This window comes from Magnetovibrio sp. (assembly GCF_036568125.1).
GTDB lineage: Bacteria > Pseudomonadota > Alphaproteobacteria > Rhodospirillales > Magnetovibrionaceae > Magnetovibrio.
In genome coordinates this window covers 1-56961 of record NZ_DATCTF010000015.1, presented here as the reverse complement: position 1 = coordinate 56961, position 56961 = coordinate 1, and the positions used below count along the sequence as shown (strand labels likewise).

At 59.3% G+C, this 56961-nt stretch carries 54 protein-coding genes, 1 tRNA gene and 1 pseudogene (1 of these 56 only partly in view); 33 read left to right on the top strand and 23 right to left on the bottom strand.

Annotated features, from left to right (window positions below):
• Both aroB and VIN96_RS12895 read right to left on the bottom strand, forming a co-directional pair.
• Positions 1-131: the beginning of a 3-dehydroquinate synthase gene (aroB, locus tag VIN96_RS12900; protein WP_331896640.1), read on the bottom strand. It extends 1021 nt beyond the left edge of the window; only the first 131 of its 1152 coding nucleotides appear in the window; its start codon is at positions 129-131; its stop codon lies off the left edge, out of view.
• A complete protein-coding gene (locus VIN96_RS12895; protein WP_331896975.1) occupies positions 128-658 on the bottom strand; it encodes a shikimate kinase in 531 nt (176 codons plus the stop codon). Before VIN96_RS12895 ends, aroB begins: the two co-directional genes overlap by 4 nt.
• Positions 659-864: 206 nt before the next feature.
• Here VIN96_RS12895 and VIN96_RS12890 point away from each other — a divergent pair, with 206 nt between their 5' ends.
• The 5 genes from VIN96_RS12890 (at position 865) to VIN96_RS12870 (ending at position 6027) form a co-directional block, all read left to right on the top strand.
• Positions 865-1005, top strand: coding sequence for a hypothetical protein (locus VIN96_RS12890; RefSeq protein ID WP_331896639.1), 141 nt, complete (start codon positions 865-867; stop codon positions 1003-1005).
• Positions 986-2884 (top strand): hypothetical protein, encoded by a 1899-nt coding sequence (locus VIN96_RS12885; RefSeq protein WP_331896638.1) that lies wholly within the window; start codon positions 986-988, stop codon positions 2882-2884. The genes VIN96_RS12890 and VIN96_RS12885 overlap by 20 nt, the downstream gene beginning before the upstream one ends.
• A gap of 18 nt (positions 2885-2902) precedes the next feature.
• Positions 2903-3868 (top strand): site-specific tyrosine recombinase XerD, encoded by a 966-nt coding sequence (locus VIN96_RS12880; RefSeq protein ID WP_331896637.1) that lies wholly within the window; start codon positions 2903-2905, stop codon positions 3866-3868.
• Positions 3869-3995: 127 nt separating this feature from the next.
• Complete coding sequence (locus tag VIN96_RS12875; protein WP_331896636.1) at positions 3996-4976, top strand: CoA ester lyase; 981 nt, start codon at positions 3996-3998, stop codon at positions 4974-4976.
• Positions 4977-5073: 97 nt separating this feature from the next.
• Entirely contained in the window at positions 5074-6027 is a 954-nt protein-coding gene (locus VIN96_RS12870; protein ID WP_331896635.1) for an acetyl-CoA carboxylase carboxyltransferase subunit alpha, read from the top strand.
• Positions 6028-6081: 54 nt separating this feature from the next.
• Here VIN96_RS12870 and secA read toward each other — a convergent pair whose 3' ends face one another.
• Positions 6082-8775 carry a preprotein translocase subunit SecA gene (gene secA, locus VIN96_RS12865; RefSeq protein ID WP_331896634.1) on the bottom strand — a complete coding sequence of 898 codons (2694 nt, stop codon included), beginning with the start codon at positions 8773-8775 and terminating at the stop codon, positions 6082-6084.
• Between the two features lie 486 nt (positions 8776-9261).
• Between secA and VIN96_RS12860 the strand changes: the two genes are divergently transcribed.
• Positions 9262-10269 (top strand): response regulator, encoded by a 1008-nt coding sequence (locus tag VIN96_RS12860; RefSeq protein WP_331896633.1) that lies wholly within the window; start codon positions 9262-9264, stop codon positions 10267-10269.
• A gap of 4 nt (positions 10270-10273) precedes the next feature.
• Here the strand turns inward: VIN96_RS12860 and VIN96_RS12855 are convergent, their stop codons facing one another.
• Positions 10274-11311: a lipid A deacylase LpxR family protein gene (locus VIN96_RS12855; protein ID WP_331896632.1), complete on the bottom strand. Its 1038-nt coding sequence runs from the start codon at positions 11309-11311 to the stop codon at positions 10274-10276.
• A 188-nt stretch (positions 11312-11499) separates the two neighbouring features.
• Here VIN96_RS12855 and VIN96_RS12850 point away from each other — a divergent pair, with 188 nt between their 5' ends.
• The 7 genes and pseudogenes from VIN96_RS12850 to VIN96_RS12825 all read left to right on the top strand — a co-directional run bounded on the left by VIN96_RS12850 (position 11500) and on the right by VIN96_RS12825 (position 16589).
• Positions 11500-12339, top strand: coding sequence for a peptidylprolyl isomerase (locus VIN96_RS12850; protein ID WP_331896631.1), 840 nt, complete (start codon positions 11500-11502; stop codon positions 12337-12339).
• Between the two features lie 14 nt (positions 12340-12353).
• Entirely contained in the window at positions 12354-13586 is a 1233-nt protein-coding gene (gene argJ, locus VIN96_RS12845) for a bifunctional glutamate N-acetyltransferase/amino-acid acetyltransferase ArgJ (RefSeq protein WP_331896630.1), read from the top strand.
• Between the two features lie 16 nt (positions 13587-13602).
• Positions 13603-14073: pseudogene (locus VIN96_RS16705) on the top strand (GNAT family N-acetyltransferase); the annotation flags it as partial.
• Between the two features lie 66 nt (positions 14074-14139).
• Positions 14140-14583, top strand: a complete 444-nt coding sequence (locus tag VIN96_RS16700; protein ID WP_414675619.1) for a (deoxy)nucleoside triphosphate pyrophosphohydrolase — start codon at positions 14140-14142, stop codon at positions 14581-14583.
• Positions 14584-14600: 17 nt separating this feature from the next.
• Positions 14601-15383: a competence/damage-inducible protein A gene (locus VIN96_RS12835; RefSeq protein ID WP_331896628.1), complete on the top strand. Its 783-nt coding sequence runs from the start codon at positions 14601-14603 to the stop codon at positions 15381-15383.
• An 81-nt stretch (positions 15384-15464) separates the two neighbouring features.
• Positions 15465-16364 carry an NAD-dependent epimerase/dehydratase family protein gene (locus VIN96_RS12830; RefSeq protein ID WP_331896627.1) on the top strand — a complete coding sequence of 300 codons (900 nt, stop codon included), beginning with the start codon at positions 15465-15467 and terminating at the stop codon, positions 16362-16364.
• Positions 16365-16502: 138 nt separating this feature from the next.
• A tRNA-Leu gene (locus VIN96_RS12825) sits at positions 16503-16589 on the top strand.
• A 16-nt stretch (positions 16590-16605) separates the two neighbouring features.
• On the opposite strand, the gene VIN96_RS12820 is transcribed toward VIN96_RS12825, so the two are convergent.
• The 6 genes from VIN96_RS12820 to VIN96_RS12795 form a co-directional block, all read right to left on the bottom strand.
• Positions 16606-17478 (bottom strand): NAD(P)-dependent oxidoreductase, encoded by an 873-nt coding sequence (locus tag VIN96_RS12820; RefSeq protein ID WP_331896626.1) that lies wholly within the window; start codon positions 17476-17478, stop codon positions 16606-16608.
• Positions 17479-17581: 103 nt separating this feature from the next.
• Positions 17582-17920, bottom strand: coding sequence for a thiosulfate oxidation carrier complex protein SoxZ (gene soxZ / locus VIN96_RS12815; RefSeq protein ID WP_331896625.1), 339 nt, complete (start codon positions 17918-17920; stop codon positions 17582-17584).
• Between the two features lie 11 nt (positions 17921-17931).
• Positions 17932-18396 carry a thiosulfate oxidation carrier protein SoxY gene (gene soxY, locus VIN96_RS12810; RefSeq protein WP_331896624.1) on the bottom strand — a complete coding sequence of 155 codons (465 nt, stop codon included), beginning with the start codon at positions 18394-18396 and terminating at the stop codon, positions 17932-17934.
• Positions 18397-18517: 121 nt separating this feature from the next.
• Complete coding sequence (locus VIN96_RS12805; RefSeq protein ID WP_331896623.1) at positions 18518-18976, bottom strand: DsrE family protein; 459 nt, start codon at positions 18974-18976, stop codon at positions 18518-18520.
• 141 nt (positions 18977-19117) lie between these two features.
• The gene (locus tag VIN96_RS12800) at positions 19118-19759 is read right to left on the bottom strand and encodes a response regulator transcription factor (protein WP_331896622.1); all 642 of its coding nucleotides are present in this window, start codon (positions 19757-19759) and stop codon (positions 19118-19120) included.
• Positions 19749-21620, bottom strand: a complete 1872-nt coding sequence (locus VIN96_RS12795; RefSeq protein WP_331896621.1) for a sensor histidine kinase — start codon at positions 21618-21620, stop codon at positions 19749-19751. Before VIN96_RS12795 ends, VIN96_RS12800 begins: the two co-directional genes overlap by 11 nt.
• Positions 21621-21772: 152 nt before the next feature.
• Between VIN96_RS12795 and VIN96_RS12790 the strand changes: the two genes are divergently transcribed.
• The 5 genes from VIN96_RS12790 to serA all read left to right on the top strand — a co-directional run bounded on the left by VIN96_RS12790 (position 21773) and on the right by serA (position 27609).
• Positions 21773-22210 (top strand): hypothetical protein, encoded by a 438-nt coding sequence (locus VIN96_RS12790; protein ID WP_331896620.1) that lies wholly within the window; start codon positions 21773-21775, stop codon positions 22208-22210.
• A gap of 91 nt (positions 22211-22301) precedes the next feature.
• Entirely contained in the window at positions 22302-24251 is a 1950-nt protein-coding gene (locus VIN96_RS12785) for an SLC13 family permease (protein ID WP_331896619.1), read from the top strand.
• 29 nt (positions 24252-24280) lie between these two features.
• Positions 24281-24619 carry a hypothetical protein gene (locus VIN96_RS12780; RefSeq protein ID WP_331896618.1) on the top strand — a complete coding sequence of 113 codons (339 nt, stop codon included), beginning with the start codon at positions 24281-24283 and terminating at the stop codon, positions 24617-24619.
• Positions 24620-24826: 207 nt separating this feature from the next.
• The gene (locus tag VIN96_RS12775) at positions 24827-25990 is read left to right on the top strand and encodes a phosphoserine transaminase (RefSeq protein WP_331896617.1); all 1164 of its coding nucleotides are present in this window, start codon (positions 24827-24829) and stop codon (positions 25988-25990) included.
• A 41-nt stretch (positions 25991-26031) separates the two neighbouring features.
• The gene (gene serA / locus VIN96_RS12770) at positions 26032-27609 is read left to right on the top strand and encodes a phosphoglycerate dehydrogenase (RefSeq protein ID WP_331896616.1); all 1578 of its coding nucleotides are present in this window, start codon (positions 26032-26034) and stop codon (positions 27607-27609) included.
• 80 nt (positions 27610-27689) lie between these two features.
• On the opposite strand, the gene VIN96_RS12765 is transcribed toward serA, so the two are convergent.
• Positions 27690-28193: a hypothetical protein gene (locus tag VIN96_RS12765; protein WP_331896615.1), complete on the bottom strand. Its 504-nt coding sequence runs from the start codon at positions 28191-28193 to the stop codon at positions 27690-27692.
• A gap of 350 nt (positions 28194-28543) precedes the next feature.
• On the opposite strand from VIN96_RS12765, the gene VIN96_RS12760 reads away from it, so the two are divergent.
• The 6 genes from VIN96_RS12760 (at position 28544) to VIN96_RS12735 (ending at position 33177) form a co-directional block, all read left to right on the top strand.
• Complete coding sequence (locus VIN96_RS12760; protein WP_331896614.1) at positions 28544-29023, top strand: 4Fe-4S dicluster domain-containing protein; 480 nt, start codon at positions 28544-28546, stop codon at positions 29021-29023.
• 15 nt (positions 29024-29038) lie between these two features.
• Positions 29039-30886: an aldehyde ferredoxin oxidoreductase family protein gene (locus tag VIN96_RS12755; protein WP_331896613.1), complete on the top strand. Its 1848-nt coding sequence runs from the start codon at positions 29039-29041 to the stop codon at positions 30884-30886.
• Positions 30887-30975: 89 nt separating this feature from the next.
• Positions 30976-32205 (top strand): NAD(P)/FAD-dependent oxidoreductase, encoded by a 1230-nt coding sequence (locus tag VIN96_RS12750; protein ID WP_331896612.1) that lies wholly within the window; start codon positions 30976-30978, stop codon positions 32203-32205.
• Positions 32206-32220: 15 nt separating this feature from the next.
• Complete coding sequence (thiS, locus tag VIN96_RS12745; protein WP_331896611.1) at positions 32221-32472, top strand: MoaD/ThiS family protein; 252 nt, start codon at positions 32221-32223, stop codon at positions 32470-32472.
• Between the two features lie 12 nt (positions 32473-32484).
• The gene (locus tag VIN96_RS12740; RefSeq protein WP_331896610.1) at positions 32485-32766 is read left to right on the top strand and encodes a hypothetical protein; all 282 of its coding nucleotides are present in this window, start codon (positions 32485-32487) and stop codon (positions 32764-32766) included.
• Between the two features lie 51 nt (positions 32767-32817).
• On the top strand, positions 32818-33177 hold the full coding sequence (locus VIN96_RS12735) for a ModE family transcriptional regulator (protein ID WP_331896609.1): 360 nt from the start codon (positions 32818-32820) through the stop codon (positions 33175-33177).
• On the opposite strand, the gene fdhF is transcribed toward VIN96_RS12735, so the two are convergent.
• Together fdhF and VIN96_RS12725 are read right to left on the bottom strand one after the other, a co-directional pair.
• Positions 33174-35909: a formate dehydrogenase subunit alpha gene (fdhF, locus tag VIN96_RS12730; RefSeq protein WP_331896608.1), complete on the bottom strand. Its 2736-nt coding sequence runs from the start codon at positions 35907-35909 to the stop codon at positions 33174-33176. The genes VIN96_RS12735 and fdhF overlap by 4 nt on opposite strands.
• On the bottom strand, positions 35906-37471 hold the full coding sequence (locus VIN96_RS12725) for an NADH-ubiquinone oxidoreductase-F iron-sulfur binding region domain-containing protein (RefSeq protein ID WP_331896607.1): 1566 nt from the start codon (positions 37469-37471) through the stop codon (positions 35906-35908). The genes fdhF and VIN96_RS12725 overlap by 4 nt, the downstream gene beginning before the upstream one ends.
• Positions 37472-37548: 77 nt before the next feature.
• On the opposite strand from VIN96_RS12725, the gene VIN96_RS12720 reads away from it, so the two are divergent.
• From VIN96_RS12720 to VIN96_RS12700, 5 genes are all read left to right on the top strand, one after another.
• Positions 37549-38175 (top strand): histidine phosphotransferase family protein, encoded by a 627-nt coding sequence (locus VIN96_RS12720; RefSeq protein ID WP_331896606.1) that lies wholly within the window; start codon positions 37549-37551, stop codon positions 38173-38175.
• A gap of 177 nt (positions 38176-38352) precedes the next feature.
• Positions 38353-41295, top strand: coding sequence for a chemotaxis protein CheW (locus tag VIN96_RS12715; protein WP_331896605.1), 2943 nt, complete (start codon positions 38353-38355; stop codon positions 41293-41295).
• 168 nt (positions 41296-41463) lie between these two features.
• Positions 41464-41829, top strand: coding sequence for a response regulator (locus VIN96_RS12710; RefSeq protein ID WP_331896604.1), 366 nt, complete (start codon positions 41464-41466; stop codon positions 41827-41829).
• Between the two features lie 102 nt (positions 41830-41931).
• Positions 41932-43074: a chemotaxis response regulator protein-glutamate methylesterase gene (locus tag VIN96_RS12705; RefSeq protein WP_331896973.1), complete on the top strand. Its 1143-nt coding sequence runs from the start codon at positions 41932-41934 to the stop codon at positions 43072-43074.
• Positions 43075-43120: 46 nt separating this feature from the next.
• Positions 43121-43957 carry a protein-glutamate O-methyltransferase CheR gene (locus tag VIN96_RS12700; protein ID WP_331896603.1) on the top strand — a complete coding sequence of 279 codons (837 nt, stop codon included), beginning with the start codon at positions 43121-43123 and terminating at the stop codon, positions 43955-43957.
• 22 nt (positions 43958-43979) lie between these two features.
• Here VIN96_RS12700 and ctrA read toward each other — a convergent pair whose 3' ends face one another.
• Entirely contained in the window at positions 43980-44681 is a 702-nt protein-coding gene (ctrA, locus tag VIN96_RS12695; protein ID WP_331896602.1) for a response regulator transcription factor CtrA, read from the bottom strand.
• A gap of 265 nt (positions 44682-44946) precedes the next feature.
• Between ctrA and fliI the strand changes: the two genes are divergently transcribed.
• The 4 genes from fliI to VIN96_RS12675 all read left to right on the top strand — a co-directional run bounded on the left by fliI (position 44947) and on the right by VIN96_RS12675 (position 48038).
• Entirely contained in the window at positions 44947-46440 is a 1494-nt protein-coding gene (gene fliI, locus VIN96_RS12690) for a flagellar protein export ATPase FliI (protein WP_331896601.1), read from the top strand.
• Between the two features lie 61 nt (positions 46441-46501).
• Positions 46502-46933, top strand: coding sequence for a flagellar export protein FliJ (gene fliJ, locus VIN96_RS12685; protein WP_331896600.1), 432 nt, complete (start codon positions 46502-46504; stop codon positions 46931-46933).
• A 54-nt stretch (positions 46934-46987) separates the two neighbouring features.
• Complete coding sequence (locus VIN96_RS12680) at positions 46988-47752, top strand: pentapeptide repeat-containing protein (RefSeq protein ID WP_331896599.1); 765 nt, start codon at positions 46988-46990, stop codon at positions 47750-47752.
• Between the two features lie 139 nt (positions 47753-47891).
• The gene (locus VIN96_RS12675) at positions 47892-48038 is read left to right on the top strand and encodes a hypothetical protein (RefSeq protein WP_331896598.1); all 147 of its coding nucleotides are present in this window, start codon (positions 47892-47894) and stop codon (positions 48036-48038) included.
• A gap of 24 nt (positions 48039-48062) precedes the next feature.
• Here the strand turns inward: VIN96_RS12675 and VIN96_RS12670 are convergent, their stop codons facing one another.
• The 9 genes from VIN96_RS12670 to VIN96_RS12630 form a co-directional block, all read right to left on the bottom strand.
• Complete coding sequence (locus VIN96_RS12670) at positions 48063-48458, bottom strand: hypothetical protein (RefSeq protein WP_331896597.1); 396 nt, start codon at positions 48456-48458, stop codon at positions 48063-48065.
• 49 nt (positions 48459-48507) lie between these two features.
• Positions 48508-50235 carry a hypothetical protein gene (locus tag VIN96_RS12665; protein WP_331896596.1) on the bottom strand — a complete coding sequence of 576 codons (1728 nt, stop codon included), beginning with the start codon at positions 50233-50235 and terminating at the stop codon, positions 48508-48510.
• A gap of 60 nt (positions 50236-50295) precedes the next feature.
• On the bottom strand, positions 50296-51078 hold the full coding sequence (locus VIN96_RS12660; RefSeq protein WP_331896595.1) for a MinD/ParA family protein: 783 nt from the start codon (positions 51076-51078) through the stop codon (positions 50296-50298).
• Between the two features lie 19 nt (positions 51079-51097).
• Positions 51098-53224, bottom strand: coding sequence for a flagellar biosynthesis protein FlhA (gene flhA, locus VIN96_RS12655; protein WP_331896594.1), 2127 nt, complete (start codon positions 53222-53224; stop codon positions 51098-51100).
• A gap of 68 nt (positions 53225-53292) precedes the next feature.
• A complete protein-coding gene (locus VIN96_RS12650) occupies positions 53293-54660 on the bottom strand; it encodes a sigma-54 dependent transcriptional regulator (protein ID WP_331896593.1) in 1368 nt (455 codons plus the stop codon).
• Between the two features lie 14 nt (positions 54661-54674).
• Complete coding sequence (locus VIN96_RS12645) at positions 54675-55484, bottom strand: motility protein A (protein WP_331896592.1); 810 nt, start codon at positions 55482-55484, stop codon at positions 54675-54677.
• 38 nt (positions 55485-55522) lie between these two features.
• Complete coding sequence (gene fliN, locus VIN96_RS12640) at positions 55523-55897, bottom strand: flagellar motor switch protein FliN (protein WP_331896591.1); 375 nt, start codon at positions 55895-55897, stop codon at positions 55523-55525.
• A 24-nt stretch (positions 55898-55921) separates the two neighbouring features.
• The gene (locus VIN96_RS12635; protein ID WP_331896590.1) at positions 55922-56791 is read right to left on the bottom strand and encodes a FliH/SctL family protein; all 870 of its coding nucleotides are present in this window, start codon (positions 56789-56791) and stop codon (positions 55922-55924) included.
• Positions 56792-56822: 31 nt separating this feature from the next.
• The gene (locus tag VIN96_RS12630) at positions 56823-56951 is read right to left on the bottom strand and encodes a FliG C-terminal domain-containing protein (protein ID WP_331894287.1); all 129 of its coding nucleotides are present in this window, start codon (positions 56949-56951) and stop codon (positions 56823-56825) included.
• Positions 56952-56961 lie beyond the last annotated feature (10 nt).

The following is a 56961-nucleotide window of genomic DNA, read 5'->3' as shown; positions in this document are numbered from 1 at the left end:
ACCGGGACGATCCAGCGCGCCGCTTGGGCGATGAGGCCCGCGCCGACGACGATGTCGTAGCTGCGTTCACCCAGTTCGACGCGCAAGGTCTCAATAGCTGGCGTTGAGGCCGATGTTGGGGTGGTGCTCATATGTCGGTTCGATCCTTCAGGGCTTCGATGATCAATTCCACGGCGCTTTCGTGGGTTTCGTCGTCGGTGTCGATGGTGATGGGGGCTTCGCGGTACACAGGGTATCGTTCGTCTATGAGTTTCTTCAAGGTCGCCTTCGGATCGCTGGTTTGCAGCAACGGGCGACCACCACGCCGCGATGTCCGTTCTGCCAGCGCTTCCAAGCCGGCTTTCAACCACACGGCGGTGCCCATTTGCAAAATCCGCGCGCGTACCTCGGGGTTCATGAAAACCCCGCCGCCCGTGGCCAGGACCATGGGGCCTTCTTCGAGCAAGCGTTCCATAACGCGCTTTTCGCCAGCGCGAAACTCCTCTTCGCCGAACAATTTGAAGATATCCTCAATCGAACATCCCGCGGCCTTTTTGATTTCGTCGTCTGAATCGACGAACGGAACCGCCAATTTCTTCGCCAAGCGCCGCCCGACGGTGCTTTTGCCCGCCCCCATCAAGCCGATGAGGACGACCGGGCGTGTTATACGCGGCACCATGGTCAAGTTTGCCTCTCCTTAAACATTTGCAGGCTATCTTAGGCGTGGTTTGGGGTAAACCCCACTAGAAAGCCGGGTGGCAAGCCGATACACTGCCGAAAATTAGCCACACTCGGAACCTAGCATAAAGTCCTGGAACCGCAAGAAAACCCGGCGATAAATTCAAGCTCGTTTATTGCCCGTGAATTGAAGGTAAATCGATTTCCATGCGTAAAATGCCCGTGATCATTCTCGTGCTGTTGGTGGTGGTGTTGGCCGGTGGTGCCGGTATGCTGTCCACCTGGGACATTCCCGCACCGGTGAGCACCGTTGACAAGGTGATTCCCGATGAACGCTTCCCGCGCTAAGCGCCTTGCACGGGCCTCGCTGAGTGCGGCATTGGCGATCGTTGCGGTACCCTCCATCGCCTTCGCCCAAGAACCGTCGCCGCAGCCATTGGATTTAAGCGCGCCCATCCGTCTCGAGCCGCCCGCCGGGGCCGGTGAAGATGAACCGGCGCGTCCGCGCTCGACATATACGCCGCCGACTTATGCGCAGCCTGTTCAACAGCAACCCGCACCCGGCGATGGTGCCGTGGATGGGCAAGGTGTGCAGATGTACGGCGATGACGCGGCGCCGGTGATCGGCGGTAAGGTCGAGGCCGAGACTCTGGGGACCATCAACCCCGATGTTGCGGGCGTTTTGAGCACGGCCGAAGGCGGGTTCGGCGCCGCGATGTGGGCGGGCACCCAGAACGGGGTGATCGAACACCTGTTGCCGCAAGTGCCCGTGACCACGGCGTCGCCGGCGGTGCGCGATTTGATGCGACGTCTGCTTTTGACCGGTGCCGAGGTGCCGGAAGGCGGTGTGACGGGGGCGCTGATTTCCCTGCGGGCGGGGTTGTTGTCGGCGATGGGCGATTTTGTCGGCGTGAAATCGCTGCTCAACGCGGTGCCCGGGCGGGCCACCAATCCCGACCTGTTGCGCGTAGAAGTGGATACCCGCTTTCTGACCGGCGATGTGGCGCGCGCGTGCCAGTTGGCGCACGCCTACATTCAAGAACAACAATCAAGCTATTGGCAAAAGGCCTTTATTTTTTGCCAGGCCCTGGAAGGCGACAGCGCCAAGGCTCGTCTTGGCCTCGCCTTGTTGGAAGAACTGGGTGTCGATGATCCGGTGTTTTTCCAGTTGGTGGACGCATTGGCGCGCCAGAACGATCCCGCGTACAAAGCCCCGGTGATCGACAGCCTGTCGGACCCGACGCCGTTGCATCTGGCGTTGGCGCGGGTCGCCAAGGTAACGCTGCCCAGCGACGTGATCGCATCCAACCGGCCAGGCGTGTTGCGGGCCATCGCCATCAGCCCCAACGCCGCGCCGGAACTGCGCTTGGAAGCCGCCGAGCGCGCCGAAGTCGCGGGCGCCTTGCCGGTCGATGCGTTGCGTCAGCTTTACGCCAGCATTTCCTTTAGCGAAGACGAGTTGAAAAACCCGCTGACCCACGCGGCCCAGCGCAGCGGGCCGATGAGCCGGGCGCTGTTGTACCGTGCGACGTTGATGCAGACGGTGCCGTCGGCCCAAGCCGAAGCCCTGCACCGGGCGATGTTGCTGGCGCGGCAAGGTGGGCGTTACGCGTCCACCGCACGGGCTTTTCTGCCGCAGTTGAGCCGCATCCCATCCAGTACGGAACTGGCTTGGTTCGCGCCCGAAGCGATCCGCGCCTTTCTGATCACCGGGCGTCATGCCGAGGCTGGGCCGTGGTTTGAGCTGCTCAAGGATGTTGCGAGCCGCGAGCCGAAGATGGCGGCGGAATTGGCGTCCTTGATGCCAGTGGCGCGGTTGTCCGGCTTTGAAGGGGCATCCGCGTGGACCATGGAAAATCTGCACGCGTGGTGGATCGCGGTCAAAGACAGCGACGGCGCACGCGACAAGGCCGTGATGCTGGCGGCGACGTTGGAAGCGCTTGGCGAATTCGTACCCGATGAAATCTGGACCGATCTGATCGCCGGAACGTCGCACACTGCGTTGCTGGCGCCCTATCCGGCGCACTGGTTCTTGTTGGACAACGCATCTCACCGCGGTCGGGTGGGGGAAACGGTGCTGCTGAGCCTCGTCGCGCTTGGCGATGGTGGACCGGCACGCGCCGATCCGATCGTTTTGCACCATGTCTTGCGCGCCTTGCGGACCATCGGGTTGGAGGGCGAGGTGCGCGCCATGGCGTTGGAGGCGGTGGTCGCCGCCGGGCTGTAGGCCAAGGGGGCGGGCGAAATGGGACGTCGCCGCAAAATAACCGAGCCGTTGCCGCGCGAGGTCGAGATGTTTCTCGAAATGCTCGCCGCCGAACGCGGCGCGGCGCGCAACACGTTGGAAAGCTACCAGCGCGATCTTGGCGATTTTTCCGGTTTCGCCAAATCTCAGCGCATGGTTCCGGCCCATGCCAGCGCGGATTTGTTGCGAAAATATCTCAAACACCTCAACGGCACCGGCATGTCGGCGCGCACCCAGGCGCGGCGGCTGTCGGCGTTGCGCCAGTTTTTCCGCTTTTTGTACGCAGAACGCCTGCGCGACGACGATCCCACCACGGTGATCGACAGCCCCAAGATCGGCCGCGCCTTGCCCAAGTATCTGAGCGAGGACGAAGTCGACCGTCTGCTGATGTGCGCCGCCGATCACCCCGGTGCGGACGGCAAGCGGCTGGTGGCGCTGATGGAAATTCTCTACGCCACAGGGTTGCGGGTTTCGGAACTGGTGGGGCTGCCGTTGACGGCGGTGTCGCGCGACGGGCGCATATTGATGGTGCGCGGCAAGGGCGACAAGGAACGCATCGTGCCGCTCAGCGAACCGGCCACCGACGCCATCGCCGCTTATTTGGCGGTGCGCGACCGATATTTGCCCCACGGCAAGGGCGCCAAGGGGGGGGGCGCCAAGGGGGGACGGATCGGTAAGGACAGCCCGTACTTGTTTCCATCGCGCGCCCGGCAAGGTTATTTGACCCGGGCGCGGTTCGCGCAAATCCTCAAGGAACTGGCCATCGAGGCGGCGTTGGATCCCACCCGGGTGTCGCCCCACGTGCTGCGTCATTCCTTCGCCAGTCATTTGCTGGCCCATGGTGCGGATCTGCGTGCGTTGCAGCAGATGCTCGGCCACGCCGACATCTCGACCACCCAGATTTACACCCATGTGCTCGACGAACGCCTCAAACAACTCGTCAACAGCGCCCATCCGTTGGCTTAGGGCCTTTGATATCAAAGGCGAAATTGTTTCTTTTCGCACCTGCACAAAAAATCGCGTGATTTCTCCGTTCGCGTTCGCTTAAATGGAAGCGGCTTCACACAAAAATCAAGTTTACGGAGACCTCCCTATGAGCTTCACAGTTCCCGAACAGGCCCCGGCGCGCCTCAACCGCTCCGAACTGGCTGTGCCCGGTTCGTCTACCCGTTTTTTGGAAAAAGCGGCGTCCGGGACGGCCGACATGGTGTTCTTGGATCTCGAAGACGCGGTCGCGCCCAGCGATAAGGAGCAGGCGCGCAAAAACATCATCGCCGCGCTTCACGATCTCGACTGGTCGGGCAAGACCGTATCGGTGCGCATCAACGGCCTGGATACCCATTATATGTACCGCGACGTGGTGGACATCGTCGAACAGGCCGGCGACAAGCTCGATCTGATCATGATTCCCAAGGTCGGCACCGCCGCGGACGTCTACGCCGTCGACATGCTGGTGACGCAGATTTGCGCGGCCAAGGGCTACACCAACAAGATCGGCTTCGAGATGATCATCGAAACCGCGCTGGGCATGCAGAACGTGCACGAAATCGCCGCCGCCAGCCCACGCAACGAATCGCTGCACTTCGGCGTCGCCGATTACGCTGCCTCGACCAAGGCGCGCACCACCGCCATCGGCGGGCCGAATCCGGGCTACGGGGTGCTCACCGATCCGCTCGACGATGCCGGCACGCGCGATTTTCATTGGGGTGACATGTGGCATTACGCCATCGCCCGCATGGTGGTCGCGGCGCGCGCCAACGGTTTGCGCCCGATCGACGGGCCGTTCGGCGACATCAAGGACCTGGATGGCTATCGCGCCCAGGCGATGCGCGCGGCGATTTTGGGCTGCGAAGGCAAATGGGCCATTCACCCCACCCAGGTCGACGCCGCCAACGACGTGTTCAGCCCTTCTGAGGCCGAAGTCGCCAAGGCCAACGCCATCTTGGCGGCCATGGAACAGGCGCAAAAGGAAGGCAAGGGCGCGGTGACGCTGGATGGCCGTTTGATTGACATCGCCTCGATCAAGCAGGCGGAAGTGATGGTGAAAACGGCTGCGGCGATTAAAGGGAGATAAATTTTCCCATTCAGTGCTTTAATGACGGCGGTGGGCTATCCTGCCGCCGTTGTTTTTTGCCCTTCTTTCGCCCCAAATGTCGTGCTAGAAAGCGCCCATGCATCATTATCTCGATTTCGAAAAACCCATCGCCGAGCTGGAAGGCAAGATCGAGGAACTTCGTCATCTGACGGGGACCGAGGTCAATATCGCCGAAGAGGTCGCCAAGCTTCAGACCAAGGTCGAAAAGCAGCTCTCTCAGCTCTATGCCAAACTTTCGCCGTGGCAAAAGGCCCTGGTGGCGCGTCATCCGGACCGCCCCCACGCGCTCGATTACATCGAAGGTTTGATCGAAGACTTTACACCCTTGGCCGGTGATCGCCTGTTTGGCGAGGATGCCGCCGTGGTTGGCGGGCTGGGCCGTTTCCGCGGGCGTTCCGTGATGGTGCTGGGGATCGAAAAGGGCAAGGACACCGAAAGCCGGGTTCGTCATAACTTCGGCATGGCCAAGCCCGAAGGCTATCGCAAGGCCCAGCGCCTGATGCTGATGGCCGATCATTTCAAGCTGCCGGTGATTTCGTTCGTCGATACCACCGGCGCGTTTCCCGGCGCCGACGCCGAAGCACGTGGCCAGGCGGAAGCGATCGCCAAATCCATCGAAGTCAGCTTCCAGTTGCGCGTACCGTTCGTCTCCGTCGTAATCGGCGAAGGTGGCTCCGGCGGTGCGATCGCGCTCGCCAGTGCCAATGCGGTGTTGATGCTGGAACACTCGATTTATTCGGTAATTTCACCCGAAGGCTGTGCCTCGATCCTGTGGCGCGACGGCACCATGAACCAAGCCGCCGCCGAAGCGCTCAAGCTGACCGCGCAAGATTTGTTGGAACTGCGCACCATCGATGCCGTGGTGCCCGAACCGCTGGGCGGTGCGCACCGCGACCCCAAAGCCGCCATGGGCGCGGTGGCGGACGAAATTCAACGCCAATTTGAAGCCATGGCCCCCCTCGACGGTGGCCAACTGCGCGCCAAACGCCGCGAGAAGTTCCTCGAAATGGGCAAGGTGGGGCTGGGTTAACTCACCTCATCACCGTGAATGAAAAAGGCCTCTCGTTCGAGAGGCCTTTTTTTGTTAGCCCACTTTACCGTGGCATTGCTTGAACTTTTTACCCGATCCGCAGGGGCAGGGCTCGTTGCGCCCGACCCGACCCCAGGTGCTGGGGTCGTTGGCGTCGCGTTCGGGCGCCGGTTGGCCGCGCAACAGTTGTGCTTCCTCTGTCGCGAACGCCGGGTCTTCGTGGCTTTCGTGCATGGATGCGGGACCTTGGGGCGTAAGGCCTTCGGGTGGCATCATTTGCAGCTCAACATGGGCGAGGATCAGCGTCACGCGCTCGCCGATGTTGGTCAGCAGCTCTTCAAACAGACCGAACGCTTCGCGCTTGTATTCGTTGAGCGGATCTTTTTGCGCATAGGCGCGCAGACCGATGCCCTGGCGCAGATGATCGAGCGTCAGCAGGTGGTCTTTCCACAACTGATCCAAGATCGAAAGATACAGGTTCTTTTCCACGTCGCGCATCACTTCGGGGGTGTATTTAACGGCTTTCTCGGCCATCTTGCGGTCCGCCGCGTCGGTGATGCGATGAAGGATTTCCTGATCCGCGATGCCTTCTTCCTTGGCCCAGTCGGCAACGGGCAAGTCGAGGCCGAAGATGCGCAGGACTTCTTCGTGCAGCACGTCGGTATCCCATTCCTCGGCATAGGCCTTTTCGGGAATGGTGCGCGCCACCAAGGTGTTGATAAGGTCGTGGCGCATGCCGACGATGTCGTTGGAGACGTCGGTCGCGGCCATCAGTTCCTTGCGTTCGGCATAGATCACCTTGCGCTGGTCGTTCATGACGTCATCGAATTTCAGCAGATTTTTGCGGATTTCGAAGTTGCGCGCCTCGACCTTCTGTTGGGCCTTTTCCAACGCCTTGTTGATCCAAGGGTGGACGATGGCTTCGCCTTCTTCCAGACCCAGTTTGACCAGCATGCCGTCGATGCGTTCGGAGCCGAAGATGCGCATCAGGTCGTCTTCCAACGACAGGAAGAACGCTGATGCGCCGGGATCGCCTTGACGGCCGGTACGGCCACGCAACTGGTTGTCGATGCGGCGGCTTTCGTGGCGTTCGGTGCCGACGATGTAAAGTCCGCCCGCTTCCAAAGCGACTTTCTTGTTGGCGGCGATTTCGGCTTTGATCTTTTCCACCGCAGTTTCGTGTTCCGGCCCGACGGTCAATTCGCCCAGTTCACGCAAGATGCGCATTTCCAGGTTGCCGCCAAGCTGAATGTCGGTACCACGACCGGCCATGTTGGTGGCGATGGTCACCGCGCCGGGCAGGCCCGCATCGGCGACGATGTAGGCTTCCTGTTCGTGGTGACGGGCGTTGAGCACGTTGTGCGTGATGCCCTTTTTCTTGAGCAGGTCGGAGAGAAATTCCGATTTTTCGATCGACACGGTACCGACCAGAACCGGCTGCTGGCGTTTTTGACAATCTTCGATCAAATCGACGATGGCATCGTATTTTTCCTTGGCGGTGCGGTAGACCACGTCGTTCTGGTCATCGCGGATGCACGGGCGGTGGGTCGGCATTTCGACCACTTCGAGCTTATAGATCTCGGAAAATTCGCCCGCTTCGGTCATCGCCGTGCCGGTCATGCCGGCCAGTTTCGGATACATGCGGAAATAGTTCTGGAACGTGATCGAAGCCAGCGTCTGGTTTTCGTGCTGAATGGTCACGCCTTCCTTGGCTTCCAAGGCCTGGTGCAGGCCTTCGGAATACCGTCGGCCTTCCATCATGCGGCCGGTGAATTCGTCGATCAGCACGACCTTGTCGTCTTGAACGATGTAGTCGATGTCGCGCAGATGCATCTTGTGCGCGCGCAGCGCCTGGGTCACGTGCTGGACCAAGAGGACGTTGGCGAGATCGTACATGGTGCCGTGCTCTAGCAAGCCGGCGTCGCGCAGGATCTGCTCGACATGTTCGTTGCCGTCTTCGGTCAAGGTGATGGCCTTGGACTTTTCGTCTTTTTCGTAATCGGCCTCGACCAGCAAGGGAATCAGCTTGTCGATGGCTTTGTACATTTCCGACGAATCTTCAGCCTGGCCGGAAATGATCAGCGGGGTACGGGCTTCGTCGATGAGGATGCTGTCGACTTCGTCGACGATGGCGAAGTTGAAGTCGCGCTGGACCATTTCGTCCAAAGTGAACTTCATGTTGTCGCGCAGATAATCGAAGCCAAACTCGTTGTTGGTGCCGTAGGTGATGTCGCTGGCGTAAGCGGCCTTGCGCTCCATGTCCGACAGGCCGTGAATGATGCAGCCGGTGCTGAGGCCCAGGTATCCGTAGATGTGACCCATCCACTCCGCATCGCGCTTGGCCAGATAGTCGTTGACTGTGACCACGTGCACGCCCTTGCCGCTGAGCGCGTTGAGATACACCGCCAACGTTGCGGTGAGGGTTTTGCCTTCGCCGGTTTTCATTTCCGCGATTTGCCCGCGGTGCAGAACCAAGCCACCCAGAAGCTGCACATCGTAGTGACGCTGGCCCATGACCCGCTTGGCGGCTTCGCGCACGGTGGCAAAGGCATCTGGTAGAATGTCGTCGAGACTCTCGCCTGCGGCCAAGCGGCCCTTCAACCACGGGGTTCGGGCTTTGAGATCGTCCTCGCTCAACGCTTCGAGCGTCGGCTCCAGAGCATTGATGGCTTCGACCGTCTTGTTGAGACCCTTGATATAGCGGTCATTGGCGGAGCCGAAGACCTTTTTGGCGAGCGCGCCGAGCATGGATGCGGATACCTTTAGGCAAAGGTTGGAATGTGAGGTGGGGCAAAGTCTCCCCCAAATACCCCCAGCGGTGACCAAGAATTAGAGACGCCCGGGACGTCTGTCAACGCATGCCCGCCTCAACAGCGGATTTTTAGCCGAATATGACCAAAAAAGTTTATCGAACGATCATTATTTTTCTCTACCATAAAGCCGTAACTTGACTCACATCTTCTATTGCCGGAAAATCATACGATCAATAAGGGGCCGGTAACTGCCCCTAAAAAAAGGACTTTATCGTTCCGGGATTGCAACAATTGAAGAGTATGTTGCTAAATCGCAATGAAAACAGTGCCTTAAGCTCGAGGTGACGCCGCCGTTCGTAACGGTGAAAATGATTTTGGTGAAACTCAGCTGTCCCGACGCCCGAACAGTGAGGGAAGCGCATAAGAAAGCACAGGTGGCGGAGACGTCGCGGACGCAACTTCCAGTCTGGAGATCAGAATTATGTCCATGTCACATTTCGACAACATCCGTGTCGTGCTGGCCGAGCCAAATAGTGAATTGCGCGCCGGTTTGAAGGACAGCTTGCACGACATTGGTTTCAAAAATGTGCAGGCCACAGGTAATTTGTCTCAGATTGTCACGGCGGTGAAAGCGGGTGAGGCCGATCTTTTGATCGCCGACACGACGTTGCCCGAAGGTGACTTCAACAAATTCGTCTATGAACTGCGCCACGGCTGCCATGGGGACAATCCGTTTTTGGTGGTGATCACCTTGATCAACAAGCCCAGTCGCGATGTGGTTCAGGCGGCCATCAATTCGGGGGCTGATCAAGTCTTGGCGAAACCGATCACGGCCAAAGGTTTAACCGAAAAAGTGGCGGAATTGACCCATTCGCGCAAACGTTTCGTGGTGACCACGGATTACGTGGGGCCCGACCGCCGTGCCGCGCATCGCGAAGGCACCATGCAAATTCCGCAAATCGACGTTCCCAACCCGCTGCATCAGCGTATGAGCGGTTCCAAAAACGACAGCCGAAACAAGCGCAGCGTTGAGGCTGCCAAGCTCATCATCAACGAACACAAAGTCCAACGCCACGCCTACCAGATCGGCTGGCTTTTGGATCATGTGATGCCCGAAATCGCGGCGCTGCAAGCGGATGCTTTGCCCGATGGGCCGGAAAACCTGAAGCGTTTGCACAATGTTTCGCAGGATCTTTGCCGGCGTATCAAAGGAACGCGTTTCGCCCACGTTACGGAAATGGCGCTGACGTTGTGCCGCATGTCGGAACAAGCCTTGAATGAAGGGCTGTGTGAAAACGACATGCACTTGATGGGGCGCATGGCCGAAATCATCGAACGCGCCTTCGACCCGGACCGCGAAGCCACGGCCGCCGAATACAATCGCCGATCGGGTGTGCGCGGTATCAATGTGTTTAAGGAAGAAGAGCCTAAAGACCTAGCCGCAACTTCGTTGGCACCCAAAGATCTGGCGACGGTGATGGTGAACTGAGCGCTCAATAATTGAGCGTCAGTTTGAAGCTGCCGTAGCGGTCGCTTTTATCTTGGGTGGTGAATTCGCGTGTGCGCTGCACATGGCTGACGTCCAAGCGCACGCCGTCGATGCCCCAGCCGTCGGGCATGGGGACATGCATCATGACCCCGGCGCGGCTTTCCAAAACGAACCAATTGCGTTTGACGTCGGGGCTGTCCTTGAAGGTGTTGCCGTCGAGAAAGATGTCGTGCGCGACCAAGCGGGCTTCCGCGCCGGCGAACAGCGACCATGTGAAACGGTCGGGTGTTTTGCGCGGCACGGCGAAGGTGCCGTAAATGGGGCCGAAGTCTTGGCCTAAATTTCCGCCGAAGCGCACCGTGGTGCCCGCAGCAGCGCCGGTGCGGATGTTGCCGAGTTGCGCCGTGACGTGCGGTATGGCGTCAAAGCCGAAATGGTCGGTGTCGAAAGGCCGCCACGTGTCGGTGCGAAACTTGACCGTGCGGGTGAGCAGCACGCCGGGTTCCGTGCCAATTTGGTAATCCCAACCGCGCGATTCCGACACGTTGATCAGCCTATGGAAACGGTTTTGCGTTTCACCGGCGCGGGCTTCCGGACCGACGATACCAAGATCGAGTTCCAGCGTGTCTTGCTGGTTGAGCGACGTCAGCCCGGTATCGCTTTCGTTTTGCACCGTGGCGCCGATATAGGTCCATCCGGCGTAGGGTCGGTCAAGCGGGTCGGGCACCGTCGCGTCGACGTCTTCGGGTGTGTACATGTCCTGACCGAAAACCCAGCCGATGCGCAGGTTGCCGGGGGGGTAATTGGGAAAGCCGCCTGCGCCGAACGTGTTGATCAGGAAATCCGACGTATCGGTGAGCATCTCTGCCGGCTTGGTGGGGACGTAACCGATGCGCATGCCGTTGGTGTAGTGGCGGTCGGTATCAGCGACCTTGTCGTTATCCCACTGAAATAGAAAGTCGCCAGCTTGCGCGGTGCTGGTGAAGCACGCGATCAGCGCGGCGGCTGACAAAGCCAGATGAGATTTTCGGATCGAAAACATAGGTCAGACTGCATTCAACGTATGGGGGAGCGTTTTGAGTTTCGCCATGATAAAGCACTTAAATGTCCAAAGCATGATAAAAAACACCAAAATCAAGGCCGCTTTGTGACGGTGAACCGCGACAGCCCTTGTGAGAAACGGCATGATATGCTTAATGCCAAGGACAGTGGTGTAGGGATTTCAGTGGTATGTTTTTGAAGCGTGGCGTGGTTGTTTCTCTGTTTGCAGGTCTTGCCTTGATGGCGGGGGTGGCGGCTCACGGTGCCGAAACCGATCCGGTCGTGGCCAGCGTCAACGGCAAGGTGGTGCGTTTGAGCGACGTCGAAAACGCCCGCAATCTGTTGCCGACCAAGTTGCAAGGCGCACCATTGCGCGAAGTTTATCCGGTGCTGATGGAATCACTGATCAATTCCAGTTTGGCGTCGGAAAAAGCGGTGAAGCTCGGTTTCGACGAAACCCCGGAATACCGCCTGCGCATGGCGCGCATCTCCGATCAGATTTTGGAACGTATTTTGTTGGCGCGCCACATCGAGCAACATTTGTCCGACGACCTGATCAAGCAGCGTTACGAGCAGGTGGCCGAAAAAGCGGCGGCGCAATCGGAAATCCATGCCCGTCACATTCTTGTGACCAGCGAAGATCACGCCAAAGCCCTGATTGGCTTGTTGGAAGACGGTGACAACTTCGCCCAATTGGCGGCGGAACACTCCACCGGGCCGAGCAAAACCCGTGGTGGAGACCTTGGCTGGTTCGGGCCCGGACAAATGGTCGCGGAATTCGAAAATGCCGCCATGGCTCTACCGACCGGCGAATTCACCCATGAGCCGGTGAAAACCAAATTCGGCTGGCATGTGATCTTGGTGGAAGAACGACGACCGTTCGTCGTTCCCAGTTACCAGGACGTGCGCGAAATCCTGGCCAATGAACTGTCGGCGGAGCTGGGCCAAAAATATATGGAACAGCTGCGCAGTGAAGCTAAGATCGAAAAAAAGAGCTTTGAAGATGTTGTGAAGGCTCTTCAGCAATAACTGGATATTCGAAAATGGAATTGAAAAAATCTCCTCTGGCGCCCGCGTCTTTTCCCGACATGCCGGACATCGCTGGAGTGCGTTTCGCCACCGCCCAAGCGGGGGTCAAATACAAGGGCCGTACCGACCTGATGTTGGCGGAATTCAGCCCCGCCACCACGGTTGCGGGTGTGTTCACCAAATCCAAAACGGCTTCCGCGCCGGTGTTGAAGTGCCGCGAATATCTGCCCGGCGGCACCGCCCGCGCGCTGGTGGTCAATTCCGGCAACTCCAACGCGTTTACCGGACGGCGCGGCGAGGAATCCGTCGACCACATCTTGAGTGCCGTAGCCGACGCGGTGGGTTGTAACATGAGCGAGGTGTTTTCCGCCTCCACCGGTGTGATCGGCGAGCCACTGCCCCATCACCTGATCGTCGGCGCAATGCCGGGGCTCAGGGATGCACTGGGTTCGGCCAACTGGGAACAGGCCGCGCGCGCCATCATGACCACCGATACGTATCCAAAGGGCGCGACCCGCCGTGCGCGGATCGGCGACGTGGACGTGACCATCAACGGGTTCGTCAAGGGATCGGGCATGATCGCGCCGGATATGGCGACCATGTTGGGCTACATCTTCACCGATGCGGCCATTCCCTCAGGCGTGTTGCAAGCCATGCTGACGCCGTCCGCCGATGCCTCGTTCAACTGCATCACGGTCGACAGCGACACCTCCACCAGCGACACGGTGATGCTGTTCGCCACCGGTGCCGCGGGTAATAAAACACCCACGGGTATCGACGATCCGGCATTGGTCGATTTCAAGCGCGCGCTGGATGAAGTGACTCTCGATCTCGCCCACCAAGTGGTGCGCGACGGCGAAGGCGCGACCAAGTTCATCGCCATCACCGTCACCGGCGCGGAAAACGACGTGGCCGCCAAACGCATTGGCTTGTCGATCGCCAATTCACCGTTGGTCAAGACCGCCATCGCCGGCGAAGACGCCAACTGGGGCCGCATCGTCATGGCGGTGGGCAAGGCCGGTGAAGCGGCGGATCGCGACAAAATGGGCATTCGTATCGGCGGCGTGCAGGTGACCGAGGACGGCATGCGTGTGGAAGGCTACGACGAAGCGCCGGTTGCCCTGCACATGAAGGGCCAGGAAATCGACATCGAGGTCGAAGTCGGCATCGCCAGCGGCACAGCCACGGTGTGGACCTGCGATCTGACCCACGGCTACATCGACATCAACGCCGATTATCGGTCGTAACCGCAAGGGGCGCGCGATGATTGGCGAACACGCCTGCATGTCGGCATTCGAGGCCGTGAATATAGGGGTTCTCGAAACCCCGCGCTTGCGCTTGCGCCGCTTGCGCGAAGACGACGTTCAGGCGGTGTTCGATTTCGCCAGCGCGTGGGAAGTGGCACGCTACACCGCACTGATCCCGCATCCTTATGCTATGTCGGACGCCCACGCCTTCATCGAAGGCGCGATGCTGGACCGCACCGCCAACAGCCGCCACGTGTTCGGCATCGAACGGCGCATCGAAGGGGATTTGATCGGTTCCATCGAAATCAACATGGGTACCGGCGACGACGTCTTCGGCTATTGTTTGGGGATCGCGCATTGGGGCCAGGGTTACATCACCGAAGCGGCTCAAGCGATGGTGCGGTTCGCGTTTCAACGTGCGGGTAAAAAGGCGCTCGCCGCCGCCGTGCACCCCGACAACGGCGCATCGGCGCGGGTGTTGGAAAAGCTCGGTTTCACCCAGACGCACACCAACAACACTTTGCCGGGGCGATGTTCCGAAGTCGCCGCACGGATCTATGAACTGAACGCCACCGATTGGTTCGCCCGCGAAGCCGCCAAGCCGAAACTGCTGGTGACGGCGGTGGCGTTGATCGACACCGACGGACGGGTGCTGATGGCCCAACGGCCCGCAGGCAAGTCCATGGCGGGGCTGTGGGAATTTCCCGGCGGCAAGGTCCATGACGACGAAACCCCGGAAACGGCGTTGGTGCGCGAGTTGAAGGAAGAATTGGGCATAGATATTTCGGAAAGCTGTCTTGCGCCGTTCACCTTCGCCAGTCACGCTTACGAAAGCTTTCATTTGATGATGCCGCTGTATCTGTGCCGCACATGGAAAGGCACGATCACGCCGATGGAAGGCCAACAGCTCAAATGGGTCAAACCGGTGCGTCTCAATCAATTGCCGATGCCGCCCGCCGACATCCCTTTGGTTGCGATGTTGATGGATTACCTCTGAGCGCCTACATTCACATCATGAACGACATGACATCCCATGAAGCCGTAACGGCCTGCGTCCTGGTGATCGGCAACGAGGTGTTGTCCGGACGCACCCAGGACGCCAACATCAATTACCTGGCCAGAGAACTGACGAAGCTCGGCATCCGGGTGGCGGAATGCCGGGTGATTCCCGACATCGAAGCCGAAATCGTCGATGCGGTGAACCATTGTCGCGCCAAATACACTTATGTTTTCACCACCGGCGGCATCGGCTCGACCCACGACGACATCACCGCCCAGTCTGTGGCCAAAGCGTTTGGGCTTGGTTTCGGCACCCACCCCGAAGCGGAGCGGCGGTTGCTGGCGCATTATGGCGACAATGCCAACGCGGCGCGCATGCGCATGGCGATGACCCCCGAGGGTGCGGACCTGATCGACAACCCGGTATCCGTCGCGCCGGGCTTTCGCGTCGAAAACGTCTTTGTCATGGCCGGGGTTCCGGTGATCGCCCGGGCGATGTTCGACGGCGTCAAAGGCGAACTCAAGGGCGGCAAGGTTCTGGTGGTCAAGACCGTGTCGACCATCGGCATTTCCGAAGGCATGATCGGCGAGCAGCTGCGCGCCGTGCAGGCCGCGCACGCGGACGTCGATATCGGCTCGTACCCGTTTTTGAAATTCGGCGGCTTCGGCACCAATTTGGTGGTCCGGGGCGAAGACGCGGCCAAAGTGAACGCCGCGTGCACGGATCTCAAAGCGATGATCGTCGCCGCAGGGGGTGAACCCATCGACGGCGAAACCGAAGGCGAAGAGCTGAAATAGCCCAGATTTCGGATTGCCGCTTGCGCACTCATGTATATGCGCACGAATGCATGGATACTGGCGAGACGGAGGCTGCGAGGGATGGTGGAAGAGAGGCCGCGGGTCGGCGTGTTGGGTGCGACCAGCTTGGTCGGCAGACATGTATCATCCCGTCTCGTGCAGATGGGCTACAACGTGAGCGCCTTTTCGCGTCAAGCCGACGTGCCGAGCACTGATGGCGTTGAGTGGGTGCGATTAGATGCGCCCGGCGAGGAGTTGAGGACCACGACGTCCGGCTCGGATTCCCATCGATCTCAAACCATTGAGTTGTGGATTTGCGTGATGTCGCTGTGGCTATTGCCCGAGCACTTGCCGCTGCTAGAAGCGCGTGGCGCCCGGCGCATCGTCGCACTTTCTTCCACCAGCCGTTTCACGAAAACGGACTCCGCCGATCATGAGGAGCGCGAAACCGCGAGCCGCCTCGCGGATATGGAAGCGCTTGTGGCGGATTGGGCGCGGGCGCGCGATGTGGAATGGATCGTGCTCCGCCCGACTCTCATCTACGGTCTTGAGGAAGATAAGAATATCGCAGTCATGACGCGGTTCATTCGCCGTTTTGGTTTTTTCCCAGTGCTTGGGGAAGCACGCGGTTTACGCCAACCGATTCACGCCGATGATGTTGCCGCGGCATGCGTTTCGGCGTTGTCGACAACCGCCATCAAGGACCGGGCATACAATCTGTCCGGCGGGGAGACCCTTACATATCGCGAGATGGTCGCACGACTGTTTACGTCCATGGGCAAGCCCGCGCGGATTATTTCGGTGCCTTTGTGGGCGTTTAGGCTCGGCGTGATGTTGGCACACCTCATCCCGCGCTATCGCCATTGGTCGCCCGCCATGGCGACGCGGATGAACTCGGATCTGGTATTCGATCACGCCGAAGCCCGGGACGACTTTGGTTTTGCTCCGCGGCCGTTTCAATTGGACCCACCTCGAACCTAACACGAGAAACGGACACAATGACGCCTCCACACAGAGCGAAACTGTGCTGGGTGGGAATCTGCTCATTTTGGCGACAGTTCGTCTTGCATGCCGGGGCCGCTCGGCATAGGTTCTTGTGGCTTATCCAAACCGGCCTGTGCGGGCGTGGTGAAATTGGTAAACACAACAGACTTAAAATCTGTCGGCCGCAAGGCCTTGCCGGTTCAAGTCCGGCCGCCCGCACCATTTCTTTCAATTATGCTTAAGTGCTTTTGACCATGCGTGCGATGACGCTTTCGTTCATGTCGCCGAGGCCTTGGTCTTCGGCACGTTTGAACAGGGCGCTCGCGGCGTCGAGCACCGGTGTGGCGCAGCCGAGGCGGTGGGCCATGTCGATGCCGTAGCGGGCGTCCTTGTTGCGCCAGCGGGCGGCGAAGCGGACCTCGTCATGGGCGTCTTGGGCCATGCGCGGGGCGATGTAGGTGGTCACCGGGCTGGCGACAGAACCTGCGCCCAACGCGTCCGCGACCATGTCCAACGGCAGTCCAGCCTGACGGGCGACGGCAATGCCTTCGGCGACAGCGGCGGCGTGCACCGCGCCGATGGTGTTGACGATCAGTTTGTAAGCGGTACCCGCGCCCACCGGACCGAAGTGATAAATGCGATTGGCATAAGCTTCAAGAACCGGGGTTGCCTCGGTCAATGTCGCCGCCTCGCCGCCGACCAACATGGTCAGGGTGCCGGCGTTCGCACCCGGCGGGCCGCCGGTGACGGGGCAATCCAAAAACCGCAAGCCCGCATCCTGGCAGAGGTCGCCCAACGCAATCATCCAATCGCGCGACACGGTGGTGCTTTCCACCGCGATGGCCCCCGGCGCCATGTCGCCGGACAAGATGCCGTCCTCGCCCAGCCAGACTTGTTCCGATGAGCGATCGTCGCCGAGAATGGTGACGATGACCTCGGCCCCCGCAACGGCCAGGGCCGGGGTGGGGGCGGCGCGCGCGCCGGCATCGACGAGCGCGCCCGTCTTGTCTGCCGTGCGGTTCCAAACGGTGAGATCGAAGCCGGCTTTGAGCAAATTCAAAGCCATACCCTGGCCCATATGGCCAAGGCCGAGGAATGCGATTTTCGTCATGATCTGATGCGCGCTCTTCGGTGGGATGGAGGCCACGAAAATAGCCCCGTCACCGAAGCGACACAAATGACATTATGATGTCATGCAAAACGGGTGGCCGGAATCAGCCCGCGACGTTGATCGCCACTTCCTTGGTGTAGACTTGGTTGGCTTCGTCGATCCAGGTGAACACCATCGGGCCGCTGTCTTCGGCGCGCACGTAGAACGAGGTGTAGGGATTGGCCGACATGGCGGTGTGCCATACGGATTTCAGCACCTCGCGGCCATTGTAGGTCACGGTCAGGCCGCGCACGATGTCACGGGGAATGGTTGCGCCGGTTTCCTTGTCCTTGCGCAAGCCCGTTTCCATGCGGTGTGAGATCAGGGTCTTGACCTCGAACAGTTCGCCTTTGGTGAGTTTTTTCGGCACCCGGATGCGGGGTTTGATGTCTTTCGTCGCCATGATCGCCTCTCTTAGCCTCCGCAACCGCCGAGGGTTACTTTCACGTGTTTGCGCCCCACCAACACCTCGCCGGTGCTGGTTTCGGCCACGGCCACCACATTTTGCGAGGTCGACAGGCGGATGCGCATGGACAATTCGGCCTTGCCGTTGGACGGACCGACGAAATAGCTGGCCACGTCGGGAAGCGGGTTGCCGTCGGCATAGATGTGCACGGCCTTGATGTGATCCGCGTCCGTCATCGGGCTTTCGACGTTCACCGTCAGCGGTACGGTGCCGCCATTTTCGGCGATTTCGGGCAAGGTCAGCATCACGCGGGCATCGTCCTTGGGGGCTTTGCCGGCCGAGACCTTATCGATTTCAGCTTGCACGCTTTGCGGCGTGGCGTGGGCGGCGAGGGGGGCGAGGGCAAGTGCGCAGGCCCCGGCGCCGGTGATCGTGAGAACATCGCGCCGCCGCACATGGGTGTTGGTTTTCATGAAAATCGTTCCGTCTCAAAACACTGCACCGAGGAGAGGACCAGCCCCACCATACGAGTGGGGAAACTGACAGCGGAGCTGGTCTCTTGCGTCTCTCAGACGAAAGACGCGGGGGTGCAAATCAAGGTTTGATGTAGGTGTAGCCCATCTGCTGCAGGCGAGCGAGCTCGGCCACGCCGGACGGCACCACGTCTTCGTTGAACACTTCGTAAAGCTGGTCAAGGGCGATGTTCTTGCCTTTCAACGTGTTGGCGCAGACTTCGAAGCCGACGCTTTGCGAACGCAGGTTGGCGACGGCGGTTTGCACGTTGCCGGCGGCCTTGGCCGACTGCAAGAGGCCGATGCCGTTGCCGTGGATCACGACCTTGAGGTCGAGATTTTCGGCGCCGACGGCATTGATGTGGTTTTGAATGTTGCGCATGGCGCCCAAGTAGACCTTGTCGCCTTCGCCACCCGGCGTGTTGATGTGATAGACGACTTTTTGTTTGCCGTAACGTTCCGACGCGTCGGCGTTGGTGACGTTTCCGACCAACAACGCGACAGCGACGATCGACGAACAGATGAATCCGAGTAAACGCATTGAGCCCTCCCATGATTTGGCTTTTCAATGTGGGCGGAGGCGTTTTTGATTTTTTGTGCTCCGGCCCGGTCCCTGATTCTTACATCACTGCGGCCATAAGCTGTATTCGGGATAACCCTTATAAGCATAAGGGGAGGGGCGTCATGCCGATGCGCTGAGAGATTTGCGGATCAGGTCGGCGAGCGAAGCCGCCTGGAGCTTTTCCATCACCTTGGCACGGTGCGCTTCAACTGTTTTGTCGCTGATGTCGAGCGCAAAGGCGATCTGCTTGTTGGTGTTGCCTTCGACGATCATGTCCATCACTTGGCGCTCGCGCGGCGTCAGGGTGTCGATCAGCTCTTGGATTTCCAGGTGGCTGGTGACTTGGGTGCGGCGGCGTTCGCATTCTCGCACGGCGTTTTGCACCAGATCGAGCAATATTTGGTCGTTGTAGGGTTTTTCGATGAAGTCGAACGCACCGTCCTTCATCGCGCGCACCGCCATTTGCACGTCGCCGTGTCCGGTCACGACGATGACCGGCAGGCAGTGAGGATTTTCGGCGAGGCGCTTCTGCAGTTCGAGTCCGCTCATCCCCGGCATGCGCACATCCACCAACAAGCATCCGGGACGCGATGGGTCATAGGCATCGAGAAACGCTTGTGCGGAATCGAAGGTTTCGACGTGCAACCCCACCGACGAGATCAACCAGCTCAACGAATCGCGGGCGGCCTTGTCGTCATCGACGACGAAGATCGTTTTGTCGGCCATCGTCGAGGATGGCAATGGGCTGTTCTTACGCGGCATGATGGTTTTCCGCCTTGTTGGTGCGTTGCGGTGCGCTCGGCAGACTGAATTTGAATACGGTCGCGCCGCTTTCGTCAACCTCCACCCACAAGCGTCCGCCGCTGGCTTCGACGATGGATCGGCTGATCGACAACCCCATGCCCATGCCGTTGGGTTTGGTCGAATAAAAGGGTTCGAACAGTAGATCGCGGGCGGTTTCCGACAGGCCGGCACCGTTGTCGCGCACCTCGCAAATGACCTCGCCCGGATCGCCGGGACGGGTGGCGACGACAATGGTTTTGGGGTCTTTGCTGACGGCGCCGAGTGCGTCCATGGCGTTGCCGATCAGATTCAGCATCACCTGTTCGATCTGGACCTTGTCGACAAGCACCGGGGCCAAGGGCTCGGTAAAATCGCCGCTCAGGCCGATGTGTTGGCGTTCGGCCTCGGCGTTCGTGATTTCGATGGCCTCCCGCGCGATGGCATTGACGTCCAGAGTTTCCAAAGACAGTTCGCCCTTGCGCACGAAGGCGCGCACCCGGCGGATCACCTGCGCGGCGCGCTCGGCCTCGGTGGCGATGGTGGACAGGACTTCATACAGATCGTCGGGCGATATGGTGTCGAGCTTCAAACGGCGCACGCTGCCGGTGGCGTAATTGGCGATTGCGGAAAGCGGCTGGTTGATTTCGTGCGCCAAGCTGGCGGTCAGTTCGCCCATGGTGTTGACGCGCGACACATGGGCCAATTCGTTCTGGCGGTTTCGGGCGGTATCTTCAGCGCGTTTGCGTTCAAAAATCTGCGTTTCCAGTTCAGCGTTGGCCTGCGACAGTTCGGCCGTGCGCTTGGCGACAAGATGCTCGACCCGCACCACCCACAAGATCGCAATGCCCATCAGCACGCCTGCGAACACGCCCCATTGCCAATACTGTTCGATCAGATCCGACAACTTGATTTCCACCGGCAGATCGTAAGGGCCGATGTGCAGTTCCTTGAACAGTTCGTGCACGGGCTGATAGTCCAACGGCACGGTCCAGCCGGCGTAATTCCCGGCGACCGCCGCGGGGTGGTCGATGGGCATGCCCAACAGCGCGATGACCACCTGCTGGGACAGCATTTCCGGGGTGTTTTTGAGCTTTGCAAACGGCCATTCGGGATAGAGCCGGGTGCTCAGGGCAAACGGAAAGCCGTGAATGTCTTGGGGGTTGAGGATGCGCAGGCTCGAAAGTTTGACTTTGCCGTTCTCGGCGAGGTTTTCCAAAACCCCGGCGCGCACGGTGCCCGCATCCGCGTCCCCGGCCAGCACGCCGTCGACCACCTTGTCTTGGGGAAAGCCGACAAAAATCAAGTCGGCGAGGTCTTTGAACGGGTTGATGCCCTCGGCCTGCATTTCACGCCATGCCATCTGAAATCCGCCAAAGGCGTTTTCACGGATGGCCATGAACCGCTTGCCCTTCAAATCGCGCAGCGTCTCGATGCCGTTGTCGACATTGCGGGTGAAGATCGTGGCGCCCAAGGAATCCGTTTTTTGGTGGGTGTTCGGGCGGATGGTGGCGATGCGGGCGACGCCGTGTGCGGCTTCGTGCGCGACATAGTTGCCTGGATTGGTCAAAATAAAATCGACGGCTTCGGTTTCGACCGCGCGTTGCATTTCGGTCAGGGTCAAAGGCACGATGCTGAATACTCGCCCCGAGACATGATCGGATAAATAGTCGGCGGTCGGCTGCCACTGCTGCATCGCTTCGGCTTTGCCGCGAAAGGCCAGAACCGCAATTTTGACATCGACCTTGGCGAGGGTCTGGGCCCAGCACAGATTCACGGACATCATGGCGACGAACGCAAAACTAGCGGTCGCGATGCAAAAACGTTTGAAACCCGATGTCACGGACGTGTGCTCCCCCTGGTGCTGCCCTGGTGTTTCCCTGTCTCGGGAAAGCCTACGATATTTCAAGTTGCGCACTTTGCCTATGGCGAGGATGGCGCACGCGAAAAACACGACTATATCAAACCGAGTTTCAATAACGGACAGGTGCGTACATGAACGCCGCCAACGGACAGCCAGAGCCCGAAATCCTTCCGCCTGGCACAGACCCTAAGCCGCAACGCCCGCAAAGCGGCGGCTTCGACGATCTATCGGATGCGTTTTCTCACCCGTTGACCATGCCGCGGTTGACCTATGCGTTGTACGCCATCGCTTCGATCAGCGGGTTTCCCATGCTGATCGGCCTGATCCTCGCATACGTGGCGCGTAGCGAGGCGCCGGCGTGGCTGCATGGTCACTACACCTTCCTGATCGGCACCTTTTGGGGCGGGCTGTTGTTGATTTTGGTCGGCGTGCTGACGTGGATTTTCGGCATCGGCATGTTTTTGCTCTGGGTTTTGCCGCTGTGGTACGTCATCCGCATCGTGCGCGGTTGGGTGTTGTTGGAAAACCGCCAGCCGGTGCCCAATCCCGGCAGTTTACTGTTCGGCTAACGCCTGATTCCACTCTTGTCATTTTGTCCCCGAGCGTGAACATTAAGGACTAAGGCTTAGGCGCGTTGGGGGACGGACAAAAGGGGACGCCATGCACGCCAGTGCGACGGTAGCGGCAGACTTTCAGATGTGGGTGACGTTTCTCGTCATCATCGTCGCCTTTGCCCTGTATGCGTGGGAAAAGGTGGCGATCGAGGTCACCAGCCTGGGCGTTTTGTGCGTCCTGATGATTTTCTTCTACGCCTTTCCCATCCAGGGCACGGGCCTGAGCGGGACGGTCGACAATATTTTGTCGCCGGAAGTCCTGCTGTCGGGCTTTTCCAATCCCGCATTGATCACGGTCTTGGCGCTGCTGGTGATCGGCCAGGGCATGGTGCGCACGGGGGTGCTCGACGTCGCCGCGCATTTCGTGCTGGGGTGTTGCGGCGGCACGCATTGGCTGTCGATTTTCGCGGTGTTGTTCACCGCCACGTTGGTCAGCGGCTTTCTCAACAATATTCCCGTGGTGGTGATCTTCATTCCCATCATGCAGGCCTTGGCCGACCGTTTCGACATGGCGCCGAGCAAGCTGATGATGCCGTTGAGCTTCGCCGCGATCTTGGGCGGCATGACCACGCTGATCGGGTCGGGGTCCAATCTGTTGGTCAACTCGGCGTTGATCGGCATCGAACGCGAACCGTTCGGCTTTTTCGATTTCACCGTTCCGGGCTTGGTGTTGGCGGGCGTCGGCTTGGTTTATCTGTTGGTTGTGGCGCCGTGGTTGCTGCCGCGCCGCGAAGGCATGGCCGAAAGCTTGGTCGGCGGCCAAACCGGGGGCAAGCAATACATCGCCCAAGTGACCGTCGGTGCATCGTCGCACTTGGTTGGGGAAAAAGCGGTCGGTGGAATTTTTCCGGCGCTTGGCAACATGACCCTGCGCATGGTTCAGCGCGGTGAAGAAGCCATCTTGCCGCCGTTTGAAGACTACGAAGCCCGCGCCGGCGACGTGTTGGTGGTTGCCGCCACGCGCAAGGAAATTCAAGAGGCTTTGGCGCGTGACGCCGAGGGGCTCTATCCCGATCTGGAAAGCGCAAGCGGTGGCGTGGTCCCCTATACGGCTGGACACAAACCCGCCGAAATGGATGAAAGCGAAGGCAACCTGCCCGACGGCGATTTAGACGACAGCCCGACACCGTGGCACGGCGGCGAACGGGTGCTGGCCGAAGCGATGATTCCCCCCGCATCCAGGATCATCGGCCAGACCCTGCCGCAAGTGGGCTTTCGCTTTAAAACCCATTGCATCGTGTTGGGGGTGCAACGCCGTTCGCGCATGATCCGCACGCGTATGACCGAAATCCGCCTGCAAGCCGGCGACGTGTTGCTGGTACAAGGCAGCCCCGTCGACGTGCAGGCGCTGCGCACCAATCAAGACGTGTTGCTGATCGAATGGTCGGCGGCGGAACTGCCCGCTCATCATCACGCCAAGCGCGCGGCGACGGTACTTTTGGGGGTGGTGTTGGCAGCGGCAACGGGCTTGGTGCCGATCGTCATCGCCGGACTGACCGGGGCAGCGGCGATGGTGGGGCTGGGTGTACTCAACATTCGCCAAGCGTTTCGCGCCGTGGATACCAAAATCCTCACCATGATTCCGGCCGCCCTGGCCATGGGGGCGGCCATGCACGCCACCGGCGGCGCGCATTTCGTCGCCAGCGCGGTGATGGGGCTGTTTCAGGGTGCGGGGCCGTGGGCGGTGCTGTCGATCTTCTTCATCACCATGGTGGTGCTGACCAATGTCATCAGTTCCAAAGCCATGGCGGTGCTGTTCACGCCCATCGCGGTGGACTTGGCCATTTCCATCAATGCGCCGGTCGAAGCGTTCGCCGTCGCTGTGGTGTTCGCCGCCAACTGCTCGTTCGCTTCACCTATCGGCTATCAGACCAACTTGCTGGTGATGGCCCCCGGCCACTACCGCTTCACCGACTTCGCGCGTGCCGGCGTGCCGCTGATCTTGCTGATCTGGGCGGTGTTCAGTTTGTTCGTGCCGTGGTGGTATGGGATGTAGGCCCTCTATGGTTTTTGTGGGACTGAAATATGAAAGCAAATTTGATTATAGCCGGGTTGGCATTTGATCTTGTTGGGGCATTTCTTTTGAGTGTAAAGGTCGTTTGGTCAGATGTCACCGGTCGTAAAATTGCTGATTACCTAGAGAAACAAATTCTCAGGGATTGGTTTGAACCTGTCCGAGGATTTGATTCGTTAATTCATTTAATTATGGATACCATTATTTGGATTCCAGTTAAGGTCGTGTCTTTGTTGCTAGGTTTTTTGAGGTGGTCAAACGAAAACAATTATGAGAACCAGTGTGGGATCATTGGACTATTGTTTTTGTCAGTAGGTTTTATCATTCAGGCCATCGTTAATTTTCAATAATCGGGTCACATCAACGAATCTTCTTGTGCGCCGCAGCAAGGAGGCGTATAGGGACTGTGGGCCACGACCTCCCAACGGGTCGCGACCCTTCTGCCGTAAGGCGAAGGGCATACTTTTGAAGATCGAATTGACGCGCGAAGTCTCTGTTTTCGCCCGGTTTGGTTTTTGGAACTCCCTTCGTCAGTGTGTTGAGAAGGGAGTTTTTTTATGACCAACACCGCCAAGCCTGACCTCCGTCCGGCCAATCCCAATTTTTCCTCCGGCCCTTGCGCCAAACGTCCCGGTTGGACCGTGGATGCCCTGTCCGACGCTTTGACGGGCCGTTCGCATCGTTCGGGTCCGGGCAAGAAGAAACTCGCCGAGGTGATCGACCGCACCCGCGCCATCTTGGGCGTGCCGGACGACTATCGCATCGGCATCGTGCCCGCGTCCGATACCGGCGCGGTGGAAATGGCCATGTGGTCGTTGCTGGGCGCGCGCGGAGTCGAACTGTTGGTCTGGGAAAGCTTCGGCGCCGGTTGGGCCGGAGACGTCACCAAGCAACTGAAGCTCGACGACGTCAAGGTCACCAAAGCCGAATACGGGCAAATTCCCGATCTCGCCGCGGTCGATTTTTCCCGCGACGTGATCTTCACCTGGAACGGCACGACCTCGGGCGTCAAGGTTCCCAACGGCGACTGGATCCCGTCCGACCGCCAAGGCCTGACCATCGCCGACAGCACCTCGGCCGCGTTCGCCATGGACCTGCCGTGGGACAAGCTCGACGTCGTGACGTACTCTTGGCAGAAAGTCATGGGCGGTGAAGCCGCGCACGGCATGCTGATCTTGAGCCCGCGCGCGGTGGAGCGCCTGGAAAGCTACACCCCGGCGTGGCCGATGCCGAAAATCTTCTTGATGACCAAGGGCGGCAAGCTCATCGAAGGCATCTTCAAGGGCGAAACCATCAACACGCCGTCGATGATCGCGGTCGAAGACGCGCTCGACGGTCTCAAGTGGGCCGAAACCATCGGCGGCTTGGAAGGCTTGAAAGCGCGTTCCAACGCCAACCTGGCGGCCATCGAAGCGTGGGTGGAAAAGTCCGATTGGGCGGCGTTCCTGGCCGAAGACAAGGCCATTCGCTCCAATACGTCCGTGTGTTTGAAAGTCAAAGACCCGGCCTTCACGGCGCTCGACGCCGAGGTGCAGGAAGCCGAGCTGAAAAAGCTGGTCAAGATGCTCGACGGCGAAGGCGTGGCTTACGACATCGGCGGCTATCGCGATGCCCCGGCGGGCTTGCGCATCTGGGCCGGTGCGACGGTTGAGACGTCGGACATGGAAGCGTTGCTGCCGTGGCTCGACTGGGCGTTCGCTGAAATCAAAGCCGGCCTCTGAGCCGCTCTCCCCATTCCCTATTGATGTAAAGGACTGACCCCATGGTTAAGGTTCTCATTTCCGATAAGATGAGCCCGCTCGCTGAGCAGATTTTCAAAGAGCGCGGCGTCGACGTCGATTTCAAGCCGGGCATGACGCCCGACGAGTTGAAGGCCTGCATCGGCGAGTACGACGGTCTCGCGATCCGCTCCGCCACCAAGGCGACGGCGGACATCATCGAAGCCGCCGACAACCTCAAAGTCATCGGCCGCGCCGGTATCGGTGTCGACAACGTCGACATCAAGGCCGCCACCTCCAAGGGCATCGTGGTGATGAACACGCCTTACGGCAACGCCATCACCACCGCCGAACACGCCATCACCTTGATGATGGCCACCGCGCGTCAAATCCCCGCCGCCAATGCCTCGACCCACGCCGGCAAGTGGGAAAAATCCCGCTTCATGGGCGTTGAAGTCATGGGCAAGACGCTGGGGCTGATCGGCGCCGGCAACATCGGTTCCGTGGTCGCGGACCGCGCCATCGGCTTGAAGATGAAGGTCGTGGCTTACGATCCGTATCTGTCGCCGGAACGCGCCCAAGACATCGGCGTGGAAAAGGTCGAACTGGACGAATTGTTCGCCCGCGCCGACTTCATTTCCCTGCACACCCCGATGACCGACGCCACCCGCGGCATCGTCAACAAGGCCGCGTTCGCCAAAATGAAGGACGGCGTGCGCATCGTGAACTGCGCGCGCGGCGGCCTGGTGGTCGAAGCCGATTTGTTGGAAGCCCTGGAAAGCGGCAAGGTCGCGGGCGCGGCGCTGGACGTGTTCGAAGTCGAACCCGCCGTCGACAACCCGCTGTTCGGTCGCGAAGACGTCATCTGCACCCCGCACCTGGGCGCATCCACCACCGAAGCCCAGGTCAACGTCGCGGTGCAGATCGCGGAACAAATCTCCGACTATCTGCTCGACGGCGCGGTGACCAACGCGCTCAACATGCCGAGCGTGTCGGCCGAAGACGCGCCGAAGTTGGCGCCGTACATGAAGCTTGCCGAACAGCTCGGCAGCTTCGCCGGTCAGATCACCCTGAGCGGCATCCAGTCCGTGACCATCGAATACGAAGGCCACGCCGCCGAACTCAACACCAAGCCGATCACCGCCGTGGTGCTGCAAGGCCTGTTGAGCCCGATGCTGGAAGGCGTGAACATGGTGTCCGCCCCGGTGATCGCCAAGGAACGCGACATCGACATTTCCGAGGTCAAGCACGAGCGTCCGACCGAATACCAGACGTTGATTTCGCTGACCGTCACCAGCGAAGCGCAAACCCGCACCCTCAAGGGCACGCTGTTCGCCGGTAAGGAGCCGCGCATCGTCGACATCAAGGGCATTCCCATGGACGCCAAGCTCGGCGAGCACATGCTGTTTTGCACCAACCACGACAAGCCGGGCTTCATCGGCGGTCTCGGCACCGTGCTCGGCAACGCGGGCATCAACGTCGCGACCTTCAACCTCGGCCGCGCCGAAGTCGGCGGCGAAGCGTTGGCCTTGGTCGAAGTCGATCAAGCGGTGGACGACAACGTGCTCGACGAACTGCGCGCCCTGCCGCAAGTCATGCGCGCCCAAGCGCTGCGCTTCTAAACGAAGCGGCACTCACGCAAGCAAAAGGGCCTCCTTCGGGAGGCCCTTTTTGTGTTTTAGCGATCAATGGATCGATATTTTTATTCCGGAATAGAATCCGTCCATTCCATGGTCGTCGGCTCGAAGGTTTGCGGGCCGGGTTCGACCGGGCCTTCGAGCATTTTGATATCGACCTCGCCTTCGAAGCACGGCTGCACCGCGTCGATCATTGCTTGGGTGATGGCGTAGCGGTTGGGGCATTCGTTGACGTACATCAGATAATGATAGCCGTCCCGACCGGGCTCGAAGTAGTACGCCGCCGCGGTGGGCGCGTGAGCGTAGAGATAGCGGCGGAACTCCTTGCCGATTTGATACACGGCGGAGGCCTTCTTCACATTTTCGTGAACGTCGAGTTTCAATCGCACCATGCATTCGCCCATGGTGTAGTGGGGTACGAAGTCCTTGAAAAAGGCGTCCGTCGCGCTGCGGTCGGGTCGCGTCTGTCCTTTACAGCTTTGAGAGATGGCCAGCGCATCGGCGGAAAACGTCAAAGCGGTGGTGGCGAGGATGGCGGCTTGCAAGATCGTGCGGATTGTGGCGGGCATGGTTCCCCGTCTCTCCCTTTCGGCTGTCGGTGGGCTCATGATAGGGGCAGGGGGGCTTTGGCTCAACCTCGGTGTGAAAGTGGGTGTGAGTGGATCGTGCTGTAGTACAAAAAGACACTTGAAACCGTTCGCTTTATGAGGGCTAAATAGTTTCAAGCTCGACGATGATATGAGATTGAGCGGACGTGGGAGGTTACGGAGCACGGACAACACCGGGCTTCTTGAAATGCTGGGGACTTGGCAAGCTTGATGAAGAGCTTGCCCGGTTTTCGTTCACCTTTCGCACCGCAAACCCACTTCACCAGCTTGCCCGCATCAAGCTGCAAAGAAACCGTTTTTGGGAGGTGCACATGGAAAAAGCTCTGGTTTTAGATGCCGGTAAATGTACCGGGTGCGAACAGTGCGAAATCGCCTGTTCGATGGAAAACGAAGGGGTCTCCAACCCCGCGAAATCCCGCATCAAGGTTTTCAATTTCCACGATGAAGGGCGCTTCGTGCCCTACACCTGCACCCAGTGCGACGACGCCTGGTGCATGCAGGCGTGTCCCGTGGATGCCATCACCGTGTTCTCCGCCACCGGTGCAAAGGTCGTATCCGACGCTCTGTGTGTCGGTTGCAAGGTGTGCACCATCGCTTGCCCGTTTGGCACCGTGAACTACAACCCCGCCAGCGGCAAGGTCATCAAGTGCGACCTGTGCGGCGGCGATCCCGCGTGCGCCAAGGCGTGCCCGACCGGGGCCATCACCTACACCGACGCGGCCGCCACCGGCTACGCCAAAATGAAAGCCTGGGCCAAGGCGACCGACGCCGGCCAACAGGCCAGCGCTTAAAGGGAGGGCACGCAAATGTCATGGGCTAAACGAATTCTGCGCGTCAACCTCACCGCAGGGACCTGCACCGAAGAACCGCTCAACATGGATTGGGCCAACCAGTATTTGGGCCAACGCGGTCTGGCGACCAAGTATCTCAGCGAAGAAATCGACCCCAAGGTCGATCCGCTGTCGCCCGACAACAAACTGATCATCGCCACCGGTCCGCTGACCGGTACGGCGGCGGCGACCGGCGGGCGCTGGTCGGTGATCACCAAAGGCGCCCTGACCGGCGCGATCGCGTGTTCGAACTCGGGCGGGTTCTTCGGCGCCGAGCTGAAGTTCGCCGGTTGGGACATGGTGATCTTCGAAGGCAAATCGGCCAAGCCGGTGTACCTGCTGATCCAAGACGACGACGCCAAACTGGTCGATGCATCGGGCTATTGGGGCCGCACGGTGTGGGATACGGAAAAAGGCTTGAAAGCCGAATACCAAGACCCGCAGTTGCGCGTCGCTTCCATCGGTCAAGCCGGTGAAGTTGGCGTCAAGTTCGCCGGTGTGGTCAACGACCTGCACCGCGCCGCCGGTCGTTCCGGCGTGGGCACGGTGATGGGCTCGAAGAACCTCAAGGCCGTCGCGGTGCGTGGCACCAAGGGCGTCCAGGTGAACGATGTCGATGCGTTCTTGAAAGCGACCCGCGAAGCCAAGACGGTTCTGGCCGAAAACGGCGTCACCGGCGAAGGCTTGCCGGCGTTGGGCACCCAGGTGTTGATGAACGTCATCAACGAAACCGGGGCATTGCCGACGCACAATCACAAAGACGTGCAGTTCGCAGGCGCATCCGACATTTCCGGCGAAGCGATGCAAGAGCCGCGGCGTTCGGATGGCAAGCCCAACCTGACGCGCAACGGCGCGTGCTTCGGTTGCACCATCGGCTGCGGTCGCATCTCGACCATCGATCCGACCCACTACACCGTCAAGGACCGTGAACAGTATCAGATCGCGTCCGGCGGTTTGGAATACGAGGCCGCTTGGGCATTGGGCGCGGCCAACGGGGTCAACGATCTCGATGCGCTGACGTTCGCCAACTTCATCTGCAACGAACAGGGCTTCGATCCGATCTCGTTCGGCGCCACCGTCGGTGCGGCGATGGAACTCTACGAGATGGGCGTCATCACCACCAAGGAAACCGGTGGGATCGAACTGACCTGGGGCAATGCCCAGGCGCTCACCACCTTGGCCGAACTGACCGGTCGCGGCGAAGGCTTCGGCGCGGAAATCGGTTTGGGCTCCAAGCTGCTGACCGAAAAATACGGTCATCCCGACCTGTCCATGTCGGTCAAGGGCCAGGAATTTCCGGCCTACGATTCCCGCGGCATCCAGGGTATGGGCTTGACCTATGCAACCTCCAACCGCGGCGCGTGTCACCTGCGCAGCTACACGGTCGCGTCGGAAATCTTGGGCATTCCCGAAAAGACCGATCCGCTGTCGTCCGATGGCAAGGCCGGTTTGGTGATCGCGTTCCAAGATGCCACCGGCGCTGTAGACAGCTCGGGCTTGTGTGTGTTCACCACCTTTGCGTGGTCGTTGGACAACATTGCGCCGCAAATCGACGCGGCGTGCGAAGGTGAGTGGACGGTCGACCGGTTGCTGGAAGTCGGCGAGCGGGTGTGGAACCTGGAACGCAAGTTCAACTTGGATGCGGGCTTCACCGGTAAGGACGACACCTTGCCCAAGCGCTTGCTGAAGGACGCAGCCAAGACCGGCCCGGCCGAAGGCAAAGTCAACGAGTTGGGCAAAATGCTGCCCGAATACTACGCGCTGCGTGGTTGGACTCCTGACGGCGTGCCCACCAATGAAACACTGGATCGTCTGGTTCTGTAGACGCATCCGGGATTTTTCAACGCGGCCCTGTCCGTCCGCCTCTGTGTTGTGAGGGGGCGGGCGGGGCTGAAGCGTTTGGGGAGGACTTCATGAAATACGTAATTCTAGGTGCCGGTCCCGCAGGCGTCGTCGCGGCGGAAAACCTGCGCAAGGCGGATCCATCGGGCCATGTGATTTTGGTCGGGGGCGAAGCCCATCCGCCCTATTCGCGCATGGCGATTCCCTATGTGCTGACGGGCAAGATCGCAGAGCAGGGCACCTACCTGCGTAAGTCTGAGGGCCACTACGATTCCCTGGGCATCGAATATCTGCAAGGCACCGCCACCAAGGTCGATCCCGACAACGGCACGGTGACGATGCAGGACGGCCATCAAGTCGGTTATGACAAATTGTTGGTGGCGACCGGTGCGACCCCGGTCACGCCGCCGATTCCGGGATTGGAATTGGATGGCGTGCATCATTGCTGGACGTTGGAAGATGCCCAGTATATCGCCGCGCGCGCCAAGGCCGGTTCAAACGTGGTGCTGATGGGCGCAGGCTTCATCGGCTGCATCATCCTCGAAAGTCTGGTGGAACGCGGCGTCAATCTGACCGTGGTCGAAGCCGAAGATCGCATGATCTCGAAGATGATGGATGCCACCGGCGGCGACATGCTCAAGCGTTGGGTTGAAGCCAAAGGGGTCAAATTGCTGACCTCGACCAAAGTCACGGCTGTGGCTGAGAACGGCGGCAAGCTGAAAGTCGGCACCGACAAGGGCGGCGATCTGGACGCCGATCTTGTGGTGGTGTCGGTGGGCGTCAAGCCCAACACGGATTTTCTGGCCGGCTCCGGGGTTGAGATCGGCGTCGGCATCAAAGTCGACGACCGTTTGCAAAGCTCCGTCGAAGGCATCTATGCGGCGGGCGACGTGGCCGAAGGTCCCGATTTCGGTGGCGGTTTTCAGGTTCACGCCGTGCAACCGACCTCGGTCGAACACGGCCGCATCGCGGCCTTGAACATGGCGGGTGCGGACGCCAAGTATCGCGGCAGTTTGATCATGAACGTGCTCGACACCTTGGGGTTGATCTCGGCCTCGTTCGGGCATTGGATGGGTGAAGACGACGTGGCGGTGATGATGGACCACGACCAGCATCGCTACATCAAGCTGGCGTTCCACGGCGATCATCTGGTCGGCGCATTGAGCCTCGGGCGCACCGATCAAATCGGCGTGCTGCGCGGCTTGATCCAAAGCCGTATCAAGCTTGGCGCGTGGAAGGATCGTTTGAAAAAAGACCCCAGCCGCATCGCGGAAGCTTACGTCGCGTGCAGCCAAGGATAAGGCGGAAGCAAGCCGTTGAAGATCACGCTTAAACTGTTTGCGCTGTTGGACAAGTACTTGCCCGACGGCGCGGTGAAAAACCAAGTCGAGATGACCGTCGACGACGGCGCGACGGTGATGGATGTGATCCACAGCGTCAAGCTGCCGTCGGAATATTGCCACTTGGTGTTGATTGATGGCGTCTATATCGCGCCCAGCGAACGCGAAACCCGGGTCTTGAACGAAGGTGAGGCCTTGGCCATCTGGCCGCCGGTCGCAGGTGGATAAGTTGGTGAGGGTATGAAGCTGACCAAGGACATGGCGTTGACGCAAAAGATGTTTTTGGACACCTTGCCGCGCGCCTTGGACAACGATGCCTTCACTTGGGACGGCAAATGCGCAGTTCTTGACCAAGACGGGCGACGCTTCACCATCACGTTCGAAGAACAAGCCAACTTTGCCCTGGGCGGATTTCGCATTCCCCGCGCCCACGTGACGCTGGAACTGAGCGGCTATGACGATGATGCCGCCGAAGCCGCCGTGACGCGGTTTGAGAGATACTTTCACCGCGGCGGCGGTTGAGGCTATAGTTCGGGGATGGCGAAGAGCGACCCGAAGCGAACAGCGACAAACATGAAATCCAACAATCCACGCGTGCGCATTCTGATCGGCGCGGCGACGGCGCTGGGGCCGGGTAAGGTCGATCTGTTGCTCGCCATTGACCGGCATCGTTCGATTTCCGGCGCGGCGCGGGAAATGGGTATGAGCTATCGCCGTGCGTGGCTGTTGGTCGACAGCATGAACCGCAGCTTTACGTCCGACTTGGTGGTGACCAGCACCGGCGGCAAGGGCGGCGGCGGCGCTGAGGTCTCGGCCTTGGGGCATGACGTGGTGCGGCGTTATCAAGAGATGGAAGATAAAGCCGCGCAAAGCGTCGCGCTTGAGGCGTCTGAGTTTGCCAAATTGCTCAAAGACCCTAGCGGCGACGCTTAAGCCTTCTCCACCTTGACTGCGCAGTATTTCAATTCCGCGATCTTGCCGAACGGATCGAGCGCCGGATTGGTCAACAAGTTGGCGGCGGCCTCGTGAAATGCAAATGACAAAAACACCACGCCGGGGGGCACGTCGCGGTCGGAACGGGTGGCAGCGCTGAGGGTGCCGCGGCGGCTGCTTAACCTCACATGTGCGCCGGGTTCAAGATCCAAGCGTTGCAGGTCGCCGGGATGCATGCTGATCACCGGGGAAGGCTCCAGCGCATCGAGCACCGACGCGCGCCGGGTCATGGCGCCGGTGTGCCAATGTTCCAGCATTCGCCCGGTGGTCAGCACGAACGGATAGGCTGCGTCGGGCTCTTCGTCGGGCGGACTATAATGCGCGGGCACCAGACGCCCCTTGCCCGATGGCAAAGGGAAGCCGTCTGCGAACAGAACTTCTTGACCGGGAAGCTCTTCCGATGGGCAGGGATACGTCACCGCGCCTTCGCGTTTGAGACGCAGGTGCGAAATACCTGCGTGCGAGGGCATCACGGTACGCATTTCCTCGAACACGTGGGCGGCGTTCTCATAATGCCAATCCAGGCCCAAGCGCTTGGCGATGCTTTGGATGATCCACAAATCTTCGCGGGCGTCACCAGGTGGTTCCACAACATTGCGCCCCAGTTGCACCTGACGGTTGGAATTGGTGAAAGTGCCGGTCTTTTCATAAAAGCTGGTGGCGGGCAAAATTACGTCGGCGAAGGCCGCCGTTTCGGTCAGGAAGATGTCCTGCACCACCAGATAATCCAGGCTCGCCAAGGCTCGGCGTGCCTTGTTCAAATCCGGGTCCGACATCGCCGGGTTTTCACCGCAGATGTACATGGCGCGGACGTCACGGGCCAAGGCCGCATGCATGATCTCCACCACCGTTAGTCCGGGGGTGGCGGGCAACTCGCAGTTCCATGCGGTTTCGAACCGCGCCCGGCCGACGGCGTTGCCGACGGGGGTGTAATCGGGCAACACCATCGGGATCAAACCGGCATCCGAAGCGCCTTGCACATTGTTCTGACCGCGTAGCGGATGCAGCCCGGTGCCGGGCTGACCGACATTGCCGGTGAGCAATGCCAGCGCGATCAGGCATCGTGCATTGTCGGTGCCATGGGTGTGTTGCGAAACGCCCATGCCCCAGAAAATCATGGCCCGCCCGCCGGTCGCATAGAGACGCGCGACGGCGCGAATTGTGTCGGCGTCAATGCCGCACAGCGCCGCCATCTTTTCCGGCGGGTAATCGCGGATGTGCTGGACGAAGGCATCATAACCTTCGACCCGGTTTTCGATGTAGGCGTGATCGACCAGATCCTCGCTGACGATGACGTTGAGCATGGCGTTGAGCAACGCCACGTCCGCACCGGGGGTGAATTGGATCATATGGTCGGCATGGCGGCTCAAGGCCTGACCACGCGGGTCCATGACGATCAGTTTCGCGCCGTTGCGTTTCGCGGATTTGATGAAGGTCGAAGCCACCGGATGGTTCTGCGACGGACGTGCGCCGATGACCAAAATCACGTCGGCTTTTTCGGCGTCGGTGAACGGGGCGGTGACCGCGCCGGAGCCGATGCCTTCCATCAACGCCGCCACGGACGAGGCGTGACACAGCCGGGTGCAGTGATCGACGTTGTTGGTGTGAAATGCGGTGCGGATCAATTTTTGAAACAGATAGGCTTCTTCGTTGGAGCCCTTGGCCGAACCGAACCCGGCGATGGCGTCCGCGCCGAACTGTTCGTAGGCGAGTTCCAAGCACGCCGCCGCGCGGTCCAGAGCCTCGTCCCAAGACGCTTCGCGAAATTGGCTCATGGGGTCGCCGCTGTTCAGGATTTCGGGATCCTTCGCCACGCCGTCGATGCGGATCAGCGGCTTGGTCAAACGGTCGGGATGGCGGGCGTAGTCGAACCCGAAGCGGCCCTTGACGCACAATTTGCTCAAGTTTCCGGGACCGTCACGGCCTTGGGTGTAGAGAATTTTGTCGTCGGCGACGTGATAGGTAATTTGGCAGCCGACCCCGCAATAGGGACACAGCGAGTCCACCTTGTGTGTATCGGCCAGCGGGGTGGGCAGGGCTTTGGGCATCAGCGCGCCGGTCGGGCACGATTGCACGCATTCGCCGCACGCCACACATGTGCTGAAGCCCAACGCATCACCTTGATCGAACACGATGCGCGAGTCTTTGCCGCGCCCGGAAATGCCGATCACGGCGTTGTTTTGCACCTCGTTACACGCCCGCACACAGTTGGTGCAAAGAATGCATTTCGACATGTCGACGTCGATGGCGGGGTGCGAAGCATCCACAGGGGGCGGGGTGCCGTGAGGTGCGAAGCGACTGCTTTCGACCTCCATGCCTTGGCTCAAGACGCGAAAGCGATTGGCCGGGTGATAGGGGCTTTCCGTGAGAATCGGTCGATCAGTGAGCAGCAACTCCATCACGGTGCGTTGGGTTCGGGTGACACGATCCGATGCCGTCTTTACGTTGAGGCCCGGCGTCACCACGCGCTTGCAACTGGCCGCGAGTGTGCGTTCGCCTTCGACCTCGACCATACACAGGCGACAACTGCCGTCCGCGCTGTAGTGGGCATTGATGCCCGAACAGATACCAGGAATTTCGATGCCCAAACGCCGCGCGCATTTACGCACCGTTTCACCGGGCCGGGCTTCGACTTCTTGGCCGTCGAGGATGAATGTGATGGTGTCGCTCATGCATCGTCCTCCCCGAAATGATCGAGCAGGGTGAGCACCGGATTGGGAGCAGCTTGGCCGAGACCGCAGATGGACGCCTCGCGCATCGTCGCCGACAGATCGCGGATCAGGTCAGCTTGTTGATGAGGGGTGTCGATCAGGCCGAGCATCTTTTCCGTGCCGACCCGACACGGCGTGCACTTGCCGCAGCTTTCTTCCATGAAGAACGTCGTCAATGTGCGGGCCATATCCCACACGTCGTCGTGATCGGACAGCACCGTCAACGCGCCGGACCCGACGAAACCGCCCAGCGGTTCGAACACACCGAAGTCCATGGCTTTGTCTTGAAAGCGGGCTGGGAAAACGCCGCCGGATGCACCTCCGGGCAGGAATGCGGTGAAGCGATGGCCGTCCATCATGCCGCCCGCCATGTCGATCAGGTCCGCGACCGTGGTGGTGGTTGCGGTGCGATAGACGCCGGGATTTTTGATCCGTCCCGACACCGAATAAAATCGTGGATGGCCCTCATCCATGTACGCATCCGCGCCACGCGCCGCGATGTCGGCGATCCAATAGAGGGTCTCGACATTGTGGGTGATGGTCGGGCGGCCTTTGTATCCGTGTTGGGCGGGGTAAGGTGGGCGGTTGCGGGGCTGGCCGCGCTTGCCTTCCAAGCTGTCGAGCAACGCGGTTTCCTCGCCGCAGATGTATGCGCCCGCGCCACGCCGCAGGTGCAAGGTGACGCCTTCGAGCTTGATATGTTTGAAAGCTTCGCCAAGCGCGGCGTGGATATGCAGATATTCGTCGCGCAGGTAAAAGAACACGTCGTCAACGTCCAGGGCCTGGGCTGCGATCATCATGCCGCGTAAAACCTTTTCGGGCTCCGTTTCCAATAAGAAGCGGTCTTTGAATGTGCCCGGCTCGCCTTCGTCGGCATTGACCACCAGGACGCGCGGCTTGGGTGCATCGTCGAAAAACGCCCATTTACGCACCACCGGGAAACCCGCACCGCCCATGCCGCGCAGTCCGGCCTTGTGCAATTCTTCGCGGATGTCGGAAGGCGTTTGAACTTGAACGTCACCGATGGCGGGCAGGGGGGCGGTGTCCGGCGTCGTGAGTTTTTCCAGCGTTGCGTTGGCAATGCGGGACTTGCCCAGCATGGCCGACGGTGGGGTGTCGCACGCCCCTTGGCACGGCGCGGCGCAAACTCGGACCTGGTCGCCGAAAGCCGCCAACGCGTCCGTGAGCAGCGCTTTGGCCCCGGCCATGCGGCAAGCGGGGCCGTCGCAGATGCGCAATGTCACAGGGGCAATGCGTTCGTTGGCGACGTTGAAATGGGCGTAAAAGGTCGCCGTTTCATAGACATCGATTTGGGCCAGACCCAGCACATGCGCCAGCGCGGCGATGTGTCCAGCGCTGAGATGTCCGAAATGGTCGTTGAGGGTGTGGAGGTGTTCGATCAGCAAATCGCGGCCGCGCTCGACCTCGCCCAGCAGAGCGCACACCGTCGCGATTTCGGCGTCTGTCGCCTGCCGCCCTTTGGGAAAAGGCCGGGCAGTCCGGTTTTGGCGTTTTGTCCCCATGTCGCCAGCGATCCCTTGCGGCCTCGGTAAGTCCAAGTCAATAATAGGAAATATAGGAGCGGACAGGGCAAAAAAACATGAATATCGATCATAAGGTGGCGCAGTTGTTGGTCTCGCGGGTTTGCCATGACTTGGCCGGTGGCGTCAGCGCGCTCAGCACCGGTGCGGAATTGCTGAGTGAGGATAAGCAAATGGCCGATGGCGCGGCGCTCGATGTGATCGCCATGAGTGCTGCCCAGTGCGCCAGTCGCTTAGCGTTTTTTCGCGTCGCCTTCGGTCTTGGCGGCGGAGAAAGCGACACCATCACCACCGATGACTTGAAAAAGCTGCTTGTGGATTACCTCCAAGGCGGCCGCATAGCCGTCAATTGGACGGCGGAAAACGCCCGAATTGGCTTGATGTCGGGCAAGTTGTTGTTGGGGTTGTGCTTGATCGGCGCGGAAGCATTGCCACGTGGAGGCGATTTGCGCATTGACGTCAGCGAAATCGGCGGGCGCCTGGGCTTTGCGGTGTTCGCACAAGGGACCGGTGCGGTGCTGCGTCCCGAACTGAAAACGGCCCTGAGCGTGGATGTGGCACCGGACTTGCTCACCGCGCGCACGGTTCATGGACATTTTACCGTGATCTTGGCGCAGAGCTTGGATGCGGAAATGGAAATATTAGCCGATGTGCCCGACGAAATTCGCCTCGCAGCGCTTTTATGAAGCCTGTTTTTCGAGTTTTTTACTTTTATCGTATGAAATTGCTAGAAAAAAATTGGCCCAAGGCTGTTGGGGCGTTAATATCTTGAAAATGGGAATGAGCAGGTCAATCTAGTAAGGTCACGACCTTCTCGACGCGCAGGGGTTATTGCGCATGCTTTTGCAGTTAGGGATCCGCACATGGACGATCTTTTGAGCGAATTTATTACCGAGACAAGCGAAAGCTTGACTGAAGTTGATTTACAGCTGGTTGAGTTCGAAAAAGATCCTCAAAACGCTGCGATTTTGGGTAACATTTTCCGCCTGGTTCACACCGTCAAGGGTACGTGTGGCTTCCTCGGATTGCCGCGACTTGAATCCGTTGCGCACGCCGGTGAAAACGTGCTCGACAAGTATCGCGACGGCGCTCTGGCAGTCACTCCGGACGGCGTGTCGCTGGTTCTCAAGTGTATCGACACCATTCGTGGTTTGGTTGATGAATTGGCTGAAACGGCGGCAGAGCCGGAAGGCGACGATGCCGAGCTGATCGCGAAATTGAACGCGCTGGCCAATGGTGAAAGCGTGAGTGTCGAGGCGGCCCCCGCTGCTGCGCCCGCACCCGCATCTTCCGGCCCGACCACGTCGGACCAAGGTTTCCCAGTCGCTGCGGAACTGTTGGCGGAATACGAACAAGCCACCGGCGGTGACAGCTCCGGCCCAACCACGTCGGACCAGGGTTTCCCGGTCGCCGCTGAATTGCTGGCTGAATACGAACAAGCCACCGGCGGTGACAGTTCCGGTCCGACCACGTCGGACCAGGGTTTCCCGGTTGCAGCTGAATTGTTGGCTGAATACGAGCAAGCCACCGGTGGTGGTGAGGCTTCGGAAGACGAGATCGCTGCGGCTGAAATGGCCGCGAACGCAGAAATGGAACGCCTGGCAGCCGAATTTGACGCAGAACCAGAGGCCGCACCCGAGGCTGCGTCGGTTCCCGCCGCTGCACCGTCTGTGCCTGCGACGACCGCAGCTGCGGCCCCTGCCGCCAAGAAGGAGCCCGCCAAAGCGGCGGCGCCTGCGGCTAAGGGCGACGGTGGCGGTGGCGTGACGGCTTCGTTGCGCGTCAACGTCGATGTTTTGGAAAACCTGATGACCTTGGTTTCCGAGATGGTTCTGACGCGCAACCAGCTTCTACAGATGATCCGCGGCAGCGAAGACAGCGAATTCACCGTTCCCATTCAGCGTTTGAGCCACATCACCACCGACCTACAGGAAGGCGTGATGAAAACCCGCATGCAACCGATCGGCAATGCATGGGCGAAATTGCCGCGTATCGTACGCGATCTGTCCATTGAAACGGGCAAGAAGATCGACCTGCAGATGTTGGGCGCAGAAACCGAACTGGACCGTCAGGTTCTCGACTTGATCAAAGATCCGCTCACCCACATGGTGCGCAACTCCGCCGATCACGGTTTGGAAACTCCGGCCGAACGCGTCGCCATGGGCAAGCCGGAAACCGGCACCATTACGCTCAACGCCTATCATGAAGGTGGCCATATCATCATCGACATTGCCGATGACGGTAAAGGCCTGAACATGGAACGCATTCGCGTCAAGTGCATCGAAAACGGCCTGACAACGGAATCCGAACTCGACGCCATGTCGGATCAACAGATCCAGCAGTACATCTTCAAGGCCGGCTTCTCGACCGCCGAAAAGGTTACCAGCGTTTCGGGGCGCGGCGTCGGCATGGACGTGGTGCGCACCAACATTGAAAAAATTGGCGGCACCATCGAGTTGAAATCCGAAGAAGGCCGCGGTTCGACTTTCACCATCAAAATTCCGCTGACCTTGGCCATCGTCGCAGCGCTGATCGTTGAAAGCTGCGGCGAAAAGTTCGCGATCCCGCAAATCAGCGTTCTTGAACTGGTGCGAGCCTCGGCGCGTTCCGAATATTCGGTCGAAGTCATCAATCACAGCCCGGTCCTGCGCCTGCGCAACCGCTTGCTGCCCTTGGTTCATTTGGGCGATCTGCTGAAATTGTCGACGGGCGGCAGTAAAGAGATTGCCGACGAAACCTTCATCATTGTCGCCCAGGTCGGCACCTATAGCTTCGGCATCATCGTCGACCGCGTATTCGATACGGAAGAAATCGTGGTCAAGCCGACGTCTCCTGTGTTGCGCGACATTCCGGTTTACTCGGGCAACACCATCTTGGGCGACGGCTCGGTGATCATGATTTTGGATCCCAACGGCATCGCGGCCTCGACTGGTGAAGTCGGCGCGTCGCCCGAAGCGGAAGCCAGTGCCGAGGATCAGGTCGGTTCGACCGGCGACGAACGGGTTTCCATGCTGATCTTCCGCGCTGGCGGTGATGAGCTGAAGGCGGTGCCTTTGGCCCTGGTTGCGCGTTTGGAAGAAATCGACATGGCCGACGTCGAAGTGTCTCACGGCGAACACATGGTTCAATATCGGGGGCAGTTGATGCCCTTGATTCCCTTTAGCGCCGATCAGAAATGGATGAGTGAAGGTCGTCAGGCCGTTCTGGTGTTCACGGAATCTGAGCGTTCCATGGGGTTGGTGGTCGATGAAATCGTCGACATCGTCGAAGATCGCCTCAAGGTCGAAATCACCGCCAACCGTTCCGGTTTGATCGGTTCCGCCGTCATTGACGGTCGTGCAACCGACGTGATCGACGCGGGCTATTATCTGACCCAGGCGTTCCCCGATTGGTTCGGCGGTTCCGAAGAGGACGGCAGCGGCCTGATCGCGGGCAAGCATGCGCTTTTGGTGGATGACAGCCCGTTTTTCCGCAACCTGCTGGCACCGATCCTATCGGTTGCAGGGTTCAACGTCACCACCGCGGAATCTGCGACAGAAGCTTTGGTGATGCGTGACCGGGGCTCGAAGTTTGACGTCATCATCAGTGACATCGAAATGCCGGAAATGGATGGTTTTGCCTTTGCCGAAGAGGTCCGTCGTGACCCGCGTTGGGGCGAAATCCCCATGGTCGCCTTGTCCGCTCACGCCACGGATCGCGATTTTGAACGGGGGCGTTCGGTCGGGTTCAACGATTATGTTGCCAAAGCCGATCGAGACGAATTGGTGCGTTCGTTGGCGATGACCGTCAACAGCGTAACCACCTAATCGGGCGTCAATGTCCTCAAAAGGCCCTGTCGGTTCACCGGCAGGGCCTTTTTGTACGAAAAAGGCTTATCTTTCAGGCCAGATTGCGCTATTCGTTTCCTATGGGCGTTTTCTGTCAGAGTGGGCGGAAGCCGCAGTTCGGTTCACCTTTCAACTATCAGGGTTCGCATGAAATCTTGTCTCATTGTCGATGATTCCAAGGTCATTCGCATGGTGGCCAAAAAAATCCTCCAAGACCTGGAGTTTGAGACCGCTGAAGCCGCCGACGGTCAGATCGCCCTGGACGCCTGTAAAGTCGGCATGCCGGACGCTGTTTTGCTGGATTGGAATATGCCGGTGATGAGTGGGATCGAATTCTTGCGGGAAATGCGTGCGCTTCCGGGTGGTGACAAGCCGGTGGTCGTGTTTTGCACCACTGAAAACGATATCGAGCACATTCAAGAAGCGATCGAGGCCGGGGCCAACGAATACATCATGAAGCCCTTCGACAGCGAAATTATCCAAGCGAAGTTTACCCAGGTGGGTCTGCTCTAAGCATCAAACAATCCAAAAGGTTTTCAGCTTAACCCTTAAAAACGGAACACAGGCGTGAGCGACACGGCGCATAATTCGACCAACGGCAGCCAGATTCGAGTCATGGTGGTGGACGATTCCGCCGTCATCCGAGGCCTGATTACGCGTATGTTGGAAGCCGACCCGGACGTCAGCGTGACGGCTTCCGTCGGTAACGGTCAGTTGGCGGTCAATCAACTGACCCGTCAACCCGGTCAGATCGATGTGGTGATCTTGGATATCGAAATGCCGGTGATGGATGGTCTGACGGCCTTGCCACTGCTGTTGAAAGCCGACCCCAATATCAAAGTGATCATGGCGTCGACCTTGACCAAGCGCAATGCGGAGATCAGCCTGAAGGCATTGAGCGCGGGCGCTACGGATTACGTACCCAAACCGTCCGCCGCGCGTGAACTGAGCGGCGAAAACGATTTTAAGCGCGAGTTGATCGATAAAGTCAAAAACCTCGGCATCATTCATCGCCAAGCGACCGGGCGCCAGATCGCCCCGCGCCCGGCGCCAGCCGTTGCACGCACCACCCCCGGCGCACAACCCGCGCCCGGCACCGCGCGTCCGGCTTCAAGCGCGCCGCAGGGATGGAAAATCAACAGAAGCGGTGAAATCGTTCTGCGCAAACCGGGTACGGTCAAGCCGGATATCCTCGCCATCGGCAGTTCCACCGGTGGTCCGCAAGCGCTGTTCGAGTTTCTCAAAGGGCTACCCAAAAGCATCAATTTGCCGATCGTCATTACCCAGCACATGCCTGCGACGTTCACCTCGATCTTGGCTGAACACATCACCCGTATGACCGGCTGGCCGTGTTCGGAAGCCAAGGACGGCGATCTCATCGAAACCGGTAAGATTTTATTGGCGCCCGGCGATTACCACATGATCGTCACGCAAAAAGGTCCGCAGCGGGTGGTGACGCTGAACCAGAACCCGCCGGAGAATTTCTGCCGACCTGCCGTTGATCCAATGTTGCGCAGTGTGGTGAAGGTCTATGGCGGACGCGTAATCGCCGTGATCTTGACCGGTATGGGCAACGATGGCGCAAAGGCTGCGCAAGATGTCGTCAATGCCGGTGGTACCGTGATCGCTCAGGATGAAAAGACGTCCGTGGTTTGGGGTATGCCGGGTGCGGCAGCGTCGTCGGGCGTTTGCAGTGCCGTTTTGCCGATTGGCGAGCTGCCGGGCTATGTCGCGAATTTCGTCAGCCGTACTCGGTAAGGCTCGTCTGGGGCGGTAACCTCGGCCTTGTGGGAGAGGTGAGCTTTTGGGGTCTGGATATTATCGATATCTGCGCAACCTGCTCAAAGACCGATCCGGTCTGATTCTCACGCCTGAAAAAAACTATTTAATCGATACCCGTTTGGCGCCGTTGGCGCGTAAGCGAGGCTATCAAACCATTGCGGATATGGTTCAAAATCTCACCGCGTATCCAGATGAAGCTTTGACGGTCGAGATCGTGGAGGCGATGAACACCCATGAGTCGTCGTTCTTTCGTGATCGCGAACCGTTCGATCTGTTCAAGTCGACGATTTTGCCGCAATTGCTGCAACGCCGCGCGGACAAGCGCCATATTCGGGTGTGGTGTGCGGCGTGCTCAAGCGGACAGGAGCCCTATTCCCTGGCAATGATCGTGAAGGGTGAAGCGGCCAAGCTGGCGGGTTGGAAGGTCGACATCGTCGCCACCGATATCTCTCACTCGGTCTTGGCGCGTGCCGCGCTAGGGCGTTACAGCCAGTTTGAAATTCAACGCGGGTTGCCGGTGAACCTGCTGGTGAAGCACTTCACCCAGGATGGCGACGACTGGCGCGTGAACGACGATGTCCGCAAAATGGTCACGTTTAAACCGTTCAATTTGCTGCATGAGTGTGATGGCTTGGGGCAATTCGATTTGGTGTTTTGCCGAAACGTCATGATCTACTTCGATTTGGAAACGAAAAGCCGCGTGCTGGCATCGATTAGCAAGGTGCTGCACAAAGACGGCGTGCTGTTTTTGGGCAGTGCTGAATCGACCATGGGTCTGACCGAAGACTTCGGGCCGGTGCAGGCCGGGCGGGGGGCGTACAAACACACCAATGGTCCGCCATGCTTGGTGGAAATCTGATGAAGATGGAGAGTTTTAAGGCTTAGGCCTGTTTGGCTTGAGGGGCTTGTTCCGGGTCGCGCAGCACGTAACCGCGTCCCCACACCGTTTCGATGTAGTTGTCGCCACCGGTGGCGTCCGCGAGTTTCTTGCGCAGTTTGCAGATGAACACGTCGATGATCTTCAACTCCGGTTCGTCCATACCGCCATAGAGGTGGTTGAGGAACATTTCCTTGGTCAGGGTCGTGCCCTTGCGCAGGCTGAGCAGTTCCAAGATACCGTATTCCTTGCCGGTTAGGTGGATGGTTTGCCCATCCACGTCGACGGTGGATGCGTCGAGGTTGACCGCCAGTTTGCCGGTGCGAATGATCGATTGGCTGTGGCCTTGGCTACGACGCACGATCGCCTGGATACGTGCGAGCAGTTCTTGTTTGTCGAACGGCTTGGTTAGATAGTCGTCGGCGCCGGTGCCGAGCCCCTTGACCTTCATTTCAGATTCCGTGAGGCCGGACAGGATCAACACAGGCGTTTCCACCCGCGCGTCGCGCAGGCGGCGCAAAACTTCCAGGCCGTCCATGTCGGGCAGCATCAGATCCAAAATGATGATGTCGTAATCGTAGAGCTTGCCGATTTCCAGGCCATCTTCGCCGAGGTCCGTCGCATCCACCACCATGCCGGCAGTTTTCAACATCAACTCGACGCTTTGCGCCATCGCGGGATCGTCTTCAACAAGCAGAACGCGCATTGGGGCGAAACTCCATTTATAAAAACTGCTCAAAAGAGATCGTTAACCATATATGTAGTAGAGCGCACATTCAAGGCGCCAAGTGATGGTAGTATATATTGCGTATTAATCTTTGTTAACGCGTTGATTTGCTTTACCAAGCCTTAAAGGATACCGGGGCATAGTTTACACTGTCGTATGACGCAGAAGCGCCATTCGTGAATTTGAGCCCAAAGTGATTCGCCGAGAACGGTGGATTGATGGGCAAAAACGGCCAGGAAGCCAAGTGCCCGTTTACGTCAACAACATCATCAACGAACTGGAACGCCTGCCAGATTTTGAAATCTACGGTCAGGTGGCGGCGGTGGTCGGTCTGCTGGTCGAGGTGTCCGGGGTCGAGGGTGTGTTTTCCATCGGCGACCATTGCGACATCGTCGGCCGTGGCGGGCGGCGGATTGCCTGCGAGGTGATCGGTTTTCGCGAAGAACGCGCGCTTTTGATGCCGTTCGGTCCCTTGGATGGCGTCAGTTTGGGATGTCGCGTCGAGGTTGGTGCGTCGGAACCGGTGATCTACCCCACCGAGGGCTGGTTGGGGCGTGTGGTCAATGCATTTGGCGAGCCGATCGACGGCAAGGGTCCGCTTCCCAGCGGCAATCTTTCATATCCGGTTCAAAATGAACCGCCACCCGCGCATTTGCGCAAGCGGGTGGGCGGCAAACTGGACCTCGGCGTGCGCGCGATGAACGCCTTTCTCACGTGCTGCCAAGGCCAGCGCATGGGCATCTTTTCCGGTTCCGGCGTCGGTAAATCGACGCTGATGTCGATGATGGCGCGCAACACCGACGCCGAGGTCAGCGTCATCGGTCTGATCGGCGAACGTGGTCGCGAAGCGCGAGAATTCATCGAAGACGATTTGGGAGAGGAAGGATTGGCCCGTTCGGTGGTGATCGTCGCGACCTCGAACGAACCGCCATTGGTGCGCCGTCAGGCGGCCTACACCACCTTGGCGACGGCGGAATATTTCCGCGACCAGAACAAAGAAGTCCTGTGCCTGATGGACAGCGTGACCCGTTTCGCCATGGCGCAGCGCGAAATCTCCTTGTCGGTGGGCGAACCCCCGGCATCCAAGGGCTATACGCCGTCGGTGTTTGCCGAATTGCCGCGTCTGTTGGAACGCGCCGGACCGGGGCAAGAGGGTCAAGGTTCGATCACCGGCCTGTTTACCGTGCTGGTGGAAGGTGACGATCACAACGAGCCGGTCGCCGATGCGGTGCGCGGTATCTTGGACGGTCACGTGGTCTTGGACCGCGAAATCGCCGAACGTGGGCGCTTTCCCGCCGTGAACATCCTCAAAAGCGTTTCGCGTACCATGCCCGGCTGTAATACCGACGAGCAAAACGCCTTGGTCAGCCGTGCCAAGCGCCTGATCTCCACCTACGACGACATGGCGGAACTGATTCGCTTGGGGGCGTACCGTCTTGGCACCGACCCGGAAGTGGATGAAGCCATTCACTATCACCGCCCCCTGGAAGATTTTTTGACCCAAAACAAGGGCGATCATACGGACCTTGCCGGGTGCTACGCTCAACTCGCGGCGCTGTTGAATATGCCTGCGCCCGGTACTTCCGCCGATGCCCCACAAGATCAAAGCGCCCAGCCTGGGCAACCGGGCCAGCCCCCTCAACCGGGCCAACCCGCCCAACCAGGATTGGCACCCGGATTAAACACAGGACTGATGCCGGAAATGCCGCGCGTCAACATTTCGACGACCACACAGTGACCAATCACCAAAGCCGCAACGACGGCCAACGGTACAAAAAGCAAAATTGAGGGTTTGAAACTTGGCTGCGAATATTAAAAACCTGATCCGACTGCATGAATGGAATGTCGATGAGAAGCGCCGTAAGCTGGGAGAGCTGTTGCGGTTGCAAGGCGAATTAGAAGATCAGATGAAGCAACTCGAAGCCGATTTGATCGAACAGCAAAAAATCGCCGCCGCCGATCCGACCTTGGCGGGATCGACCTACGGTGCATTTGCCCAGCAAGTCATTCAACGGCGTGAAAATTTGCAAGATTCCATCGACCAGATGGAATTCGTCATAGGACACGCCCAAGACGAGTTGTCGGACGCCTACCAAGAGCTCAAAAAGTACGAGACCGTGGAAAGCAACCGTCAGCGCCGCTATGAACGCGAGCAAAGCCGCCGTGAGCAGATCATGCTCGATGAAATTGCTTTGAACCAGCATCGCCGTAAAAAGTCAGCCCACGGCTGAGCGTTCCCTTTGCCGTCAATCACGGCTATGATGAGCCGTGGGCAGGGAGGCGATATGACGACGCGTTCGCTATGCTTTGTTGCCGGTCTTATGTGTGCCTTGGGCGCCTGGAGCACATCCGCGAAGGCGGATGCGATCTGCGATACGCCACGCCCCAATACGGATTACACCGCGTGCGATTTTTTCGGTAAAATCTTTGACGGTGCTGATTTTTCCCATTCCGATTTTTCCGGCGTCAACATGATGAATTTCAAATGTCGACGCTGTGTGTTTGATGGTGCAAAGCTGCATAAAACGGACCTCAAGTGGTCTGACCTTTCCGAATCATCCTTTGTTGCCAGTGACTTGCGACAAGCCGACCTATTCCATACGCGCTTTGACTACGCCACCTTGAGTGGTGCGGATTTAAGTGGATCGTTCCAGTTCGGCACGGACTTGAACTATGTCAAAGCCGACAAGGCAAATTTTGCGGGCGCGTTCATGAAAGACATCATCATGGAAGAAGCCAGCTTTCAATACAGCGACTTTTCCGGGGTGAACATGTTGGGTGGGTATATACTCGGTTCCGATTTCCGCTGGTCGAATTTGCGCAATATGCAAATGACCGCAGCCAGCGCCGAAGAGGTCAAGTTTTCCGGAAGCGACCTCAGCGGTACGGTGCTGCGTGGCGCGCGTCTGATCGAGACCGAATTCGTCGGTGCTAACTTACGGGATGTCGATTTCGGCAATGCGCTGTTCGAGCAAACCGATTTTCGCGATGCCCAGAACATTCCTTCAAGCATCCAGCATGTCATTGGCGCCGACGGCCGGGCCAATTGATCGTTTCAGCCTTTCATGACGCATAACTCCGATTGGCCTTGCATCCGGCCCCTGTTCACTATATTATAAAAATCTAATATAAGGAGGTGGCAACGATCCATCTCTTGAACGTGCAACAACACCCCGAAGGAAGACCAATATGTTGGAACTGATTTTTTTGTGGGCGATCTCGGCCTTGGCGATTGGCTTTGCCACCGTGATGGTTGTTTTAACCGTGCGTCAAGTGGCATGCCGCCTTGGCCGCATGGTGTTTTTCGACAGCAACAAGACCTGCGACGCGCTGTAAGTTTAAGACTTCGACTGTGAGCGCTTATATGCGTTCCAGGCGGCCGAGCAGCGCGGGGTTATCCCATCCTGGCTGACGGTCTTCGATCAATACTGCGTGGGTGTCGACGGCGTGGTGCTGCAATTCCGGCACGTTGATGCTGACCTGAACCCAGCGCGCGATCACTTCATTGTTGATGTCGGTCAGCACCGTGACGGCCAGATCTTCGGGATTGTTCCAGGGTGTTTCGGCCAAGGCCTCGAGGTAAGCGCCGAATGAGCGCGCTTGTAAAATCAGCTTATCGGGCACATAGCGCACATTGACCAGTTGGCGTGCGCCGCCTCCGCCGGGCAGATGTCCCGAAAGCGTGACCAGATAATCCAGTTTGCGATCCAGGTTGTTATCGACCGCTAGAAGAGCGCGCCGTTCGTTCAGGTCCATACGCAGTTCCTTCGTTCTCTCATCTTGTCCTTTGTATCACGCTCCGTTCTCACACGAACAGGCCGCGCTGTGGGCTGGGCGTTTCGATTGCGGGAAATTCAATAAAGTTTCCGGGCGCGGCCTGAAAGGCCAAACTGCCGCCAATGCCGGTGATGTCTTGGGCCGCGACGAAAATGTCGGCGATGTCGGTGCGCCAGGTGTCGGGGAACGGTTCTTCGGTACGTACGATCAAGTCCAATTTTTTTGCTGACGGTTTCATCAAGCCGTCGATCTGCACATGGCCGATGTTGCTGAGCGCGACGTCGAGCACGAACCGCGTGCCGTCGTCTTCGCCGTCGTCATCGTCTTGTCCGCCGCGATTGCGGTAGTACATGCGCAGCTGTTCAAGTGCGCCACTGTTCCACAGCGGGATCAGCGCCAAACGCCAATCGCCCGATTGCGGCTCATCCGCCAGCTTTGACATGATCTGGAAATCGCTGCCCAAGCGGCCGGTGAGGCCGGGGCGATCGCGTTCGATTACCCGAGTGACGCTATCGCCCAGCCACGCTTTGATGTCGCCGCCTTTGAGCGCGCTGAGGAAAAACAGCATTTGAGTGGACAGTTTCGCCCCCGGTTGCGGCAATATCGTGTTGGCGAGATGCTGAAACCGTGTGGGATCGGCATGGGCCAGGGTCTTCAGCGCCTCGTCCAGTTGCGGCCATGCCTTGGCTTGGGCGAGGCTTTCCAACGGGCCGGTGCGTCCTAGTTTGGCGGTGTCTGTAGTGTCGGGCAGCGTTGGCGCGGTTTCCAGTTTCAGCACCACACGCATGCCTTCGCCGATTTTGGCGGTCGTGTCCAAGGCAAGGGTTGCATGCGGCGTTTGCACGATCGGTTGTCCTTGCGCGGTGGTGCCGGTGACGGTCCCGCCGATCGTAGATCCAGCGGCCAGTCCGCCGCTTGAGCCTGAAGTAGCCGTGTTGAGCGCGACGCCGGGCGGTTCGATGCGCACCACCGTCACTGTAAAGCGGGTGCCCGATGGCATTTGCACGGACTGCGCCGTTAGAGGCGGTGCGGCTTGCGCCGTTCCTGGCGTCCCTGCGGGCGTTCCGACAGAAGTCGTTGGGGCCGGAGCGTTCGGTAAACTGGAAACAGCAGTCTGGGCTGTGGATACCGGCGAGGATGGGCTGACCGCGGGTTGCGGGGGGGCGCCGACCTGTGTGGGCGTTTGGAGCAGCGTTTGTCCCGAGGCTTGAGCGGGAGATTGCGGTGCGTTGGTAACCGGCACGCTGGCCGGACGCAACAAGGTCGCGCCGATGCGCGCACCTTCGTTCAACGATGGTGTATCGGTGCGTTGTCCTGCCAATGCGCTCGCCCCGGCATTTTGCAAAGCGGCTTGCGCCACTTGCGTTCCCGGAACGGGCTTGCCGTTGATTTCTGTGATGAGAAACTGCGGCTGGGGCGTCAGGCGGCTGAGCATCAGTGTCAGAACCGCACCCTTGGGGATCGACAGCGTCGTTTGCAGCGTGACCGGCCCCAGCGTGGTCTGCACCTGGACCTGATTGGCCGGCAGAGATTGGGTCGGCGCGGGAGCGGTTGGCGGCGTCATGTGCGTGGTGGGTTGAGTTGCCTGAGCCGGTTGCGTCGCCTGCGTGGGTTGAACGACCTGGGTCGCCTGCAAGGTTTGGCCCGGGCGCAGCTGACTGACGGTTTCCGGAGCTTTCACGGCGACCGCGACGGCGGGGCCGGTTGACGGCGCAGTAGGCGGCGGCGAGGGCGGTGGCGGCTGTACGGTCGGCATAACGTAACCTTTCGGGTTTCTTCCCTGCGGTTTGTGTCTCTGCCTTTGCGAACGATACGCCTAGTCGAGCAATTTGCGGGCAATCAAGCCGATATCTTGGGCGGCTTCGGCGTTGGGATAGCGCGTCAGCAAGGGCACTTGGGCCTTGATGGTCTCGCGCACCTTTGGGTCGCGGCGCACGACCCCCAATAATGGCGGAGAAATCTTTAAAAATCCTTCACACGCCTTCAAAAGGGTGTTGTAGGTGCGTTCACCCTCGCGCGTTGAGTTGGCGGCGTTGATGACGATGCGGATGTCCAGCTTGGGCCGTTCCATATGGGTTAGCTTGATGAACGCATAGGCATCCGTCAGCGAGGTCGGTTCGTCGGTGGCGACCACGATGCAGGTGCCGACGTTGTGGGTCAACTGGCGCACCGTGCGCTCCACCCCCGCCCCTAAATCCAAGATCACGTGGTCGTAAGCCTGAGCCAACAGCGCCAAATCTTCGTTGAGCATTTGCAGCCGCGATGTCGGGATATTCGCCAGCCCGCCGGAACCGGAGCGTCCGGCGATGATGTCGAAACCGCCTTGGGGGAACGGCAGCACCGCTTGATTGAGCGTCAGCCGCCCAGCGATCACGGAACCTAGATCTTGCTGCGGCATCAAACCCAACTGAATGTCGAGGTTGGCGAGGCCCAAATCGCCGTCGAACAGCAAAACCTTGCGTTCCTTGTTGGACAACGCGCTTGCCAGCGTGATGGCCAAAAAGGTCTTGCCCACCCCGCCTTTGCCCGAGGCAACGGCGATGATATTTTGACCTTTGCCGCGTTTAGCGGGCGATGGGGCTGGGTTCGTGTTTGACATGGCTTGAGGGTAGTCCAGGTTAGACTTGACCGACAGTCTTGATTTTGGCTTTGGGATGAATTTCGTTCTGGCTCATGACCACGGTCGAGGGTCGGAACCGTTCGATAATGGAACGTACGTACGGGCGGATACCGGGGCTGGTCATCAAGGCCGGAACCTCGCCCATCATGGCCTGTCGTTCGTATGCGTTGCGCAGTTGGGTGATGAATTCCTGCAAGTGCGACGGGGCCATCGACAACTGGCGATCGTCGCCTTGGCCGACCAGGGATTCGGCAAAGCGCTGCTCCCATTCCGGTGACAGCGATAACAACACGATCACGCCCTGCTCATTGACGTTCATGTCGCTGATTTGGCGCGCCAGTCGGGCGCGTACATGCTCGGTGATCATGGTCACGTTGCGGGTCATGCCGCAGGCTTCGGAAATGCCCTCCATAATGGTCGGCAGGTCACGGATCGAAACCCGTTCAGTGAGCAGGTTCTGCAGCACGCGTTGGGTGCCGCCCATGGAAATCTGGGCGGGGATCATCTCTTCGATGAGTTTCTTGTGCTCGTCGTCCAACTCGTCGATCAGTTTTTGCGTTTCCGCATACGACAACAGCTCGGGCATGTTGTCTTTGATGACTTCCGTCAGGTGCGTGGTGATGACGGTGGCGGGATCGACTACGGTGTAGCCACGGAACAAGGCTTCTTCGCGGTTTTGCTCGTCGATCCACATGGCCGGTAGGCCAAAGGTCGGCTCGACCGTTTTTTCGCCGGGCAACGTGATATCTTCGCCGCGCGGATCCATCACCAGCAACATGTTGGGGCGCAACTCGCCGCGCCCGGCTTCGATTTCCTTGGTGCGCACGATATAGGTATTGGCGTCCAACTGCATGTTGTCTTGAATGCGCACCGATGGCATGACGAAGCCCATCTCGGTCGCGATTTGGCGCCGCAGGGCCTTGATTTGGTCGGTCAGGCGTTTGCCGTCGCGCGGATTGTTGATCAGCGACAGCAAGCCATAACCGAGTTCCAAACGCAGCAGATCGATTTTCAACGCCGTGGAAATCGGCTCGTCCGGCGTTATCTGCGCCTCTTGAGCCTCGATTGCCTGAGCTTCCGCTTCTTCTTCGGCTTTGACCTTTTCTTGGCCGCGATTGATCACGAAAGCGATGGTGAAGGTCACCACCGACAGCAACATAAACGGGAAGAACGGAATGCCCGGCAGCAACGACATGGCGCCAAGCAAAAACGAGCTTACGCCCATGGCGCGGGGTTGTCCGCCGACCTGACGGAACAAAGCTTTTTCCGTCGCGCCGCGCACACCGGCCTTGGTGACCATCATACCGGCGGCGATCGACACCACCAGGGCGGGGATCTGGGTCACCAGACCGTCGCCGACGGTCAGGCGGGTGAAGTTGTCGGCGGCATTGGCGAAGGTCATGCCGTGCTGGGCGACGCCGATGATCATGCCGGCGATGACGTTGATGAAGGTGATCAGCAGGCCGGCGATGGCGTCGCCGCGCACGAACTTCGACGCACCGTCCATGGAACCGAAGAACGTGCTTTCGTCTTCCAGTTCCTTGCGTCGGTTGCGCGCTTGTTCTTCGTCGATCAATCCGGTGGACAGATCGGCGTCGATGGCCATCTGTTTGCCCGGCATGGCGTCCAGGGTGAAGCGCGCGGACACTTCGGCGATACGCCCCGAACCCTTGGTGATAACGATGAAGTTCACCAACACCAAGATCATGAACACGATGATGCCAATGACGAAATTGTTGCCCATGACGAAACCGCCAAAGGCTTGGATCACTTGTCCCGCCGCGTCGGTGCCTTCGTGGCCGTGGGCCAGAATCAAGCGCGTCGAGGCCAGGTTCAGCGCCAGGCGGATCATCGTGGCAAGCAGCAAAACGGTTGGGAATGTGTTGAATTCCAAAGGTTTTTCGATAAACAGCACGGTCATCAAGATCAGGACCGAGAACGTGATCGAAAACGCCAAGCTGGCATCGAGCAACCACGTCGGCATGGGCAGGATCAGCACCACCAAAATGGTCACCACGCCCAGCGCCATCATGATGTCGCCGCGCTTCGAGATGGCGTTCAGAAACGAACGTCCCCCGGCAAAGGGGTCGTCGGCAACGGCTGTGGGGGTGTTTTGGTCTGCCATAATCGGGTGTTAGAGCCTATTGCTGTAAGTGGTTTGGTGTATGGGAATGACGTTTCTCTGAGCGATCGTCAAAGGGGCGGTTGCTCCCCCTCGGTTCCGCCGGGCGAGGGCACGTTGAAGCCCTCCGAATTGTATTGCTTGAGCTTGTTGCGCAGCGTGCGGATCGAAATGCCGAGGATGGTCGCCGCGTGGGTGCGGTTGCCCAGACAATGGTCCAAGGTGTTGATGATCAATTCGCGCTCGACCTCCGAAACGGTTTTGCCGACCATCGCGCCGGGGTCGGCGTTCGCCGACGACTGAACGCCTGCTGTGGCGGCGGTGTTTCGTGGGGTGAGCGGGGAATCGTTGAGCAAGATCGCCTCGGTTCCGATTTCGTCGCCGCTGGCCAACAGGATCGAACGATGCATGGCGTTTTCCAATTCCCGCACGTTGCCGGGCCAGTCGTAGGCCAGCAGCTTCGCCTGGGCCTGCTCTGACAGGCCACGGGCCTGAATGCCGTTGGCTTCGGAGTACTTGGCGGCGAAGTGGCGCGCCAGCGCGATGATGTCGTCGGGGCGCTCTTTCAGCGGCGGCAATTGCAGGTTCACGACGTTGAGACGGAAATACAAATCTTCGCGGAATCCGCCACTGGCGACGTGTTTGTCCATGTCGCGGTTCGAGGTGGCGAGCACGCGCACATTGACCTTGACCGGTTTGTTCGAGCCGACCCGATCGACTTCGCGTTCTTGCAGGACACGCAGCAACTTGGCTTGTAGGCGCGGTTCCATTTCGCTGATTTCGTCGAGCAAGATGGTGCCGCCATTGGCTTCTTCGAATTTGCCGATGCGTCTTGCAACGGCGCCGGTGAAGGCGCCCTTTTCATGGCCGAACAACTCGGATTCCAACAGGTTTTCCGGAATCGCGGCGCAGTTGACGGCAATGAACGGCCCGTTTTTACGTTTGCTTTTGATGTGCAGGTAACGCGCCATCATCTCCTTACCCGTGCCGCTAGGCCCGGTGATGAGGATCGAGGCATCGGACGGCGCGACTTGGTCGGCGAGTTTGATGATCTCGGTCATACGCGCGTCGGTATGGATGAAGTCTGAGTTTTCTTCCGCCACCGCGGTCAGTACCGCGCCGATCAACTCGGCATCGGGGGGCAGGGGGATGTATTCTTTGGCGCCAGCCTTGATGGCGCGCACGGCGGCCTGAGTGTCGTTGCCAACACCGCACGCAATGACGGGCACGGCGATGCGCTCGGCCTCAAGGCTGCCGATCAGGGTGGCGAGGTCTTCTTGGACGTCGGCCAACACCAAGTCAGCGCCGCGCCCGGAACGGAGAAATTCCAGGCCGCCCTCGATCGTGTCGACATGATTGACCTTTGCGCCACGGGACAACGCGATCTGGCTGGCCGCGCCGACTTGTCCGTCCAAAGTTCCAATGATGAGCAATCGCATGGGCGTGAGCTTTCTCAGTCGAAGTATTCAACACGTTTTGCCGGCGGCAGGACGCTGTTGAGCATCATTTCCAGTCGGCGCGGGTTTTCCTGGCGGCCGATGGATGCGGCCCCCATGACGTAAATGTTGTTGACCATGGCTTCTTCGACGGAATTGCGGTCCAGTTTCGAAGCCATCGGCGCGAACACCATGTTGGCGAGCACCGCACCGTAGAATGTCGTAAGCAAGGCCACAGCCATTGCCGGACCGATGGAGCCGGGGTCGTCCAGGTTGCCGAGCATCTGCACCAGACCGATGAGCGTGCCGATAAGGCCCATGGCGGGAGCGAACTCAGCTGCTTTTTTTAAGACGTTGGCGCTTTTTTGATGGCGTTGCACGGTTGAAAACATGTCTTTTTTCAAGATCGTTTCGACCTCTTCGCCGGGCGTGCCGTCCACCACCATGGACATGCCTTTGTAGAGCAGCGGCTCACTTTCCAATTGCTCCAAGATGCCCTGCAATGAAAGAACACCTTGGCGGCGGGCCAGTTCGGCGATTTGCAGCACTTGAATGGCGGCTTCGGATGGATCGCGCGAGGTGTAGGAAATGGTTTTGACGATGACCTTGGCGGTGCGGCCCATTTCCTGGAGAGAAAAGCAGATCATGGTCACGCACAAAGTGCCGCCGATGACGATCAGCACCGAAGGAATGTTGATGAACGATCCGGGTGAGCCGCCCGTGATGATGGCGGCGATCACAAGGCCGAAGCCACCGATCAGACCAATCAGTGTCGCGATGTCGGTCGACGACTTGGCCTTGGTGATGTGAATGGAGCTGTCCGCCATATGAAAGGTCTCTTTGCCGCTTTCGTCTCGCCGAAGGATTAAGTTCGATCGGTTTTGATGATTTCCGTCATGGTCACGCCCAGGCGGTCTTCAACCACCACGACTTCGCCGCGGGCGACCAGTCGGTTGTTGACGTAAATGTCGATAGCTTCACCGACCTTGCGGTCCAGTTCGACAACCGCGCCGCGTCCCAGTTTAAGCAATTGGCTGACCTGCATGGTCGCCTTGCCCAGCACCGCGGACACTTGGACCGGAATGTCGTAGACCGCTTCCAGGTCTCGGGCGTTGCGCGGCATGTCGGTAAAACCAGCAGACTCAGCAAAAGTCGCTTCGGCCTCATCGTCGTCGCTCGCTTGCGCCGTGGGGGTGGGGTCTTCCAGTTCGCTGAGTTCCAGACTTTTTTCGTCAGCCATATCGATCTCCTGGGCTAAATCCACTTAGCCGCTGTTATCCGGTGTTTCCGGCGTCCCGTCGCCAGCTTCGTCTTGTTCGGAGCCTTCGCCAGGCGACTCCGTTGCTGGGTTCTCATTGTCCTCGACTGCCGCGTCGTTCACAACCTCTTGTGCAGGTTCTTGTGCGGTCTCAGTATGTGAAGCAGACTGAGAGCCGGTGTCGCCTTGGGCGCGCTTCGAGCCCAGATTCCGCTCGATGATTTCATCGATTTCCTGCCACATCAGGGCACTGTCGCGGACCATCCCGCCACCGTCCCATTCGATGGTGGCGTCGCCCTCTGCCACTTTCGCATCGGCCATCACCGTCACGGTGCCGTCGCGCCCGCGTAGCGCCGCCAGTTCTGTGACCTTGGCTTCCACGGCGTCTTTCATGTCCGGCGTGACGCGGATGATCAGGGTCGGGGACCCGGATGTGCGTTGCATGGCTTCGACGATCATGTGCTCGATCTCGGCCATGGCCTTGTCCATGTTGAGGGCGGGAAACAGTTTGCGCACGATCACCGTGGCCACCGCAACCGCATCACGGCTGTGCTCTTCCTTGTCGCGGGCAAAGGCATCGAACAGGTTCGCGACTTGGGCGTTGATGGCGTCCATGGTGTTGGTTAGGCGTTGTTCCAGGGCAGATGTCAGATCGCGAGTGGCCTCGGTGTGTCCTGCCTGGAAGCCTTCGGCGCGGGCTTGAGCCAGTTCCTCTTCGGTATAAGTCACGGGCACGTCGGCGAGCGTTTCTTCCACGATTTCGACAGGCTCGGCCTCGGACGCAGCCTTGGCTTGTGCCTCCAACTGCATCTTGAGCGCCGCTTCGGGACTGAAATCCCGGTCGAACAGAAATTTTTTGTGGCCCGCCACTGTCATTGCCGTGTCCGTTGATCCTGGTGTCATCATATCAGTATATCAGCTGTTCTTCTTCGCCCTGACCGGCGATGACGATTTCGCCGCTGTCGGCCAGTTGCTTGGCGATGGTGACGATGGCGGCCTGGGCTTCGTCGACGTCCTTCAAGCGCACCGCGCCCATGGCGTCCATA

Excerpts from the sequence above, each read along its gene's own strand:
- VIN96_RS12895 (WP_331896975.1), bottom strand. The coding sequence starts at position 658 with ATGGTGCCGCGTATAACACGCCCGGTCGTCCTCATCGGCTTGATGGGG.
- VIN96_RS12890 (WP_331896639.1), top strand. The coding sequence starts at position 865 with ATGCGTAAAATGCCCGTGATCATTCTCGTGCTGTTGGTGGTGGTGTTG.
- VIN96_RS12885 (WP_331896638.1), top strand. The coding sequence starts at position 986 with ATGAACGCTTCCCGCGCTAAGCGCCTTGCACGGGCCTCGCTGAGTGCG.
- VIN96_RS12880 (WP_331896637.1), top strand. The coding sequence starts at position 2,903 with ATGGGACGTCGCCGCAAAATAACCGAGCCGTTGCCGCGCGAGGTCGAG.
- VIN96_RS12875 (WP_331896636.1), top strand. The coding sequence starts at position 3,996 with ATGAGCTTCACAGTTCCCGAACAGGCCCCGGCGCGCCTCAACCGCTCC.
- VIN96_RS12870 (WP_331896635.1), top strand. The coding sequence starts at position 5,074 with ATGCATCATTATCTCGATTTCGAAAAACCCATCGCCGAGCTGGAAGGC.
- secA (WP_331896634.1), bottom strand. The coding sequence starts at position 8,775 with ATGCTCGGCGCGCTCGCCAAAAAGGTCTTCGGCTCCGCCAATGACCGC.
- VIN96_RS12860 (WP_331896633.1), top strand. The coding sequence starts at position 9,262 with ATGTCCATGTCACATTTCGACAACATCCGTGTCGTGCTGGCCGAGCCA.
- VIN96_RS12855 (WP_331896632.1), bottom strand. The coding sequence starts at position 11,311 with ATGTTTTCGATCCGAAAATCTCATCTGGCTTTGTCAGCCGCCGCGCTG.
- VIN96_RS12850 (WP_331896631.1), top strand. The coding sequence starts at position 11,500 with ATGTTTTTGAAGCGTGGCGTGGTTGTTTCTCTGTTTGCAGGTCTTGCC.
- argJ (WP_331896630.1), top strand. The coding sequence starts at position 12,354 with ATGGAATTGAAAAAATCTCCTCTGGCGCCCGCGTCTTTTCCCGACATG.
- VIN96_RS12835 (WP_331896628.1), top strand. The coding sequence starts at position 14,601 with ATGAACGACATGACATCCCATGAAGCCGTAACGGCCTGCGTCCTGGTG.
- VIN96_RS12830 (WP_331896627.1), top strand. The coding sequence starts at position 15,465 with ATGGTGGAAGAGAGGCCGCGGGTCGGCGTGTTGGGTGCGACCAGCTTG.
- VIN96_RS12820 (WP_331896626.1), bottom strand. The coding sequence starts at position 17,478 with ATGACGAAAATCGCATTCCTCGGCCTTGGCCATATGGGCCAGGGTATG.
- soxZ (WP_331896625.1), bottom strand. The coding sequence starts at position 17,920 with ATGGCGACGAAAGACATCAAACCCCGCATCCGGGTGCCGAAAAAACTC.
- soxY (WP_331896624.1), bottom strand. The coding sequence starts at position 18,396 with ATGAAAACCAACACCCATGTGCGGCGGCGCGATGTTCTCACGATCACC.
- VIN96_RS12805 (WP_331896623.1), bottom strand. The coding sequence starts at position 18,976 with ATGCGTTTACTCGGATTCATCTGTTCGTCGATCGTCGCTGTCGCGTTG.
- VIN96_RS12800 (WP_331896622.1), bottom strand. The coding sequence starts at position 19,759 with ATGCCGCGTAAGAACAGCCCATTGCCATCCTCGACGATGGCCGACAAA.
- VIN96_RS12790 (WP_331896620.1), top strand. The coding sequence starts at position 21,773 with ATGAACGCCGCCAACGGACAGCCAGAGCCCGAAATCCTTCCGCCTGGC.
- VIN96_RS12785 (WP_331896619.1), top strand. The coding sequence starts at position 22,302 with ATGCACGCCAGTGCGACGGTAGCGGCAGACTTTCAGATGTGGGTGACG.
- VIN96_RS12780 (WP_331896618.1), top strand. The coding sequence starts at position 24,281 with ATGAAAGCAAATTTGATTATAGCCGGGTTGGCATTTGATCTTGTTGGG.
- VIN96_RS12775 (WP_331896617.1), top strand. The coding sequence starts at position 24,827 with ATGACCAACACCGCCAAGCCTGACCTCCGTCCGGCCAATCCCAATTTT.
- serA (WP_331896616.1), top strand. The coding sequence starts at position 26,032 with ATGGTTAAGGTTCTCATTTCCGATAAGATGAGCCCGCTCGCTGAGCAG.
- VIN96_RS12765 (WP_331896615.1), bottom strand. The coding sequence starts at position 28,193 with ATGCCCGCCACAATCCGCACGATCTTGCAAGCCGCCATCCTCGCCACC.
- VIN96_RS12760 (WP_331896614.1), top strand. The coding sequence starts at position 28,544 with ATGGAAAAAGCTCTGGTTTTAGATGCCGGTAAATGTACCGGGTGCGAA.
- VIN96_RS12755 (WP_331896613.1), top strand. The coding sequence starts at position 29,039 with ATGTCATGGGCTAAACGAATTCTGCGCGTCAACCTCACCGCAGGGACC.
- VIN96_RS12750 (WP_331896612.1), top strand. The coding sequence starts at position 30,976 with ATGAAATACGTAATTCTAGGTGCCGGTCCCGCAGGCGTCGTCGCGGCG.
- VIN96_RS12740 (WP_331896610.1), top strand. The coding sequence starts at position 32,485 with ATGAAGCTGACCAAGGACATGGCGTTGACGCAAAAGATGTTTTTGGAC.
- VIN96_RS12735 (WP_331896609.1), top strand. The coding sequence starts at position 32,818 with ATGAAATCCAACAATCCACGCGTGCGCATTCTGATCGGCGCGGCGACG.
- fdhF (WP_331896608.1), bottom strand. The coding sequence starts at position 35,909 with ATGAGCGACACCATCACATTCATCCTCGACGGCCAAGAAGTCGAAGCC.
- VIN96_RS12725 (WP_331896607.1), bottom strand. The coding sequence starts at position 37,471 with ATGGGGACAAAACGCCAAAACCGGACTGCCCGGCCTTTTCCCAAAGGG.
- VIN96_RS12720 (WP_331896606.1), top strand. The coding sequence starts at position 37,549 with ATGAATATCGATCATAAGGTGGCGCAGTTGTTGGTCTCGCGGGTTTGC.
- VIN96_RS12715 (WP_331896605.1), top strand. The coding sequence starts at position 38,353 with ATGGACGATCTTTTGAGCGAATTTATTACCGAGACAAGCGAAAGCTTG.
- VIN96_RS12710 (WP_331896604.1), top strand. The coding sequence starts at position 41,464 with ATGAAATCTTGTCTCATTGTCGATGATTCCAAGGTCATTCGCATGGTG.
- VIN96_RS12705 (WP_331896973.1), top strand. The coding sequence starts at position 41,932 with ATGGTGGTGGACGATTCCGCCGTCATCCGAGGCCTGATTACGCGTATG.
- ctrA (WP_331896602.1), bottom strand. The coding sequence starts at position 44,681 with ATGCGCGTTCTGCTTGTTGAAGACGATCCCGCGATGGCGCAAAGCGTC.
- VIN96_RS12680 (WP_331896599.1), top strand. The coding sequence starts at position 46,988 with ATGACGACGCGTTCGCTATGCTTTGTTGCCGGTCTTATGTGTGCCTTG.
- VIN96_RS12675 (WP_331896598.1), top strand. The coding sequence starts at position 47,892 with ATGTTGGAACTGATTTTTTTGTGGGCGATCTCGGCCTTGGCGATTGGC.
- VIN96_RS12670 (WP_331896597.1), bottom strand. The coding sequence starts at position 48,458 with ATGGACCTGAACGAACGGCGCGCTCTTCTAGCGGTCGATAACAACCTG.
- VIN96_RS12665 (WP_331896596.1), bottom strand. The coding sequence starts at position 50,235 with ATGCCGACCGTACAGCCGCCACCGCCCTCGCCGCCGCCTACTGCGCCG.
- VIN96_RS12660 (WP_331896595.1), bottom strand. The coding sequence starts at position 51,078 with ATGTCAAACACGAACCCAGCCCCATCGCCCGCTAAACGCGGCAAAGGT.
- flhA (WP_331896594.1), bottom strand. The coding sequence starts at position 53,224 with ATGGCAGACCAAAACACCCCCACAGCCGTTGCCGACGACCCCTTTGCC.
- VIN96_RS12650 (WP_331896593.1), bottom strand. The coding sequence starts at position 54,660 with ATGCGATTGCTCATCATTGGAACTTTGGACGGACAAGTCGGCGCGGCC.
- VIN96_RS12645 (WP_331896592.1), bottom strand. The coding sequence starts at position 55,484 with ATGGCGGACAGCTCCATTCACATCACCAAGGCCAAGTCGTCGACCGAC.
- fliN (WP_331896591.1), bottom strand. The coding sequence starts at position 55,897 with ATGGCTGACGAAAAAAGTCTGGAACTCAGCGAACTGGAAGACCCCACC.
- VIN96_RS12635 (WP_331896590.1), bottom strand. The coding sequence starts at position 56,791 with ATGACAGTGGCGGGCCACAAAAAATTTCTGTTCGACCGGGATTTCAGT.
- VIN96_RS12630 (WP_331894287.1), bottom strand. The coding sequence starts at position 56,951 with ATGGGCGCGGTGCGCTTGAAGGACGTCGACGAAGCCCAGGCCGCCATC.